Annotated in this window: 52 protein-coding genes and 2 pseudogenes (1 of these 54 running past the window's edge); 20 read left to right on the top strand and 34 right to left on the bottom strand. The window is 36.8% G+C overall.

All coding sequences use genetic code 11. From position 1 onward, the window contains the following. The 7 genes from ACYUCW_RS10450 to ACYUCW_RS10420 all read right to left on the bottom strand — a co-directional run. Positions 1-1,058, bottom strand: partial view of a CaiB/BaiF CoA transferase family protein gene (locus tag ACYUCW_RS10450; RefSeq protein ID WP_004249239.1) — the 5' portion only. 178 nt of this gene lie to the left of the window's left edge; only the first 1,058 of its 1,236 coding nucleotides appear in the window; its start codon is at positions 1,056-1,058; its stop codon lies off the left edge, out of view. 66 nt (positions 1,059-1,124) lie between these two features. Then, positions 1,125-2,762: an AMP-binding protein gene (locus ACYUCW_RS10445; RefSeq protein WP_004249237.1), complete on the bottom strand. Its 1,638-nt coding sequence runs from the start codon at positions 2,760-2,762 to the stop codon at positions 1,125-1,127. Between the two features lie 456 nt (positions 2,763-3,218). Continuing rightward, positions 3,219-4,550: an MFS transporter gene (locus tag ACYUCW_RS10440; RefSeq protein WP_004249236.1), complete on the bottom strand. Its 1,332-nt coding sequence runs from the start codon at positions 4,548-4,550 to the stop codon at positions 3,219-3,221. Between the two features lie 83 nt (positions 4,551-4,633). Next, complete coding sequence (fixX, locus tag ACYUCW_RS10435) at positions 4,634-4,921, bottom strand: ferredoxin-like protein FixX (RefSeq protein WP_004245788.1); 288 nt, start codon at positions 4,919-4,921, stop codon at positions 4,634-4,636. Then, complete coding sequence (locus ACYUCW_RS10430; protein WP_004249235.1) at positions 4,918-6,210, bottom strand: FAD-dependent oxidoreductase; 1,293 nt, start codon at positions 6,208-6,210, stop codon at positions 4,918-4,920. The genes fixX and ACYUCW_RS10430 overlap by 4 nt, the downstream gene beginning before the upstream one ends. A 55-nt stretch (positions 6,211-6,265) precedes the next feature. Further along, positions 6,266-7,204, bottom strand: a complete 939-nt coding sequence (locus tag ACYUCW_RS10425) for an FAD-binding protein (RefSeq protein WP_004249234.1) — start codon at positions 7,202-7,204, stop codon at positions 6,266-6,268. 11 nt (positions 7,205-7,215) lie between these two features. Further along, the gene (locus ACYUCW_RS10420; protein WP_460408549.1) at positions 7,216-7,989 is read right to left on the bottom strand and encodes an electron transfer flavoprotein FixA; all 774 of its coding nucleotides are present in this window, start codon (positions 7,987-7,989) and stop codon (positions 7,216-7,218) included. Between the two features lie 598 nt (positions 7,990-8,587). On the opposite strand from ACYUCW_RS10420, the gene caiT reads away from it, so the two are divergent. The 6 genes from caiT to caiE all read left to right on the top strand — a co-directional run bounded on the left by caiT (position 8,588) and on the right by caiE (position 15,695). Further along, the gene (gene caiT / locus ACYUCW_RS10415; RefSeq protein ID WP_460408548.1) at positions 8,588-10,102 is read left to right on the top strand and encodes an L-carnitine/gamma-butyrobetaine antiporter; all 1,515 of its coding nucleotides are present in this window, start codon (positions 8,588-8,590) and stop codon (positions 10,100-10,102) included. A gap of 42 nt (positions 10,103-10,144) precedes the next feature. Next, positions 10,145-11,287 carry a crotonobetainyl-CoA dehydrogenase gene (caiA, locus tag ACYUCW_RS10410; RefSeq protein WP_004245793.1) on the top strand — a complete coding sequence of 381 codons (1,143 nt, stop codon included), beginning with the start codon at positions 10,145-10,147 and terminating at the stop codon, positions 11,285-11,287. Between the two features lie 69 nt (positions 11,288-11,356). Further along, a complete protein-coding gene (gene caiB / locus ACYUCW_RS10405) occupies positions 11,357-12,577 on the top strand; it encodes an L-carnitine CoA-transferase (RefSeq protein ID WP_004245794.1) in 1,221 nt (406 codons plus the stop codon). Positions 12,578-12,654: 77 nt separating this feature from the next. Further along, on the top strand, positions 12,655-14,211 hold the full coding sequence (gene caiC, locus ACYUCW_RS10400; protein ID WP_163748452.1) for a crotonobetaine/carnitine-CoA ligase: 1,557 nt from the start codon (positions 12,655-12,657) through the stop codon (positions 14,209-14,211). Positions 14,212-14,276: 65 nt separating this feature from the next. Then, positions 14,277-15,062: a crotonobetainyl-CoA hydratase gene (gene caiD, locus ACYUCW_RS10395; protein WP_004250153.1), complete on the top strand. Its 786-nt coding sequence runs from the start codon at positions 14,277-14,279 to the stop codon at positions 15,060-15,062. Between the two features lie 39 nt (positions 15,063-15,101). Beyond that, on the top strand, positions 15,102-15,695 hold the full coding sequence (gene caiE / locus ACYUCW_RS10390; RefSeq protein WP_004250152.1) for a carnitine operon protein CaiE: 594 nt from the start codon (positions 15,102-15,104) through the stop codon (positions 15,693-15,695). A 63-nt stretch (positions 15,696-15,758) separates the two neighbouring features. Here caiE and caiF read toward each other — a convergent pair whose 3' ends face one another. The 4 genes from caiF to ACYUCW_RS10370 form a co-directional block, all read right to left on the bottom strand. Next, positions 15,759-16,151 carry a carnitine metabolism transcriptional regulator CaiF gene (gene caiF, locus ACYUCW_RS10385; protein WP_460408546.1) on the bottom strand — a complete coding sequence of 131 codons (393 nt, stop codon included), beginning with the start codon at positions 16,149-16,151 and terminating at the stop codon, positions 15,759-15,761. Between the two features lie 718 nt (positions 16,152-16,869). Next, a complete protein-coding gene (fsa, locus tag ACYUCW_RS10380) occupies positions 16,870-17,532 on the bottom strand; it encodes a fructose-6-phosphate aldolase (RefSeq protein WP_004245799.1) in 663 nt (220 codons plus the stop codon). 262 nt (positions 17,533-17,794) lie between these two features. After that, a complete protein-coding gene (locus tag ACYUCW_RS10375) occupies positions 17,795-18,406 on the bottom strand; it encodes a lytic polysaccharide monooxygenase (protein ID WP_004250149.1) in 612 nt (203 codons plus the stop codon). Between the two features lie 328 nt (positions 18,407-18,734). Then, entirely contained in the window at positions 18,735-19,196 is a 462-nt protein-coding gene (locus tag ACYUCW_RS10370; RefSeq protein ID WP_004249228.1) for a regulatory protein RecX, read from the bottom strand. A 357-nt stretch (positions 19,197-19,553) separates the two neighbouring features. On the opposite strand from ACYUCW_RS10370, the pseudogene ACYUCW_RS10365 reads away from it, so the two are divergent. The 7 genes and pseudogenes from ACYUCW_RS10365 to ACYUCW_RS10335 all read left to right on the top strand — a co-directional run bounded on the left by ACYUCW_RS10365 (position 19,554) and on the right by ACYUCW_RS10335 (position 27,876). Next, positions 19,554-20,540: pseudogene (locus ACYUCW_RS10365) on the top strand (hypothetical protein). After that, positions 20,540-21,682: a BamA/TamA family outer membrane protein gene (locus ACYUCW_RS10360; protein ID WP_004245803.1), complete on the top strand. Its 1,143-nt coding sequence runs from the start codon at positions 20,540-20,542 to the stop codon at positions 21,680-21,682. Before ACYUCW_RS10365 ends, ACYUCW_RS10360 begins: the two are co-directional and overlap by 1 nt. After that, positions 21,682-22,839 (top strand): DUF4056 domain-containing protein, encoded by a 1,158-nt coding sequence (locus tag ACYUCW_RS10355; RefSeq protein ID WP_460408544.1) that lies wholly within the window; start codon positions 21,682-21,684, stop codon positions 22,837-22,839. The genes ACYUCW_RS10360 and ACYUCW_RS10355 overlap by 1 nt, the downstream gene beginning before the upstream one ends. 268 nt (positions 22,840-23,107) lie before the next feature. After that, positions 23,108-23,902 carry a protein bax gene (locus tag ACYUCW_RS10350; protein WP_460408542.1) on the top strand — a complete coding sequence of 265 codons (795 nt, stop codon included), beginning with the start codon at positions 23,108-23,110 and terminating at the stop codon, positions 23,900-23,902. A gap of 164 nt (positions 23,903-24,066) precedes the next feature. Continuing rightward, positions 24,067-25,489 (top strand): annotated as a pseudogene (locus ACYUCW_RS10345) (MBOAT family O-acyltransferase). Next, on the top strand, positions 25,476-26,669 hold the full coding sequence (locus ACYUCW_RS10340; RefSeq protein WP_036907344.1) for an SGNH/GDSL hydrolase family protein: 1,194 nt from the start codon (positions 25,476-25,478) through the stop codon (positions 26,667-26,669). The pseudogene ACYUCW_RS10345 and the gene ACYUCW_RS10340 overlap by 14 nt, the downstream one beginning before the upstream one ends. Next, positions 26,644-27,876 (top strand): SGNH/GDSL hydrolase family protein, encoded by a 1,233-nt coding sequence (locus ACYUCW_RS10335; protein ID WP_004249223.1) that lies wholly within the window; start codon positions 26,644-26,646, stop codon positions 27,874-27,876. The genes ACYUCW_RS10340 and ACYUCW_RS10335 overlap by 26 nt, the downstream gene beginning before the upstream one ends. A gap of 66 nt (positions 27,877-27,942) precedes the next feature. Here ACYUCW_RS10335 and ACYUCW_RS10330 read toward each other — a convergent pair whose 3' ends face one another. The 4 genes from ACYUCW_RS10330 to gntR form a co-directional block, all read right to left on the bottom strand. Next, a complete protein-coding gene (locus ACYUCW_RS10330; protein ID WP_004249221.1) occupies positions 27,943-28,869 on the bottom strand; it encodes a methyl-accepting chemotaxis protein in 927 nt (308 codons plus the stop codon). A 151-nt stretch (positions 28,870-29,020) separates the two neighbouring features. Beyond that, a complete protein-coding gene (gene gntU, locus ACYUCW_RS10325) occupies positions 29,021-30,358 on the bottom strand; it encodes a gluconate transporter (protein WP_460408540.1) in 1,338 nt (445 codons plus the stop codon). Next, positions 30,355-30,909, bottom strand: a complete 555-nt coding sequence (gntK, locus tag ACYUCW_RS10320; RefSeq protein WP_071425256.1) for a gluconokinase — start codon at positions 30,907-30,909, stop codon at positions 30,355-30,357. The genes gntU and gntK overlap by 4 nt, the downstream gene beginning before the upstream one ends. 306 nt (positions 30,910-31,215) lie before the next feature. Next, positions 31,216-32,211 carry a gluconate operon transcriptional repressor GntR gene (gntR, locus tag ACYUCW_RS10315; protein WP_004250141.1) on the bottom strand — a complete coding sequence of 332 codons (996 nt, stop codon included), beginning with the start codon at positions 32,209-32,211 and terminating at the stop codon, positions 31,216-31,218. Between the two features lie 234 nt (positions 32,212-32,445). On the opposite strand from gntR, the gene ACYUCW_RS10310 reads away from it, so the two are divergent. The 6 genes from ACYUCW_RS10310 (at position 32,446) to ACYUCW_RS10285 (ending at position 38,999) form a co-directional block, all read left to right on the top strand. After that, positions 32,446-33,477 carry an iron ABC transporter substrate-binding protein gene (locus tag ACYUCW_RS10310; protein WP_104459564.1) on the top strand — a complete coding sequence of 344 codons (1,032 nt, stop codon included), beginning with the start codon at positions 32,446-32,448 and terminating at the stop codon, positions 33,475-33,477. Beyond that, a complete protein-coding gene (locus tag ACYUCW_RS10305) occupies positions 33,474-34,472 on the top strand; it encodes a FecCD family ABC transporter permease (RefSeq protein WP_004250139.1) in 999 nt (332 codons plus the stop codon). Before ACYUCW_RS10310 ends, ACYUCW_RS10305 begins: the two co-directional genes overlap by 4 nt. Beyond that, entirely contained in the window at positions 34,469-35,263 is a 795-nt protein-coding gene (locus ACYUCW_RS10300; protein ID WP_004250138.1) for an ABC transporter ATP-binding protein, read from the top strand. Before ACYUCW_RS10305 ends, ACYUCW_RS10300 begins: the two co-directional genes overlap by 4 nt. After that, the gene (locus ACYUCW_RS10295; protein WP_020946294.1) at positions 35,250-36,074 is read left to right on the top strand and encodes a class I SAM-dependent methyltransferase; all 825 of its coding nucleotides are present in this window, start codon (positions 35,250-35,252) and stop codon (positions 36,072-36,074) included. The genes ACYUCW_RS10300 and ACYUCW_RS10295 overlap by 14 nt, the downstream gene beginning before the upstream one ends. Beyond that, entirely contained in the window at positions 36,071-36,919 is an 849-nt protein-coding gene (gene modD / locus ACYUCW_RS10290) for a ModD protein (RefSeq protein WP_004249215.1), read from the top strand. Before ACYUCW_RS10295 ends, modD begins: the two co-directional genes overlap by 4 nt. A gap of 130 nt (positions 36,920-37,049) precedes the next feature. Beyond that, positions 37,050-38,999, top strand: a complete 1,950-nt coding sequence (locus tag ACYUCW_RS10285; RefSeq protein ID WP_004249214.1) for a TonB-dependent receptor plug domain-containing protein — start codon at positions 37,050-37,052, stop codon at positions 38,997-38,999. Positions 39,000-39,106: 107 nt separating this feature from the next. On the opposite strand, the gene ACYUCW_RS10280 is transcribed toward ACYUCW_RS10285, so the two are convergent. The 19 genes from ACYUCW_RS10280 to ACYUCW_RS10190 form a co-directional block, all read right to left on the bottom strand. Next, positions 39,107-40,153, bottom strand: coding sequence for an IpaD/SipD/SspD family type III secretion system needle tip protein (locus ACYUCW_RS10280; RefSeq protein ID WP_004245823.1), 1,047 nt, complete (start codon positions 40,151-40,153; stop codon positions 39,107-39,109). A gap of 60 nt (positions 40,154-40,213) precedes the next feature. Further along, entirely contained in the window at positions 40,214-41,044 is an 831-nt protein-coding gene (locus ACYUCW_RS10275; RefSeq protein ID WP_004250136.1) for a hypothetical protein, read from the bottom strand. A gap of 24 nt (positions 41,045-41,068) precedes the next feature. Further along, positions 41,069-43,228 carry a type III secretion system translocon subunit SctE gene (sctE, locus tag ACYUCW_RS10270; protein WP_036971437.1) on the bottom strand — a complete coding sequence of 720 codons (2,160 nt, stop codon included), beginning with the start codon at positions 43,226-43,228 and terminating at the stop codon, positions 41,069-41,071. Between the two features lie 4 nt (positions 43,229-43,232). Beyond that, a complete protein-coding gene (sicA, locus tag ACYUCW_RS10265) occupies positions 43,233-43,751 on the bottom strand; it encodes a type III secretion system translocator chaperone SicA (RefSeq protein WP_004245829.1) in 519 nt (172 codons plus the stop codon). Positions 43,752-43,872: 121 nt separating this feature from the next. Continuing rightward, a complete protein-coding gene (locus tag ACYUCW_RS10260; RefSeq protein WP_004250135.1) occupies positions 43,873-44,934 on the bottom strand; it encodes an EscU/YscU/HrcU family type III secretion system export apparatus switch protein in 1,062 nt (353 codons plus the stop codon). Further along, complete coding sequence (locus tag ACYUCW_RS10255) at positions 44,927-45,244, bottom strand: flagellar biosynthetic protein FliR (protein WP_460408536.1); 318 nt, start codon at positions 45,242-45,244, stop codon at positions 44,927-44,929. Before ACYUCW_RS10255 ends, ACYUCW_RS10260 begins: the two co-directional genes overlap by 8 nt. Then, complete coding sequence (locus ACYUCW_RS10250; RefSeq protein WP_460408534.1) at positions 45,219-45,701, bottom strand: EscT/YscT/HrcT family type III secretion system export apparatus protein; 483 nt, start codon at positions 45,699-45,701, stop codon at positions 45,219-45,221. The genes ACYUCW_RS10255 and ACYUCW_RS10250 overlap by 26 nt, the downstream gene beginning before the upstream one ends. A 5-nt stretch (positions 45,702-45,706) precedes the next feature. Continuing rightward, entirely contained in the window at positions 45,707-45,955 is a 249-nt protein-coding gene (gene sctS / locus ACYUCW_RS10245; RefSeq protein ID WP_004249210.1) for a type III secretion system export apparatus subunit SctS, read from the bottom strand. A gap of 5 nt (positions 45,956-45,960) precedes the next feature. After that, the gene (locus tag ACYUCW_RS10240) at positions 45,961-46,620 is read right to left on the bottom strand and encodes an EscR/YscR/HrcR family type III secretion system export apparatus protein (RefSeq protein ID WP_036919144.1); all 660 of its coding nucleotides are present in this window, start codon (positions 46,618-46,620) and stop codon (positions 45,961-45,963) included. Between the two features lie 3 nt (positions 46,621-46,623). Continuing rightward, complete coding sequence (locus ACYUCW_RS10235) at positions 46,624-47,259, bottom strand: FliM/FliN family flagellar motor switch protein (protein ID WP_460408533.1); 636 nt, start codon at positions 47,257-47,259, stop codon at positions 46,624-46,626. Between the two features lie 85 nt (positions 47,260-47,344). Next, positions 47,345-47,554, bottom strand: a complete 210-nt coding sequence (locus ACYUCW_RS10230) for a hypothetical protein (protein ID WP_230629721.1) — start codon at positions 47,552-47,554, stop codon at positions 47,345-47,347. Further along, positions 47,551-48,729: a type III secretion protein gene (locus ACYUCW_RS10225; RefSeq protein ID WP_163748575.1), complete on the bottom strand. Its 1,179-nt coding sequence runs from the start codon at positions 48,727-48,729 to the stop codon at positions 47,551-47,553. The genes ACYUCW_RS10230 and ACYUCW_RS10225 overlap by 4 nt, the downstream gene beginning before the upstream one ends. After that, positions 48,710-49,171 (bottom strand): hypothetical protein, encoded by a 462-nt coding sequence (locus ACYUCW_RS10220; protein WP_004245836.1) that lies wholly within the window; start codon positions 49,169-49,171, stop codon positions 48,710-48,712. The genes ACYUCW_RS10225 and ACYUCW_RS10220 overlap by 20 nt, the downstream gene beginning before the upstream one ends. Further along, positions 49,155-50,453 (bottom strand): type III secretion system ATPase SctN, encoded by a 1,299-nt coding sequence (gene sctN / locus ACYUCW_RS10215; RefSeq protein ID WP_036900336.1) that lies wholly within the window; start codon positions 50,451-50,453, stop codon positions 49,155-49,157. The genes ACYUCW_RS10220 and sctN overlap by 17 nt, the downstream gene beginning before the upstream one ends. 3 nt (positions 50,454-50,456) lie before the next feature. After that, positions 50,457-50,870 carry an InvB/SpaK family type III secretion system chaperone gene (locus tag ACYUCW_RS10210; RefSeq protein WP_004245838.1) on the bottom strand — a complete coding sequence of 138 codons (414 nt, stop codon included), beginning with the start codon at positions 50,868-50,870 and terminating at the stop codon, positions 50,457-50,459. An 8-nt stretch (positions 50,871-50,878) separates the two neighbouring features. Further along, positions 50,879-52,978, bottom strand: a complete 2,100-nt coding sequence (locus ACYUCW_RS10205) for an EscV/YscV/HrcV family type III secretion system export apparatus protein (RefSeq protein WP_004249202.1) — start codon at positions 52,976-52,978, stop codon at positions 50,879-50,881. Positions 52,979-53,004: 26 nt separating this feature from the next. Next, complete coding sequence (gene sctW, locus ACYUCW_RS10200) at positions 53,005-54,081, bottom strand: type III secretion system gatekeeper subunit SctW (protein ID WP_004245840.1); 1,077 nt, start codon at positions 54,079-54,081, stop codon at positions 53,005-53,007. A 4-nt stretch (positions 54,082-54,085) separates the two neighbouring features. Further along, a complete protein-coding gene (gene sctC, locus ACYUCW_RS10195) occupies positions 54,086-55,801 on the bottom strand; it encodes a type III secretion system outer membrane ring subunit SctC (protein WP_004249201.1) in 1,716 nt (571 codons plus the stop codon). Next, positions 55,785-56,540: a helix-turn-helix domain-containing protein gene (locus ACYUCW_RS10190; RefSeq protein WP_004245842.1), complete on the bottom strand. Its 756-nt coding sequence runs from the start codon at positions 56,538-56,540 to the stop codon at positions 55,785-55,787. Before ACYUCW_RS10190 ends, sctC begins: the two co-directional genes overlap by 17 nt. A gap of 289 nt (positions 56,541-56,829) precedes the next feature. Here ACYUCW_RS10190 and ACYUCW_RS10185 point away from each other — a divergent pair. Continuing rightward, positions 56,830-57,671 (top strand): hypothetical protein (locus ACYUCW_RS10185; protein WP_460408530.1); only part of this gene is annotated, 842 nt, incomplete at its 3' end.

Genomic DNA, 57,671 nt, shown 5'->3' with positions numbered 1-57,671 from the left:
CCATTTTTGTATTTCATGTGGTAGAAGGTGTTAATTGCCCAAGCTTGTTTATCTTCCAACACTTCTTCCCAAGTTTGAGCAATGCTGAATGGGATATCGTTTTTGGTGAAAATATCAGCCCACTCTGACGCTGTTTTTTGCTCGACTTGTTGCCAAATCAGATCATACAGTTCAGGAGATCGATTATTTTTTGCCACTTCTTGTAGACGCGTATAACGAGCATCCTCTGCTAAATCTGGACGACCAATACACGAAATAAAGGTTGGATAATAAGCATCGTAAACAGGCATACAGACTTGAATAAAACGATCGTCTTTCGTTTTATAAGCCAAAATAAATGGGCTGGTAGTTGTACGGCGATCGATAGGATAAGCTTGGCCATAATCTGGATATTGCGCCGCTTGGATCATAATCGCTTGAGTGTAAATAGAGGTATGCAGTAAGTTTGTTGAAACGTACTCACCTTGACCGATGTTTTTAGCACGAATATAAGCGGCTAACACACCTGAAACCAAGCCTAATGCACACTGGTGATCGCCAAGACCGGGGATCACATTCATCGGTACTGTGCCTTTTTGGTACAGAGAACCTAAGATACCACCACGGGCAAAGAATGCAGTATAATCAAAGCCCGGTAAGTCTTTATCTGGACCTTCATCGCCATACCCCGTCACACTGGCGTACACTAATTTTGGAAAACGTTGTTTTAATGTTTCATAATCTAAACCTGCACGCTCTCTTGCGCCGGGACGCCAGTTAGTTAAGAAAATGTCCGCCTTTTCTAATAGTTCAAACAGGATTTTTTTCCCTGCTTCTGTTTTCGTATTTAACACAATCCCACGTTTATTCGCATTTTCTAAATCAAAACTGGTGTTTTCATGTTGATCTAATGGACGGCCTTCTGTTGGTGCTGTATAGCGTAAGTTATCGCCACTTGGAGATTCGATTTTAATTACGTTCGCACCCATATCAGCTAAAATACGCCCCGCTGCAGGTACTGCGATAAAGGTCGCCAATTCAACTACGGTGACACCTTCCAGTGCTTTATGACTTGTCATTTCTTCTCCTAATTATTTTTAGACTTCATACTGCTGTTGTCAGAATGTGGATAAATCCGTTGCCACTTAACCCGCTACCATGTTTTTTTCATCCTTGATTGAAACGCCATAACCCAATTGCAATTTCAGCGCCTGCACATCAATTTTTCCGCAAGGGGTATGAGGAAATTCTGTAAAGAAATGGAGTTCTTTGGGGATTTTGTAGCGAGCTAGTCGCTCTTGTAGAAATTCACGTAATTCACTTTCACCAATGCTGTAGCCTTTTTGCACACAAATAGCGACAATCACTTCTTCACCTAAATCAGCAGAGGGGATCCCAAATGCTTTTGTTGCATCAACACCCACATATTCAGCAATGGCTTCTTCTATTTCACACAGGCTGATATTTTCACCACCGCGTACCACAATCTCTTTTATACGATAGGCATAGTGATAATTTCCTTGTTCATCGATATAGCCAATATCCCCCGTGTGCAACCAACCCTCTTCGTCTAACGCTTCTTTGGTTTTGTCTGGCGCATTGTCATAACCCATCATCACATGAAAGCCACGGGTGCAAATTTCACCTAAAATGCCTACTGGCACAGGTTTACCTGTTTTCAGATTAATAATTTTCATTTCAACAAAAGGTAAAGGCTTACCAATAGAATGACGTTTTATCTCTAAAGCATCATTAGGGAGAGTTTGCGTGCAACACGGTGAGGCTTCTGTTTGACCATAAGAGATAGTGATCCCTTTCATGCCGAGGATAGTTTCAATGTCATCAATTAACGCAGGAGGGAAACTTGCTCCTGCGATAATGCCTTTATCAAGACTCGATAAATCATAGTGAGAAAATTGTTCATGCTTCATTAAACGACTAAAAATGGTCGGTACACCATGCATAATGGTGCAACGATGATGTTGAATGGCTTTTAATACATCTTCAGCGTTGTAATTATCAAGAAGAACAAGTTGGCACCCTGTTGTTAACGCAAAAAAGAGACAAGAAGAGAGTCCAAAGCAGTGGAATAGCGGAACCGCAAGACAAATCACATCATCATGCGTAACACCTAAGCGCTGTGCTGACAGCATGGCATTATTAATAACATTATATTGGCTTAACATGACACCTTTCGGCATTGCTGTACTGCCAGAGGTCATTTGAATAGTTAGTAAATCTTTTACGCTAACTTGTTCAATAGCATGTTGATATGCTTTGTCTGATATTTTTTGGCTAATTTCTTTTAATTGAGATAAAGAGACGCTTTTTTCTGCCTGTTGATTTCCCATGCTAATAAATAATTGAGGTAATGCGTCTTTATTTTTTGATGCTTTTTTAGAAAGATAATTAATAACCTCAATAAAATGATTACTTTTAAAACCATCAGAAAAACAGAGTGCTTTAATTCCAGTTAATCGGCATAAATCTAATAACTCTCTTTTTTTTAAATGAAAGTTAATACAAACAACCGGAATACCAATTTGAGCAGCTGCAAGAAAACAAATTATCCATTCTTTACTATTAGCAGACCAGATACCTAAACGATCGCCTTTTGTTAACCCCATGGATAAAAAGCCACGCGCAACACTCTCGACTTCTTGTTGTAATTGTTGCCAAGACAGTGTTTTTTTACTTTGGTTTTCAATTAAGGCCGTTTGTGACGCATATTGCTTCACTACATTGTTTAGACATTCTTTAACTGTCGTTTCTAATAAGGTCATAAATACCTACTTAACCGCTTCTTTTCTGATGTTTACATCTGTAATGACCTTATTCTGGGTAGGGGAAATAATTCATTCTTGGTAAATAACGAACTGTTTTTCGTCATTTGAATAATCTGAGAGAGATTTGTGATTGAGGTCTATATTTGGTGAGTTAAATATAATTTGTAATTGAAGTATAATTAATAACAATAAGATAAAATTGAAATCAAGGCGTTATAAAGGTGTTATTATTAATAAAAAAAGAGAGCGGTATTTTATTTAAATAAGAAAACAACACCACTCTCTTTTTCAATATAAAAACACACAAATCATTTAAGAATATAAAAAAATCTTATCAATAAACATTAACGTAATCATTAAAATCAAAATAATATAAAAACAATAACAATTAATTTTTATAACATCTAAATAAAAAATTATTTAAAGCACTTAACTTATTTTATTAATGATCAATTAAAGGGATTTTTTACCACGTCGCATAGGCATCTTTGATGTCTGCTTTAACGTTAATCCCTTCGTTTCTGGCGCAAACAGTACTGATACCATCATCCCAAACAGAGAAATAGCCGCACCCACCTGCATTGTGGTATTGATCCCATAAGTGGCAATAAAAGCGGGAAGCGCACAGGTGGAAATAACCGTCCCAATACGGCTTATCGACATAATAACCCCCACCGCCGATGCTCGGATATCGGTTGGAAATAATTCATTCGGATAAAGCCACTGTAAAATGCCAGGTCCTCCCGAGAAAAAAGCGTAGGTAGCAAACGCTAAGATAACGAATAAAATCGGTAAATTCGGGAATATCCCCAGCGTGAATAATGCTAAAGTCATCATCGCAAAACTACCAATTAACAGTGGGCGTCGCCCCGTTTGGTTTAACCAAAACATCGCAGGAATACAACCCAACATAAAAAATAGACTGATCACGACATTGCCTAATGCCGCACTTCTTCCTGTATCCCATCCTAATAAACCGACGATTTGAGGGCCAAAGGTATAAATGGCAAACATCGGGATCACTTGGCAGGTCCAAATTACGGCAACAAAGAGCACAAATGAGAAGTGGCGTTTATTAAATAATTCGATAAAACGGGTCGTTTTAGCATCTTCTGCTTCAAAGACCACAGGCTCGCCAAAGAGTTTGATCATCATTTCATTACACTCTTTAATACGCCCTTGGCGTATTAACCAAAGCGGTGATTCAGGGAGATCAAAGCGACCAATTAGAATAATAACGCAAGGAATAAAAGCACTGCCTAACATCCAACGCCAGCCATCTTGGACATCATATAAAAGATAACCCACTAAATTGGCACATGTCGCACCGATATACCACATAGCAGCAATAAATCCGACGGCAAAGGCACGTTGCTTTTTATTGGAAAATTCGGTGATCATCGAAGTTGCAATAGGATAGTCAGCGCCAATCACAATCCCAATAAGGAAGCGCATCACTAACAACCCTATTGGTGTTGAAACAAACATGGTCGCAATAGAAATCACCGCAATAGCCACAATATCAACGAGGAACATTTTACGGCGCCCTACTTTGTCACAAATATAGCCAAAAAGTGAGGTACCAATAAAAAGCCCTGCTAATGTTGCCGCACCAAGCAAACCAATCCATCGCGTATCAAGCTGTAATATAGGTGTTAATTGTTCGAGCGCCACACCAATAATGACTAATACATAACCATCAAGAAAAGGGCCGCCACTTCCCCATAACATCACTCGACGATGTACTGAGGTAAAACGAATATCATCAAAGTTTCTGGGCTGCATGACTGCGTCCTAGTCTATTTTTTTAACCAAAGAAAGAAAAGCTCCCAGGCCGGAGACAGCGCTGGGAGAAAAGTAGCGATACATCATCCGTAACGATATTCCACGCCAAACGTTCCGCGTGGGTATTCCCATTTTTCAAGCGCACTGTCTAAACCGAGAATTCGACACGTTCCACACTCTAAGCACCCTGCATAATCAAAGCTGACGCTACCATCTTGTTGTTTTTTATAAAGACCCGCAGGACAAGCTTTTACCAGTGTGTCTAATACTTGCATATCAGGTTGCTGTTTAATGATGATATGTGGATTTTCTTCATCGACATTAAATTTATTGATGCCCAATTTGACATCGACATTTACAGGAGAACTCATATTGCTTTTACTCCTTTGATCCCATCTTTTATTAAATTCATCCACCCCACTTTTTTGCTATGACGCATGATGGTTTTACGCATCGGTACAGGGGCATCATCGGTGACAGTAAAGAGATCTTTTGCAATACCAACCACCATGTCAGGATAAGCAGTAAACATACGTGGATTATCTAGTAAATCAGGCATACGTTGATATGCTTTCATATCGCGCAAAGGCCCCTGTGCTAAATGGTCGAGATACTCATTAAGGGTTTGTTTACTAAAATCATTTTTTGCCATTGCTGAAAGCACCGTTTTTGCAGCAGCTTCCCCTGAAGCCATGGCTAAATCCATCCCTCTAATGGTAAAACCTAGATTCATACACATGCCTGCCGCATCTCCTGCTATCAAAACACCATCGCGAACAAGTTCGTGTTGCATTCGCAAACCTGCCTCAGGTACCACATGGGCGCTATATTCCACCATTTTTCCATCAGCAATTAGCGGTGCTACAACGGGGTGTTGTTTAAAATCTTCTAGCATTTGTGGAACCGATTTTTTGGCATCTTTAATATGGTGAAGCCCACAGACAAGCCCCAAAGAAAGCGTCGTTTTATTGGTATATAAAAAACCGCCCCCCATTAACCCATCGGTAGGAGAGCCGGCAAATAACCAAGCCACACCTTCGTTATCTTTTAGGTTAAAACGATCTTTAATGACACTTTCAGGCAGTTCGATGATCTCTTTTACGCCCACGGCAACATTTTCAGCTGCAACTCGTTTAGTCATGCCTAACTGTTCAGCCAAAAGTGAGTTCACACCATCAGCCAAAATCACCGCTTTGGCTTCTAATACATCACCATCTGCTTCTACACCGACAATTTTACCGTCACGCTCAACTAACTTATCAACACGAATGCCCGTGATACACTGGGCGCCTGCATCTTCGGCTTGCGCCATTAGCCATTGATCAAATTCACCACGTAATACAGACCAAGAGGCATGATTAGGGTTATGCGTTTCAGCGTTTTGATAGTCGATAGTCATAGCCCCTGTTTGTGTCATAAATGACAGTTTTTCATGGGTGATCACCCGCTCAACCGGAGCCTGTTGCGCAAATTCAGGAATGATGCGCTCAAGGGTATGGGCATATAGACGGCCACCCGTTACATTTTTTCCGCCGGCGTAGTTCCCTCTTTCTATTAGCAATACCTGCGCACCTTCTCTGGCTAAAACAAGTGCAGCCACAGAGCCCGCTAATCCTGCGCCAACAATAATGGCATCGAAAATATCTTCGGAATCGGACATAACATCTCCAGAACTTGCAAATAAAGCAGAGAAGTTATCTTCTCTGCTGACTAAATCAGTTAGATAGTTGACGGGTAAGTGCAGGCAAAATCTTCATTAAATCACCGACAATGCCATAGTCAGCAAATTGGAAGATAGGTGCATTTTTATCTTTGTTGATCGCCATAATGGTTTGTGATCCATTTGCACCAACCATATGTTGGATTTGCCCTGAAATACCTACCGCCAAATACAGATCTGGCTTAAGCATCAGGTTAGAAATGCCAACATAACGCTCATGCTCCATCCATTTTTCATTTTCAGCCACAGGGCGGGAGCAGGCGATTTCAGCCCCAATCTCTTTTGCTAACTCTTCTGCAATAGCAATATTTTCTTTACTGCCAATACCTCGACCAACACTGACCACAAAACGGGCTTTATCCAGATCGACGGCATTGATTTTTCTTGGCTGAATAGACTGGCAAATAATGCTTTGTGAAGGGGCAATCCATGCTACTTTTTGTGCCGTACCCGTAGCCTGTGTTTCTGATGCAACGTCAAAAGCACCAGTACTTGCGGTAACAACACAATAAGGTGTTGTTAATGTTTCATCACCAAAGGCAAGTCCACCGTAAACCATATGTTTTGCCACTAATGCATCATTTTGGGTACTTAATGATTGCGCATCATTTGATACTACCGCGGCTAAACGGTGACCTAAACGAGCGGCAAATAATTTGCCACGACGCGTATTCGGCAGTAAGACCAAGCCGGCATCGCTATGTGATTTAATGGTTTCAACGATACTTTGTGCATAATCTTCCATAATGCGATCATCAGGTTTACCTTCTAATTGGAAAACCGCTGTCGCCCCTAATTTAAAGGCAGCGATGCTTTGCTCATCATTAAAGGTAAAGACATTGATTGATTGACCTAATGAAGAAGCACCTCCCATTAATTCTGGTAAAGGGGAAAGTACATCACTCAACACCCAAACAGTTGAAAACTGGCTCATAACTCCCCCTATTACTCAATAATTTTTCGTAAATATTCTGCAAATTCAGCAATTTGATCATCGCCATCACCTTCAATAATGATGCGCTGACGTACTTTTTGTTTCGGTGCTAACACGGTTTGCTCTGAACGTGGCGTTATGGGCTCTAAACCAAGATCGGCCACACTCCATTGTTGAACCGGCTTTTTAGCGGCACCTAAAATGGCTTTCATGGATGGAATTTGCGGAGAGTTGATATCGGTAGAAACGGCAATCACCGCAGGTAAGGTGATAGTAAGCGTTTCAATTTCGTTTTCTAATTCGCGTTCAACGGTGATGGAATCAGTTGTAATAGAAACAATTTTATTAACCCCATTAATGGCAGGAATATTCAAGATCTCCCCCACCAGCAAACTCACTTGTTGGGAACTTAGATCTGCCGAGCCATCACCACATAAGATAAGATCGTACCCCTGCTTAGTTGCAGCTGCTGCAAGCACTGTCGCCGTTTGATAAGGAAGAGAAGCTTCCAATTGCTCATCGACCACCACCACGAGATCATCAGCACCACGAGATAACACATCTTTACGTGCTTTAGCGTTAGTCAGCGCGTTACCACCTACGCTCATTGCCGTAATTTGAATACCATCAAGTTGTGTTTTTAACTGATTCGCCGCTTCAATCGCATTTAAATCATATTGGCTAATTTTGTTATTGGCGCGCGAAAAATCGAGTGAACCATCGGCATTATTGACCACAATATCCTGCTCATCGGGAACACTCTTGTAACATGTAATAATCTTCATTACATCTCCTGAAATTAATAAATATGTCATTTACTCTGGCAATGTAATATACAATTAACACAATTAAATGATTAAGAAATTAAATCCAGATCACCAATATTGAAGATTATTAAATAAGAGATGGATAGCGTTCAATATTGCTAAATACATCACCAATATTGAAATTAAATTTAATTAAAGTGATTAACTTTCAATATTGTTATCTGGATCAACAATATTGAACATAATAAGAAATGAGTTATTTAATATTCAATATTGCCACAAAGATCAACAATATTGAAAGAGCGGATATAACACATTTATTACAAACCTAAATATATCCTTATTTATCAATCAATTAAAATGAAAATAAAAGGTTATAAAACGTAACATAAAATCGACAAAAAGAATAGTGTGAAGTGAATAACAGAATGAAACATTAATAATATCCATTATTCTTCTTCATTAATGATTTTATAAATTAGCCAATCGACTTGTTTTTTGATTATGATAAAAACCAATTAATGGAATATATAGGATCTAACTAAAAGAGTTTATTCGAAATTAGGAATTAACACTTATTAAACTTCTGCGCTAAATATATTTGGAAAATTTACCTATGAGCAAAGATAATAAAAAGGCAGGAATAGAACCGAAGGTTTTTTTTCCGCCATTAATCATTGTTGGTATTTTATGCTGGTTAACGGTACGCGATCTTGACGCTTCAAATGAAGTGATCAATGCCGTTTTCAGCTATGTTACCAATGTCTGGGGTTGGGCCTTCGAATGGTATATGGTGATCATGTTCGGGGGCTGGTTCTGGTTGGTTTTTGGACGTTATGCCAAAAAACGCCTGGGCGATGAGAAACCAGAATTTAGTACGGCAAGCTGGATCTTTATGATGTTTGCTTCTTGTACATCAGCGGCTGTACTGTTTTGGGGCTCAATTGAAATATACTACTACATTTCAAGTCCTCCTTTCGGTATGGAAGGTTACTCCGCGCCAGCCAAAGAGATAGGGTTAGCTTACAGCTTATTCCACTGGGGCCCGCTACCTTGGGCAACCTATAGTTTCCTGTCTGTCGCCTTCGCTTACTTCTTTTTTGTACGCAAAATGGAAGTGATCCGCCCAAGTAGCACTTTAACGCCATTAGTGGGTGAAAAACACGTTAATGGTTTATTTGGTACTGTCGTCGACAATTTCTATTTGGTCGCCTTGATCCTAGCAATGGGCACCAGCCTTGGGCTTGCAACGCCTTTGGTAACTGAATGTATTCAATACTTATTTGGTATTCCTCACACTCTACAATTAGATGCCATTATTATCTCTTGCTGGATCTTACTCAACGCTATTTGCGTGGCATTTGGTCTACAAAAAGGGGTAAAAATCGCCAGTGATGTGCGTACTTACCTGAGCTTCTTAATGTTAGGTTGGGTATTTATCGTGGGTGGTGCCAGCTTTATTGTCAATTACTTCACAGATTCTGTGGGTACATTGCTGATGTATATGCCACGTATGTTGTTTTACACCGATCCTATTGGTAAAGGGGGTTTTCCTCAGGCTTGGACTGTCTTCTATTGGGCTTGGTGGGTTATTTACGCCATTCAAATGAGTATCTTCTTAGCGCGTATTTCTAAAGGTCGTACTGTTCGTGAATTATGTTTAGGAATGGTATCAGGTTTAACCGCAGGAACTTGGCTGATTTGGACTATTCTGGGGGGTAACACTTTACAACTGATTGACCAAAATATCCTTAATATTCCGCAACTGATTGATCAATATGGTGTGCCACGCGCCATTATCGAAACATGGGCCGCTTTACCCCTCAGTACAGCAACCATGTGGGGCTTCTTTATTCTCTGCTTTATCGCCACCGTCACTTTAATCAATGCCTGCTCTTACACACTAGCAATGTCAACTTGTCGCTCCATGAAAGAAGGGGCTGAACCACCATTATTGGTACGCATCGGCTGGTCTGTATTAGTCGGTATTATCGGCATTATTTTACTAGCATTAGGCGGCTTAAAACCGATCCAAACCACCATTATTGCCGGAGGATGCCCACTATTTTTCGTCAATATCATGGTCACCTTGTCCTTTATAAAAGATGCCAAAGTGCACTGGAAAGATTGATCTCCCTATACGCAAAAAATGACACATTAAGAGGTTATTAACATGGATTTTAGATTGAATGATGAGCAGGAACTGTTTGTTGACGGTGTCCGCGAATTAATGGCCAGTGAAAACTGGGAAGCTTATTTCGCACAGTGTGATCGCGAAAGTAAATACCCAGAGCGTTTTGTTAAGGCCTTAGCGGATATGGAAATTGACAATCTGCTTATCCCTGAAGAGCACGGTGGCTTAAATGCCGGATTTGTTACTGTTGCCGCAATTTGGATGGAATTAGGTCGTTTAGGTGCGCCAACCTATGTGCTCTATCAATTACCGGGGGGATTTAACACCGTATTGCGTGAAGGGACTCAAGAACAAATCGACAAAATCATGGCGTTTCGTGGTACAGGCAAACAGATGTGGAACTCAGCGATCACTGAACCGGGGGCCGGTTCTGATGTGGGCAGCTTACAAACCACTTATACCCGTAAAAATGGCAAAGTTTACCTCAACGGTAGCAAATGCTTTATCACCAGTAGTGCTTATACCCCTTATATCGTCGTGATGAGTCGTGATGCGGCTTCCCCTGATAAACCCATCTTTACCGAATGGTTTGTCGATATGAGTAAACCCGGCATTAAAGTCACTAAGCTAGAAAAACTGGGTTTACGTATGGATAGCTGCTGTGAAATCACCTTCGACAACGTTGAACTTGAAGAAAAAGATATGTTTGGTCGCGAAGGTAACGGCTTTAACCGTGTGAAAGAAGAGTTTGATCATGAGCGTTTCTTAGTGGCACTGACTAACTATGGTACCGCCATGTGTGCGTTTGAAGATGCGGCGCGCTACGCCAACCAACGGGTTCAATTTGGTGAGACTATCGGTCGTTTCCAACTTATTCAAGAAAAATTCGCCCATATGGCGATCAAACTCAATTCAATGCGCAACATGTTATATGAAACTGCATGGAAAAGTGACAATGGCTTAATTACCTCCGGTGATGCTGCAATGTGTAAATACTTCTGTGCGAATGCAGCCTTTGAAGTGGTTGATAGTGCGATGCAAGTGCTGGGTGGTGTGGGGATCGCAGGTGAACACCGTATTGCACGTTTTTGGCGTGATCTACGCGTTGACCGTGTATCTGGTGGCTCTGATGAAATGCAGATCCTGACATTAGGACGCGCTGTACTGAAACAGTATCGTTAATTAATCGCAGAGCACTCTCTTAACATCAAGTGAGGGAGTGTTCAAACAGTCCACTGACGAGGTGACATTATGACAGAACATTTACCCATGCCACAATTTGGGCCACTAGCTGGAGTTCGTGTGGTGTTTTCAGGTATTGAGATTGCCGGGCCATTTGCAGGACAGATGTTTGCAGAGTGGGGGGCGGAGGTCATTTGGATTGAAAACGTTGCATGGGCGGATACCATTCGTGTTCAACCCCATTATCCACAGCTTTCCCGTCGCAATCTACATGCTTTATCGTTAAATATTTTCAAAGACGAAGGCCGTGATGCTTTCCTAAAATTAATGGAAACCACGGATATTTTTATCGAAGCCAGCAAAGGTCCTGCCTTTGCCCGTCGCGGTATTACCGATGAGGTTTTATGGGAGCATAACCCTAAATTGGTTATCGCGCACTTATCCGGCTTTGGTCAATATGGCGATCCGCAATATACCAACCTTCCAGCCTACAACACTATTGCTCAAGCATTTAGTGGCTATCTCATTCAAAACGGCGATAAAGACCAACCTATGCCCGCTTTTCCTTATACCGCCGACTATTTCTCTGGTATGACGGCAACCACCTCAGCATTAGCGGCACTGTACAAAGTGCAACAAACAGGCAAAGGGGAAAGTATTGATATTGCAATGTATGAAGTGATGTTGCGAATGGGGCAATACTTCATGATGGACTATTTTAATGGCGGAGAAATCTGTCCACGAATGACCAAAGGCAAAGATCCATACTATGCCGGCTGTGGCTTATACCGTTGCCAAGATGGTTATATCGTGATGGAAGTGGTCGGCATCACTCAAATTGAAGAAATTTTTAAAGATATTGGTCTTGCTCATCTATTAGGTACTCCTGAAGTCCCCAAAGGGACACAACTGATCCACCGTATTAATTGCCCTCATGGTCAACTCTTTGAAGATAAATTAGATGAATGGCTAGCCAACCAGCCGATTACCGCCGTACTAAAACGCCTATCTGAACTCAATATTGCCAGTGCAAAAGTGTTAACCATTCCTGAATTAGAAGGCAATCCACAATACGTGGCTCGAGAGTCAATTACTCAATGGAAAACGATGAGTGGTGAAACCTGTAAGGGACCAAATATCATGCCGAAATTCAAAAATAATCCAGGAAAAATCTGGCGTGGTATGCCTGCTCACGGCATGGATACCAATGCGATTTTGAAAAATATCGGTTATAGCGACGAACAAATTAGGGAGCTAGTCGATAAAGGGCTAGCTAAAATCGTAGAGTAAATACCGTTAGACTCAGGTACAAGTGGCACTATCCCACAATACCTGAGCTTACGGCAAAAGCATGGGATAACAGTTTAATGGATGTGATTGGCAGACAACACTTACGGCAAATGTGGGATGATTTAGCTGAAGTTTATGATAAAAAAACAGCGCTAATTTTTGAATCTGCACAAGGGAAAGTCAGACAATTTAGTTACAGTGAATTAAATGAAGAGATCAACAGAGCCGCAAATCTTTTTCATGCCTGTGGTATAAAAAAAGGCGACCATGTTGCCTTACATCTTGATAACTGCCCAGAATTTTTCTTTTGCTGGTTTGGACTGGCAAAAATTGGCGCTATTATGGTGCCCATTAATGCCCGCTTTATGTATGAAGAGAGTGCTTGGATCATTAACCATTGCCAAGCACACTTTGTGGTAACAAGTGATAATTTCTCTCCAATTTACCAACCGATGTTGCACGATAAGCACTCTCCTTTAACGCAACTGTTTTTAATAACAGAAAACGGTCTCCCTACTGAACAAGGGGTTGTTGATTTTTTAAGTGAAAAAGCCAAGCATCCCGTTACGCTTAATCATCACACCCCATTAAGTGTGGATGACACGGCTGAAATCCTTTTTACCTCAGGAACTACTTCACAACCCAAAGGAGTAGTTATTACGCATTATAATTTACGTTTTGCTGGCTACTACTCCTCATGGCAGAACGCCTTACGGGAAGATGATATCTATCTTACCGTCATGCCTGCTTTTCATATCGATTGCCAGTGTACCGCATCACTTCCTGCTTTTTCTGTCGGTGCCACATTTGTACTACTAGAAAAATACAGTGCAAGAGCCTTCTGGAAGCAAATCCTCAAATACCAAGCAACGGTAACAGAATGCATACCCATGATGATGCGCACCTTAATGGCACAACCAATCTCACCAGATGAAAAGCAACATAAACTGCGCGAAGTGATGTTTTACCTCAATCTTGCAGATGAAGAGAAAGATGCCTTTATTGAACGCTTTAATGTGCGATTACTCACCTCTTACGGCATGACAGAAACCATTGTTGGCTTAATCGGTGACAGACCTGGCGATAAACGCCGCTGGCCATCTATTGGTAGACCGGGATTTTGTTATCAAGCGCAAATTCGCGACAAACAAAATCAGCAAGTTCCTAACGGTGTAGTCGGTGAGATCTGCGTCAAAGGTGAAGCGGGAAAAACCTTATTTAAAGAGTATTACAATCGCCCCGATGCAACAGAAAAAGCGCTAGAGCCTGATGGTTGGTTACACACAGGTGACTATGGTTATCGAGATGACGAAGGCTTTTTCTATTTTGTTGATCGCAGTTGCAACATGATCAAACGCGGTGGTGAAAACGTCTCTTGCATTGAAATTGAAAATATCATCGCATCACATCCTAAAATCCAAGATGTAGCAGTAATTGGTGTACCTGATGATATTCGCGATGAAGCCATTAAAGCTTTTGTGGTACTGGTTGACGGTGAAACGTTAAGTGAAGAAGCCTTTTTCGCCTTTTGTGAACAGAATATGGCGAAATTTAAAGTGCCTTCCGCCGTTGAGTTTAAACAGGGGTTACCACGTAATTGCTCAGGCAAAGTGATCAAAAAGCATTTGAAATAAGCCATAAGTGGGTTTTCGTGACAGTTAATTATAACTGCTTATTTTTATTGAAAAAGGAATATGACATGAGCCAATCATTACATCTAACAACACGTGGTTCAGTGCTTGAAATTATATTAGATAGACCGAAAGCCAATGCAATTGATGCCAAAACCAGCCATGAAATGGGTGAGGTATTTATGCGTTTTCGCGATGATCCTAGTTTACGCGTTGCCATTATTACAGGTGCTGGCGAACGATTCTTTTGTGCCGGCTGGGATTTGAAAGCCGCAGCTGAAGGAGAAGCCCCTGATGCAGACTTTGGTGCTGGTGGCTTTGCGGGCTTAACGGAATTATTTGATCTTAATAAACCTGTCATTGCTGCCATTAACGGCTATGCTTTTGGGGGTGGCTTTGAATTAGCACTGGCAGCCGACATGATAATTTGTTCAGACAATGCTTCTTTTGCCTTGCCAGAAGCACAATTAGGTATTGTCCCAGACAGTGGCGGTGTTTTACGTTTACCTAAACGCTTACCTCCTGCAATTGTCAATGAAATGCTCATGACGGGCCGTCGTATGAATGCACAAGAGGCGCTACGCTGGGGCATTGCTAACCGCGTTGTCAGTGCGGCTGAACTGATGGATAGCGCCCGTGAATTAGCCGATCAAATCGCCAACAGTGCGCCACTTGCAGTCGCTGCATTAAAAGAGATCTACCGTGCCACTAGCGAGCTTTCGATTGAAGAAGGCTACAAATTAATGCGCAGTGGTGTTCTAAAATATTACCCAAGTGTTTTACATTCAGAAGATGCACTCGAAGGCCCGCTAGCCTTTGCCGAAAAACGCCCACCTGAATGGAAAGGACGGTAATTATCACTTGAATTGATAATACAACTAAGAGGAAAACTGATGAGTATCTATGCATTTGAAGGTGTTATTCCTGTTGTTCATCCAACAGCTTACATTCACCCATCAGCAGTACTAATTGGCGATGTCATTATTGGTGCTGGTGTTTATATTGGCCCTTTGGCTTCATTACGGGGTGATTATGGCCGTTTAATTGTTGAAGCAGGTGCAAATCTTCAAGATGGCTGTGTTATGCATGGTTATACGGATATGGATACCATTGTGCAAGAAAATGGTCATATTGGTCATGGTGCTATTCTTCACAGTTGTATTATCGGTCGTGATAGCCTAGTCGGTATGAATAGCGTGATTATGGATGGTGCGATCATTGGTGAGGAAAGTATTGTTGCCGCCATGAGCTTTGTGAAAGCGGGCTTTCAAGGACAGGCGCGACAAATGTTAATGGGAAGCCCAGCAAAACATGTACGTGATATTAGCGACCAAGATATGCAGTGGAAACGTATGAATACTCGTGAATATCAAGATCTCACTGTTCGTTGTCGTCAAGGCTTAGTTGAAACGACACCATTAACAGCCCCTGAAGCTAATCGTCCTCGTTTAAGGGGCACGACAGAGGTAAAACCTAAAGGTCAATAAGCCAACAGCGACAGGCACAACAAACGCCTGTCGTATTGCTTTATTTTAACACTCGGCTATCAATTAACGCCGTTGTGATTTTGACAACATCCATTGCCATTTTTGTTGGTGATTCAGCCCATAGGGGATCATAGCTGCTAATTTCTCTGGGGCGCTTAAACGACTTTTACTTTGCGTATGACCTTTTAAACGAGAATAAAGAGCAGGATCAATATGACTGACTTTGATCATCCGTTGGCATTGGCACCCTCTTCCTTCCAATTGATTAGGAACGCTTTTGGTTTCACACTCAATCTCTTTTACATCAGAAAGAATATAAGAAACGATATTAATCGCATTACATTGGGGGATATCAAAATTTTTAGCGATCTCTTTCGCACTCACCCAGCGTTGTTGCTCTTGAACCCAGTCTGCAATTAACAAATAGAGTGGTTTATTTATGTCTTCTTCACACATATTTACTCCAACAATATTACAAATCAAAGTTTATTTATCTCTAAATAAAGATAATAACTATATGTTAATTTTATTTAACCGCGGAGTATCGGCTTTCCCTGTTAATTCATTCAGTTAGTTATTTAAAAATAAATAATATTTTGTATATCATTAACAACCAAACTCTTTAATTAACACATTAATTACAATTTATTTTGTTGTTATTAAATATAAAATAACACTAATAAAAATAAATAAAATCAACTTACTGAGTTTACAGTAAGAACGGACAAAAAGAATAAAAGAACATGATAAAAGTGTTTATAAACAACAAAATAGCATAAAAATATTATATTATTAATCCATTAAAATGCTAAGGTTATAGTAATAGATTTATTTTTAGATTACCACAAAGGCAACTTATTGTTAGATATAAATCAATAATTGATTAAATTACACCTTATCCGCGTATACGATAATTTAGCAGAGAATAATCTTACTTTAAAAACACAAGTCGATATAATAAATTATTATTGCGCAATTTAATCAGATAATATTTCTACAATATAGTACAATGCTCAGCATTCTATTCTTTTTAAATAGTCTAATTCATCAGTAGAGTTTTTATTTAATATAGACAGAAAAATTGAATAAGAATAATATTTATTTTACCTATGATTATTATTTTATTGGCGCCATTAACATTAAATAGCGCCAAATAACAAACACAATAAAATCATTACAATGATTGGCGATTAAAGGCTAATGACCAATCATCAGTAAATTTATTAATCGCATCATCGACTACGGGTGAACGGATAATAGAGTAGGCAAGCTCTATCGGAAGTGTTACTGCCGAAGCGCCAGACAACAGACAATCAACCACTTGGCGTGGTGTTTTAAAACTAGCTGCCAGTATTTTAGTGGGTAAATTATGCATGGAAATCAGCGTTTGCAACTCTCTTACTACTCTCACACCATCAGAGCCTTGTCTATCCATACGATGCACATAAGGAGCGATATAATCAGCCCCTGCTAACGCCGCCATCAACCCTTGAGACACACTGTAAATAGCAGTCCCCAACACCAACATATTTTTTTGCTTTAATTGTTTAATAGCAACCAAGCCAGCTTCAGTGACGGGAATTTTAATCACAGTATTATCGGCAATATTACCAATGCGCAATGCTTCTTCAATCATGGTATCGATATCACGGGCAATTACCTGCGCAAATACCCGCCCCTTACCGCCCATAGCGGCTTTTAATTCAGGTAATAGCGTTTCAATGGGCTGCGCTGATTGAGCAATAATAGAAGGATTGGTAGTGACACCAGCAATAGGAAGCACTTGTGAAAGTTTTCTCACTTCTTCAATATCTGCGGTATCTAAATAGATTTCCATAATCGCGCCTCAATGATGTTGGTTTTAAGCTAAATAATTATAGGTATAGATTAGAAAGTAGCATTGTGAGCGAAGAATTTCTAGTAGAACAGATGAAAATAGCGCCATTTTCACGGCGCTAACAATTAAACAAAAAATAACCGTTATATTTATTTAATCCTTATCATTAATATAATTTTTTGCTATTAAGTATAGCCTCGATCTTAATAGTATTAAGATTAATAGCATGACTAAAATAATTATTTAAATAAAATATAGCGAGTTATTTTTTAAATTCAGCATCAATAACTTGATAAAAAGCATTACCCGTATCAGCAATATCCCAAACACCTAAAATAATTTGATAACCAGAACGTTCTGGTATATTACAATTTAATGTTACGGTTTCTGTGGGTATTTTCCCATTATCATTTCGTTGGCAAAAAGGTGTTAAATCAAAATCAGCACGGGTCAATGGTTTATTAACATCCCACCCTGGTTTTGTAATAAAGAAGCGCCATGATTCAGTGCTATGTTTTGCAGTTAATGTCCACTTAAAAGTATTTTCGCCACTTTTCATTGCCACTTTATGCCAGCGATCTGCACTTTGTGCATTTAAAGCAGAAAAAGTTGCCTTTCCACCACTGGCAATTTCACCATCTGCAGGACCACCTTTAGGGAATCCTTTATCCCCTTCAATGGATTGCGGTTCATACTGTATCGGACCACAATTTTTATTTAAATTCCCCCCTTTGGATGAACAAAGAAAAGCTCTGCTGGGTGGGATATCAATATAGCCATGCTTTAATGTAACATCAGCTGATGCTGTTGAAATAATACCTGCAGATGATAATAATAATGTTGCAGTAAATAGCATAAGTTTATTTTTCTTCATAATAAACCCTCAATAATAATTAAATTTTTTAAAATATAATGATTATGTCAATCACATTAGATATTAGTCAAAAATAGATAATTAAATATATATTTATTAAAATCTGTGACCAATATCGTCATTTAATTTAATATTAAAAGGAGACTAAAACAGTCATTTAATATTTATTAGATGATGATTAACTATTGAAATAATAAAAATATAAACAAGAGTATATAAAATAAGTTTATTATTAAAGAATAGTTTTAAATTAACATTTCACTTAAATTAACTATTCTTTATAAAAATTAGTTTGATGATAAATATGCCATGGCACTTCGTTAATCAATTAAAATAACGCATTGATATAATCAGAAGTAAACCCTCGATATTGGAGATAGCGAATTTGTTTGGCTCTCTCTTTAAAATCTTTGGGTTTACCTGTGCCAAATTTTTTCTCTTTAAGATCTTGGCAAAGTGCATACCAATCAGTTTCTGTTTCTTCTAGTACCCGTTCAATAATTTCACTAGGAAAGCCTTTTTGCCGTAACTCTTGGCGAATACGCAGCGGGCCATAAGATTTACTTAAATAACGACGAAAAAAAGCATATACCGTGCGATTATCATCCAGATATTGGCCTTCTAATAATCGCTCGATCACTTGCTCTAAACATCTTTCATCGGTTGTGCTCTGTTTAGCTTTATCGACTTCGTTGATCCTTCGTGCTAAACGGCGTTTTAGCTCAGTGGTGCCATAATCACGACGCGACAACATAAATATAGCGTATTGGTATAATTCATCATAAGTCATCGCAACTCCTTAATGTTATTGCACCCCAGTTTGGTATCCTACATATCTTATCGCAGTTACTTATCAATGCGACCAATTAATCGGAACTTATCAATAGCTGTACAAAAATAGTACAATCACGCTTGGTAAACCCCGTTATTTATCACCATAAAATCATCTGCTTTTATTAAGAATAACTGAAGATAAAGATGATTATTAGTTAAAAACACTTAGATAATACCGTGATAATACATATTGCTAAGCATTTTTATCTGCAATTAGCACTTATAGCTGGTGACCATATATAAGAAAAAGACTAAAATTTCGCGCTACTCTTTTACTTACTATTTGGTTATTTTTTATTTTTGTGGGTTATATATGAACTTTTCTCATTTTAATAAGGTAATGTTTGCTGCCTCTCTTCTTGCTACTGGCTTTTCTTATGCGGATAGCGATCGCCCTCTGCTCTCTTTAAGTGTAAGCCAATCCGGCGGCACTGCGTTAAATAGCGAAGGTTCGTTAGATACCCGTACTCCTGCAAGCCAATCTCGCGTATTACCTATCTGGGGTGATGAAGCTCGCGCCCGAGGTTATGATTTACCAGAGCCATTTGGTGCAAGCTATAGCTATATGAATCTACGTCAAGATATTGTTGTGGATAAAATTGGGTTTATTATGCCGAAAAATCCAGAAACAGCGAATGCTCTAAAAATAGAAGCAGGACATACTCGTGAAAAAAGTGAAACCCATATGCTAAAACTCGATAGCTGGGTTTTCCCTTTTATGAATGTGTATGGTTTATATGGGCGAACTAAAGGTAAATCAAAAACAACACTTAAAGGTGGTAGTTTTGGTGGTTTTCCATTAAATTTTATAGAAGGTATGCCTTTTAACCTCGATTTTAAAGGTGATACTTATGGCGCAGGTTTTACTTTAGCCGGTGGCTATAATCAATTTTTTGGTACTTTTGACTTAAACTACACCAAAACTAATCTTGATATTCTCGATGGGGATATTAAAGCCTTAGTCATTTCACCTCGTGTTGGCTATGAATTTGTTTTTCAACCTTTAATCGCCGGCCAAGGTAATACCAAGCTACAAGTGTGGACAGGTGCCATGTATCAAGATATTACCCAACGGTTTAAAGGTAATATCAATAATTTAAATCTTCCCCCAGCGTTTGCTGGCATGATCGCCTTAATGAACGATCCTGATATGAAATTCGACGTTGAACAACATCTTGCTCATAAATGAAACCAAACGGTAGGGGCTCGTTTAGAAGTCACCCGTAACTTTAATGTGATCACCGAAGTGGGCTTTAATAATCGTAATAGTTTCTTTGTTTCTGGTGAGTTCCGTTTTTAATGGTTAAAACATCTTTTATTTATGGGCTGGCCTTTGCCAGCCTATTTATTTCACACACAGCGAATGCCCAACTCTTTCCTGATAGACAACAAATCGACCAATGGTTAAATCAACTAGGAGGGAGCAATAATTTTGATCGCAGTAAAACCATCGACTGGGGCGTTTTACCCGGGCCTTTCTATACCCCTGAATTAGAGTTGGGGCTTGGGATCGCCGTTGTTGGGCTTTATCAAGCAGATAGTCGTCCCGACAGTAAAATTTCATCACTGTCATTAAGTGGCTTTGGTTCATCAACCGGGGCTTTTGGTATGACTTTTAGTAACTATACTTACCTTGCTGATGATACATGGCGCTTTTACCTTACTGGGGCATTAAATAATGTGCCGACCAACTTTTGGGGACAAGGCTATCATGAAGGACGAGTTAAAAAGAACTTTGCACAATATCGTTCACAAGAGCTACATTTAACGCCGACATTGCTACGTCAAATTACCAAAAACACCTATATTGGCTTAGGTTGGGATTACGCTAACTTACAAGCAGCAGCACCTGATGATGAGTTTAAAGCCTATATGAGCAAACGTCATTTGCCATTACGCTCTACCAGTTCAGGATTAAGTGTGCGCTTTACCTACGACAGTCGCGATTTTTTGCCTAACGCTCGCCAAGGCCAAGCCTTTGATATTAGCTATACTCATTATTCATCGGATACCGGTAGTAATAACCGTTTTAATGCAACCCAAATGCAGTACAACTATTATTATCCATTAACCGAAGATGCGGTACTCGCCTTTGATAGCTATGCTCGCTTTACCTCAGGAGATGTACCATGGACGCAACTGTCTAAATTAAGCAACGGCCATCAGATGCGTGGCTATTATGAAGGGCGTTATCAAGATAATCATGTTTTTTCTAGTCAGATAGAGTATCGGCAAAAACTTAGTTGGCGTCATGGTATTGCATTATGGGCCGGAGGTGGCACATTGAGTAATCAAGCACGTGATCTCGGTAAAGGACATTGGCTACCCAGTGTTGGTATTGGTTATCGTTTTGAATTTAAACCACGCATGAATGTACGCCTCGATTTTGGTGTCGGTAAAGAGAGCACCGGATTTTATTTCCAAGTGGGTGAGGCATTTTGATGTTAACGCGTTTGGCTATTTTTAATATCATCTTCATATTGATCATTTCAGGATGCACTACCTCATCTGTGTCTGAAACCATTGCCGCTCATCTGGAAAGTGAAACTCAAGAAGAAGCCTCACAAGTTTGGCAAACGCCCCCCGCACTTGATGCGCCTAATGGATTAAGGCCTTGCTGTGCTTTTGGCTATAATTTAAAAGTCAAAGCATGGGGAATACCTATTCCTTTTTATCGTATCGATAATATTGTTGAAGCATCTACTTTAGGTGATCATCGCTATAACGATAACTTTTGGCTGGGAACTGCCGCAGTATTAGGCATAGGCAGTGAAAAGTCGGGCATAGTCTATTCACATAAAGGGGGCTTTCTTGATATCGCCCATATTCGTGATACCGCAGATTATACTTATTATCTCTTTAGCCATATCTATCCCAAATTAGGCCAAGAGTGGACGCTAACACTCAGTGACGAATTAGCACAGCGTAAAATTCACTTTAACCGCTTTACTCCTCCTAGTAGTGATCGACAACGTTATACCTTAAGTGCTTATCTTGCCGCGCGTTTAGCTTATCGCCTTGCCGTATGGCATGAGATTGCACAGTGGTACGGTTATCGCTCTGTAGCGGGATTTTCAGAAGGGATCTCCGCATTCTCACCAGAAGATCTCTACTCTAACCTAATGGGGGCGCGCTTATCACTTACCCTGATCCTCAATGGTGATGCCACAAACCTTGAGCACTATAACCAATCAATGCAGCGTATTATTCCCTCAGCACTCGCTCAACTAGAGGCGCAACCTCGTCAGACCACCCAGCAGTGGTTTGATTTAATTGATGGTCAATGGTGGAATAGCCAAGAGCGGGTACCCGATAAATTTTTAGTATTAAAGCGTGATTATCATCTTGCTGACAAACGCTATCCGGTATTGCCTTTTGGGGAGACAACTCCACCTCATTACCTGACATTACCCGATGTTTACGCAGGCTATTCTTTAAAACAATTAGCAGAATTTCAGCTTTGGCCTACTAAACAGATGGCAAATTTACCCGTCCCTAAAACTTATTGGAAAGAAGCGGATTTTGCTGATTTAGCAGAAAAAGCTCGCCAAATCGATCAAAAAACTCGACCAAAAACAACAAAAATGACTAAATATTGAACAAAATTGACATATTAAAAACGCTAAATTATGATAAATTTGAGTTAAATAGCATTAATTTATATAAGAATAACTGAACAATAATCAAAAATCACATTTTTTGTTAAAAGAAAAAAGCGATTATAAAACGAGGCGTTCCAGTAAATAAGATACATTTTATTAACAATGCACTCGTAGTTATCCTAATGTAAGGCGATATTTTGTAGCTATAGAAAAAGTAATTTGCTAGTATTCGTTCGATTTTTATCCAGTTAAACGAGGAGAAGCAATGCCCTCTCAATTGGTGAGGACAAGTGCCGTCTTCGCTTTCTTGATTTCACTACTCTTTACTGGTGTGAGTTTTGCCTCTACCAGTACCGGCAGTTCCCGAATGCTGCAGGCGGATACATTCAAAAGCACGACAACCTCGTTGCCAGATTTGAAAAAATATCCCTCGGGAACTCAGCGTAAGAAAGCGTTTTTAAATGTCATAGTTCCTATTATTGATAACATTAATAATAAGATATTGAGAGATCGTGAGTGGTTAACCGCTCAACGTAAAGCCCAACACTGGGGCAGCGCAGATTTGAAAAAACTGCGTGAAATCTGTCAATACTATGGCGTTACATGTACCAGCCCCAAAAAAGTGAATTGGGATTCGTTACTGGCTCGCGTTGATATTATTCCGACTCATTTTGTCGCAACGCAAGCCGCAACAGAATCAGGTTGGGGAACATCAAAATTGGCACAGCAAAACAATAACTTATTCGGTATGCGATGTGGTAACCGGTCTTGCAATAATGTCCCTGGGAAAACCAAAGGCTATGCAGCCTACCCGGATATTGAAGGCTCAGTGATTGCTTATATGCGTAATCTCAATACGCACCGCGCCTATAATTCACTGCGCTCATCAAGAGCACAGCAAAGAATGACGCAACAGCAACTCGATCCACGCCAGTTAATCACCGACTTGAAAGGCTATTCAGAATTAGGTTCAAGTTACAATGATTATCTGACCGAAATGTTCGACTCAAATAAGAAGCTGATCACGCAAGTTCAGTTACAGTCGAAACGAGAAAGTTAGTCCTAAATAGCTATTCATAGCAAACAAAAGCCACTTTTCATTTATCTGAAAAGTGGCTTTTATTTATCACAAGATAATCTTTTGATTGAAAGCAAGCTAATAATTCATAATATAGGGAGTAACACATTTGGTATGACTGTTAAATCACACCCTTAGAGCCATTTATGAATTTTTTTTCATTCGAGTTTCTCGGAGCCTTTACGAGCTTTTTTATTATCTATTGGCTCTTCCAAAAGCAGGTTAAGATCCAAAATATCTTACTCATCATAGTAAGTTATGCTTTTCTATTCTATGTCGACTACCGTCCTGCTGTTATCTTATTAAGCTATACGCTTTTGATTTACTCATTAGCCAATATACTCACCCGCTATACATCAACGAAAGTGATCTATTGGTTACTGGGGCTGTTAGTTGCCCTCTATTTTACTGCCTTTAAATATTACTCATTTTTCCAAGAATCATTGACACAACTATTCTCACAGTGGGGATTAAGTGTTGAATTGCCAATTATTGAACTACTGGCACCATTAGGGTTATCGTTTTATATCTTCCACTCTGTTAGCTATGTCGTTTCAGTGTGTCGCAAAGAGATCCCTAAAGCCCCTTTTCTTGATGTCGTGCTCTACTTATGCTTTTTCCCAAGCATTGTGGCGGGACCGATTAATCGTGCCAAACAATTTTTACCACAAATTCAAGCACCAACCCGTAAAATTATCGACTATAAAGGGGCTATCATGCTGATTGTATTAGCAATCGCTAAGCTCTTTTGGTTAAGTGGTTGGTTGTCGACAAATTATGTCGATCCTATTTTTAATGCCCCTGATTTAGCCACTAGCGGACAAGTACTGGTGGCGACCTATGCTTATGCATGGCATATCTATTTTAACTTCTCGGGTTATACCAATTTAGTGACAGGTATTGCGCTATTACTGGGTTTTGTTGTCCCTCGTAACTTTAATGCACCTTATTTAGCCATCAATCTTGCTGATTTTTGGCGTCGTTGGCATATAAGTTTATCAACGTTTATTCGCGATTATGTTTATATCCCTTTGGGGGGAAATCGTAAGGGCGTTATTCGACAAAATGTGAATGCCTTTGCCGCGATGGTTATCTCTGGTTTATGGCATGGCGCAGCTATGACGTTTATTATCTGGGGAGCCATTCATGGTATTGGTGTGGTGATATTAAATATCAAACACCGCCTTTTCCCCGCCGCCAAACATGACGCCAATAGCATGCTAGCATCATTAAAAATGTTGTTATCTTGGATAATTACCTTCCATTTTGTGTGCTTTGCGTGGATCTTTTTTCGCAGCCAAACCGTCAATGATGCTTGGATATTAATCCAACAACTCTTTAGTGCAGGTGCTTGGCAGTCGCTACAAGCCGAAGGGCTAACCCTGTTTATGTTCTGTCTGGGGACTGTTCTTACTTTATCCTTGTTTTGTCACTTTAAGGGCAATTATTGCGCGACTTGAGAAAAAAGTGCCTTGGTATGTTTATCCACTACCATTAGCGTTGATCCTTACAATTATATTTATGTTGTCTCCTGATGGGGTTCCGGGATTTATTTATGCCAGCTTTTGATTTCAGTTCAAATTTAAAAAAGACCGTAAAAGTGGCTTTAATGGTGCTCTTCAGCACACTATTTCTTATTTGGCTAAACCAAACATCATTAGAGCGCTTTTGGCAACAACAATACCATCGCCCAGCCCCTTGGTCGGGTTTATCACAATATTATGCTTGGCAAGTGGGAGGTCAGTTGCGAGATGGCGTATTTGTCGCAGTAACAAGCTATAGTGATTATTTGCGAGTTAATCACCCGGATAATCAGGCCAAACCAATAACGCCTCGTCAAGAACAAACCGCCTTTCCAGAAGGATTTGCAGTAGGGCTACATTTTATCAATGGCTATACTCGCCCCGCTTCGCAATTAACACAACAGTTTCCACAACTCCTACAACGTCAATATGCACAAGGTACATTAGCAAATACATCAACTATTGATCTGACAAAAGCCGCTGCTGAAGCCCAAAAACCTATTGTGCAAAAAACAGATGTCATATTATCTCCCAAAGACAAAGTGCTGTTTGCTGGAGATTCAATGATGCAAGGCGTTGCCCCCTTATTAAAACGTCAATTGCAAACAGATTATAATATAAGCAGTATTGATTTGAGCAAACAGAGCACAGGATTAGCCTATCCTAAGTTTTTTAATTGGCCTCAAACTATTGCTAATCGGTTAGCTAGCGATGATTCCATTAAGTTACTGGTTGTTTTTTTAGGGCCTAATGATCCTTGGGACATGCCCCCAGATGGTGGCGGACGTTATTTAAAATTTGCCAGTGAAGCGTGGGGCGCCTTATATCGCGCTCGTATTGCCAGCATTATCGATAATGCACGCCAACATAATGTGAGCGTGATTTGGATTGGCCCTCCGAATATGCGTAAGCAAAAATTATCTCAAGGTATGGCTTATCTAAATCAACTTTACCGGGAAGAAGCAGAAAAAACGGGAGAAATTTACCTTTCTGTCAATGATATGTTTAAATATGAAAAAGATATTTATTCTGATTATATCGGTGATGGTAGCAGCCGCGTGAAACTAAGAGCAGGCGACGGTATTCACTTTAGTTTAAAAGGGCAACAAATCATTGCTCAGCAGGTATTCTCGCGTATCCATCTGCAAAAAGTTGATGATGTGCCAGATGATGTAACAGACAAAAATATGGTCACGCCAAATGAAACAATTAACGCACATCCTTAAACCTCGAACCTTAGTCAGTCGTTCGATTATACTGGCTTTGGTTTCGCTGTTAGTCGCTTGTAACCAAGAGAAAGATAAATCTCTTACGCTATCAACACCTAGCGTGTTACCTGCAGATGGTTCAAGACAACTCTACAACTACCATGATCCCAACTTTGCCGCTTTTGCACAAAAGTTAAAGCAACGGCGCCAAAGGGTACATATCGTACAGTTGGGTGATTCACATACCGCTGCAGATTTTTTCAGTGGTAAACTACGTGAACGTTTTCAAGCTGATTATGGCAATGGTGGTATAGGTTTTATTCCCCCCACCGCTATTGCGGGTCAACGTATTGCCAATATCCAATATCAAAGCAGTAAAAAAGCGTGGGATTTACTTTCTAGTCGCAAAGAAAGCGATCCTGATTTTCCCTTAGGGGGATTTATCGCTGAGCCAGTCGCGAAATGGTCAGCATTGCAACTAAATGAAAATCCGACAACAGGTCAGCGTTACCAATTACAAGCGTTATATAAGGCGCCTACAGCTTCACAAATCCATTTACAATCCGCTGGCAGTAAAACACTTTCACTTTCACAGACACAAGGTGAATGGCAATTTTCTAAACCCACAACGATCACCTTCCCAATCAATATTACGATTAGTAAAAACCAACCGATAAAATTAGGCGGTTGGTTAATTAGTAACCAAAAGCCAGGGGTGATGTTATCCGCATTAGGTATTAACGGCGCAACCATTAATATGATGGATAAATGGGGAGCACAGTGGAGTAAAACATTAGGCCAATTACATCCCGATATGGTGATTTTAGCTTATGGCACTAATGAAGCCTTTAATGATACGTTTGATTTAGTGGCTTACCGACAACTGCTTGTTGAAAAAATTCGTCAAATCCGCCAGCAAGCCCCGAATAGTGCCATTTTATTAATTGGTCCGTCGGATTCTATTAAGAATAAAGACGCATCAGATTGTCGCTCTCAGCAACCCCAATGGTTAACCGATATTATTCGTATCCAAAAGGAAGTCGCTCAACAAGAGCGTACATTATTCTGGGATTGGCGCGATTATATGGGAGGAGAGTGCTCAATTAAAGCATGGTCTATTTATGATCTTGCAAGGCCGGATGGCGTCCATCTTTCTCGTGAAGGGTATGAAAGTAGTGCGAATACTCTCTATAGCCAATTATCAGCGCTGATTAATAAAAGTTAGATATTATTATAACGAAAAGGAGCCTCAGCTCCTTTCTCGTTATGTAGACTCTCTGTCATCGCATTATTAATTATGTAAAGCATCAATATATTTAATGACATCAACACTCGCTTGTTCCATTTGCTGAATATACTTCACTACCGCATCCTGATCACCGGCCATATTCGCCGCCAATGCAAGACGCCCACTTTGATGAACCAATTTATGAGGCTCTTCTAAACGACGAAAAGCTTCACTACCGGCAAATTTGCGTCCTTCACCTTGGTAGTACCATTTTCCTAAACGACATTCAGTATGCTGATTAACACAATTTTCATCATCATTATTTAATAAGTGAATATAAATCGCTTCTTTCCATAAAACATGATCTATTTTCACAGTATTAAAAAATTGTTGTATCGACATAAACTGAAAGATATTTTTTAAATCATTGGCTTGTTGAGCAAGCGCAGATAAATTAGCATGACCTTCCGTAACAAGATTTTTTATTTGCTTCAGTTGTTCTTGATTTTTCTGAGTATTTTGTTTTATTGGTGTAAAGCGGGCACTTACATTATTGTTGATAGACGCTATTTCTGAGGCCTGATTTTGGATCTTTTGTGAAAGGCTTTTCATCTCTTGTGCTAATACAGAAAATCCTGCACCTGCATGACCTATATGTCCTGCCTCTATTGCTGAATTAATTGATAATATATTGGCTTGATTTGACAGTTTATCAATATTATTAGCGCTATCTTTTATTTTATTTAGCCATTTAGCAAAATTCTCAATTTCTTCATTACTATGAGTAAAATGCTCATCAATTTCATTAAAAAAGACCACTAATGATTCTGCATTGATAAGCATATCATTAAAGAGATGTTCCATTTCTTCCAGCAATGCTAGCTTTTCTTGTAATTTCTGACTAGATGCCAAAATGGAATCACGAATAAGTGTAATAGTATGAATATTACACTCCGTATGCTGTTTAAACAGTGAATTATAATCACCCATAAAAATATCAGCCTCACCATGTTCACAAAACAATAAGACCTGTAGATTAATCAGTTGTTAACTATTTTCTATCAGATTTAATGGTGATTTATAGCAATGAAAAATGGCGCACCTATTGATGCGCCATTTGTTAAAAAGGAACAGCTCATTTTTATAAAAATGCAAAGAAAATCATTCCAACCACTGCGCCTGTAGTACCTAAAATGGTTTCCATTAATGACCATGTTTTTAAGGTTTGTCCTTCTGTCGCACCAGTAAATTTACCGTATAACCAGAAGCCAGAGTCATTAACATGGCTTAAAATAATAGAGCCACCGGCAATACAAACCGATAACGCCGCCATTTGTGCACCGCTATAACCTAATTCACTGATCACCGGTAACACTAAACCAACCGCAGTTAAACAAGCCACAGTCGCAGAGCCTTGAATAACACGTACTGCACCTGCAAGAATAAAACAAGCCACAGCAATCGGCATACCGGCACCAATTAATGCATTCCCTAATGCTGGCCCCACACCTGAATCCACCAGCACCTGTTTAAATACGCCACCAGCACCCGTGACTAATAAGATGATCCCCGCAGGTTGGATAGCCGCAGAGCATACTTCCATGACTTTTTCTTTGCTCATACCACGGCGAATAGCCAAGCCATAAATTGCCACTAAACACGCCACAAGGATGGCAATAAAGGGGTGACCAATAAACTCAAGAATATTGAATAGCTGAGAGTCAGGCTCAACAAAACGCGCACCAATGGTTTTACATCCAACCAAGACTAATGGTAATAAGACCAATGCAAGACTGAAGCCAAAAGAAGGCATTTTACTTTGTCCTAAGCTTGGCTCATCAAAATCTTTCGGTAATTCTAAGGTCACATAACGGCTAATAAAGTTACCAAAAATAGGCCCCGCTAATAACATACCTGGAATGGCTGCACATAAACCAATTAAGATCATCCAACCAAAATCAGCATTCATCTGGTCAGCAAGCAACATAGGCGTTGGCCCCGGTAATAAGAAAGCGGCGGCCCCTGCAACACCGGCAAAGAGAGGGATCGCCATTTTAACAACATTTCCCCCCGTACGACGGGCAACAGCAAATACCACCCCGATCAGTAAAACCACCGCGACATCGAAAAACAGAGGTAATGCGCAAACTAAACCCGCAATACCCAGTGCATAGTTAGCCCGTTTTTCACCAAAGGATTTCAGTAGCCGTACCGCAATTTGGTCTAATGCCCCCGTTTCATGCAGAATTTTACCAAACATTACCCCCAAGGCGACCACGATGGAGAGAAAACCCAGTGTTCCCCCCATTCCGTTTTGCATGGTTTGCGTGATTTTTTCTAACGGCATACCAGAGAAAATGCCAGCACCAATAGCAACAATCATTAACGCAATAAAGGCGTGTAAACGCGCATACATTACAAAGAAGAGCAATAATAGGACGGAGCCAACTGCAGTTAGCACCAGTGTTAATGTACTCATACCGCACTCTCCTCAGTAATAGGTTTAGTAACAGATTCTATAGTGTTGATGACATTTTCAATCACGGTATCAAGAGATGGCGAAATATCTATTTCATAAACATCAGGTTCGTCATTAGTTGGCTCTTCTAATGTTTCAAATTGAGTAATCAACATCTGTGGTTTAAAGAAGTGACCTTTACGCTCTTTTAAACGACTTTCAATTAGCGCGTAATCCCCTTTTAAATAGAGAAAATGTAAGCAGTGATTGCCTTCTCTTAACATATCGCGATACTGTTTTTTTAATGCGGAACAAACGATTAATGACACTTTATTGGTTCTTTGCATTGCAAAAGCAGCATCATTGAGAGCGTGTAACCAAGGTTTGCGATCTTCATCATTTAAAGCATGACCTGAAGCCATTTTAGTGATGTTTGCACGAGGATGAAGGAAATCGCCATCTAAAAATGCCGCACCGATACGTTGTGCTACACCATTTGCAACCGCTGATTTACCGCTGCCTGATACCCCCATTAAGATAAAGACATGGTGTAGGGATTGGGTATCTTTCATATATTGCTCCTTTAGGCAGTTATTAACTTTTTTGTAATGTTACCCGTAACTGTTACGGGTAACATTACTCGATCCAGAAAGATAAAAACAACCTACAAAACAAACTATGAAATGAAAGTGTGAAGCGTCTCGCAAATAGATTGTGGAAAAACAACAAAGTTACAACAAAATCATAAGTAATTGATAAGTTAACGACTGATTTTTACAAAGCAAAAAAACGCTAGGATATATCACTCTATAATCAAAAATAGGGTCAATAAAAAAACCCTACCAAAGAAAAAAATAATTTAATAATCAAATGAATAACTAAATACTTTCACCGGTGATGATACGGAATCCCACATCAATCACTTGCCCACGAGCAATTTTACCCTTCATTCTTTTTAGTAATAAATCCGCCGCTTGTTGTCCCATTTCATCACGTGGCGTAAAAATACTGGCTAACCGTGGAGTCATGACTTGTCCCACATCATGACCGTGGAAACCGGAAATAGCAATTTGCTCAGGTACCGCAATCCCCATACGCTGACATTCGAAAATAGCCCCTATCGCAATATCATCATTGGTGCAATAGAGCCCATCTAAGTCAGGATATTGCTTGCGTGCCTCATGTAAAAGTTCTGTACCTAACGAATAAGAAGAGCTTTTAGGTGTCATCACATGACCTATGGGTAAGCCTGCTTCTTGCATCGCTTGTTCATATCCTTGTAAACGCATTAATGTTCGCTCATCTTGTCTTGCCCCAAGATAGATAATTCGTTTACAACCACGATGGATCATTTCACTGACCATTTTTCGCGAGGCTTCAATATTGTCTAACCCTACCGCCGAATCAAAACAAGGTGAAACACTATCCATAATTTCCACCACCGGAATACCCGCCGTTTCCAGCATTTTGACCGTTTTGGGTGTGTGTGTTCTTTCCGCTAAGATCAAGCCATCAATATTATAAGAAAGCAGAGAAATAAGACGCTCTTCTTCTTTTTCTGCTTGATAGCCATAGTGCGCCAACATGGTTTGATAACCATATTTATCCGTCACAGATTCAATACCACGAATAACTTGCGCAAACACTTGGTTAGTAAGAGAAGGCAATAATACGCCAATCGCATGGCTGGTCGCATTCGACAAAATATCAGGTGCACGATTAGGAATATAATTCAGGCTGTCTAATTCACGAGCGATTTTGACTCGTAATGCTTCGGAAACTTGTTCTGGATTACGCAAAAAACGACTAACTGTCATTTTTGTGACACCAACACGGTCGGCAACATCCTGTAATGAGGGGCGTTTTTTTTTCATTTTATATCGTAACTATCCAAAATATCAGTATTAATACGCACTTGAGGTTTATTTAACAAACCTGATTATATCCTTAGGTTATACACTATTTCGAATAAAGTTTATCGGATGTCTTCTTAGATTTAATTTTGAATGCCTCTCCCTTGACTTAAGCCAAAGGAAATATAGTATGCATCGTTATATAATTTATGAAATAACGATTATTAATATAAAACAACACTACAGTGTGAACCTATGGCTATCCACAGACGACAATTTCTGAGTTATTTAGCGACGCTTGCAGCATTATCAGCACTGCCACGTTGTGCAAGAGCGGCAATCACTTCACGTATCGCCGCTCAATTTGGTGTGCTTCCTACACCAGAAAATATTCATCGCGTTATTAGCGCAGGCCCCCCAACCGACCAACTGTTGTTGGCTTTAGTACCAGAAAAATTATTAGGTTTCTCCTCGCTTAATCTAGGAAAAAGTAGCTTATTTGCTGACAAGTTGCGTAAATTGCCCCATTTAGGCCGTCTGTCTGGCCGTGGTAGTACACTCTCCTTAGAAACATTAATGGCACTAGAGCCAGATATCATTATTGATAGTGGTAATGTTGATGAAACCTATCGTTCATTAGCTAAACGTGTTAGTACGCAAACAGGTGTACCTTATGTGTTAATTGACGGCAGCTTAAAAGACAGCCCAACTCAGTTACGCCAAACGGGGGCTTTATTAGGTGTGACAGAAAAAGCAGAAACATTAGCACTTATTGCAGAGCAGTATCTTAGTGATGCGACCTTGTTTGCTTCTACTCTAAAAATAAGACCTCGTTTTTACCTTGCACGTGGTGCAAAAGGCTTACAAACGGGCTCAACAGGATCTATTCATACTGAAGCTATTGAACTATTAGGGTTCGAAAATGTCGCTGATATTGCTGGTTTTACCGGTCTTACTGATGTTTCCCCTGAACAGCTCCTTATGTGGAACCCTGAAGTTATCATCACACAAGATGAAAATGCCTATCAACAAATCAGGCAAGACTCTATATGGAAAAATATCCAAGCTGTTAAAAATAATAAAGTGTTATTATTTAAAGGCTTACCATTTGGCTGGTTAGATGGTCCTCCTGGTATCAACCGTTTAATGGGAATGCGTCGCTTACAGAGCCATTTTGACCATCGAATAGCAGAACAAGCCACGCAAGATCTGCAAAATTACTTTGCTTATTTTTACCATACATCGTTAAGTGCTGAGCAATGCCAGCTGTTGATGAGGTCTTCATGAGCCAATCAGCACGTATCACTCTGTTGTTGCTGTTATTCTCAGCGGCTGTAGTTATTGCTATCACTAGTGGTAAGTATTCACTTACAGTCAATGAACTGTGGACAGTCGTCAGTAGCAAATTAACCGGGCATATTGAAGAGAGTCGAACAGCAACTGTGTTCTGGCAAATACGCTTGCCTCGAGTACTTGCTGCCATTTTAATTGGAGGTGGACTTGCTATTGCGGGGGCGGCTTATCAAGGTATGTTCCGTAACCCACTAGTATCACCTGATATTCTCGGAGTGTCATCAGGGGCTGGAGTCGGTGCTGTATTGGGTATTTTTCTTGGTCACTCCATGTTGTCAATTCAGCTTTTTGCTTTTGTCGGAGGACTTATCACTGTTGCTTTAGTCTATTTTATTGCCAAATTGGCGAAACAACAGGATCCGGTCCTTTCTCTCGTTTTAGTCGGTATTGCGATTAGCGCCTTATGTGGCTCAGCTATTTCATTAATGAAAATTTTAGCTGATCCTTATACTCAGCTACCTTCCATCACTTTTTGGCTATTAGGAGGGCTATCAACTATCACGGCGCCTGATTTACTCTCTGTTGCACCTTTAATGCTACTCGGGTTTATTCCACTGATTTTATTACGCTGGCGAATGAATATTCTCAGCCTTTCTGATGAAGAAGCGCGCTCCTTAGGCCTTAATGTAGAAATTACCAGACTTATCTTTATTTTATCGGCCACATTAATCACCGCGAGTGCAGTTTCTATTGCGGGTATTATTGGCTGGTTAGGTTTAATTGTTCCGCATATCGCAAGATTGTTAGTTGGTGCTAACTTCGGTTATCAACTGCCTATTTCCTTACTTGTGGGCGCAACAATGTTATTAATAACGGATACACTAGCACGAACTATTGCTAATATTGAGTTGCCTTTAGGCATTTTAACCTCGGCTATTGGTGCGCCTTTCTTTCTGATGTTATTACTCAAAACAAGGCGGGATAGATGATCATCACTGCAGCAAAACAACTCACAATTGGCTATAAAACAACACCCTTGATCCAAAACCTCTCTTTTCATATTAAACAAGGGCAAATTGTCTGTTTATTAGGCGCAAATGGCTGTGGTAAAACCACGTTGATGCGTACCTTACTTGGTTTGTTACCCAGTCTTGCAGGTCATATTATCATTGAAGGCAAAGAAATAAGTAAGTGGTCACCAACTGATTTAGCCAAAGTGATTGCCTATGTTCCTCAAGCAACCCACCTCCCTTTCTCTTTTAAAGTGATTGATATGGTGATTATGGGGCGTGGAGCACATATCTCTTTTTTCTCGATGCCTAGCTCACAAGATAAAGCAATGGCAATGGAAACCTTAGAAATGCTCTCTCTTTCGCATCTTGCTCACCGCACTTTTGATACGTTAAGTGGTGGTGAAAAACAGTTGGTTTTGATTGCACGGGCTTTGGTGCAACAACCTAAATTACTGATTATGGATGAACCCGCTGCCAGCCTTGATTTTGGTAACCAAATCAAGCTAATTAACCAAATTAAGACACTAAAAGCCTTGGGTATAAGTGTGTTTATGTCTACACATCATCCACAACATGCCGCTTTACTGGCAGATGAGGTGATTTTACTCACCCCTCATCGCCACGTTTTACAAGATAAACCTGAGCTTTTACTCACCCCCGAACATTTAGCTCAGCTTTATAATGTGAAACCCACCGATATTCAGGCGCACTTTTACGCCTACCCTGATAATAACAATCCATATAGGCAAGAATATGAACACCATTGAAACCACTGATTTTGCTGAGCTTTATAAAAACCATATGCAACAGGCACAAAGAACCAAAAAAGAGCCTGAACATTGGGATAAACGCGCTGAAAAAATGGCAGAAAACTGTGCTAATCCAAACGATCCCTATTTGATCAAGTTTCGTGAAATGATGGATTTTTCCGATGCTGAAACACTATTGGATGTCGGCTGTGGACCTGGCTCTATTAGTATTCATGTTGCTGACAAGTTTAAAAAAATAATCGGGATAGATTATAGTACCGGCATGCTAACCGTTGCCAAACGTAGAGCCGCACAAGCGGGTATTCATCATGCTGATTTTCTTCATTATTCATGGGAAGATAATTGGGATGCGCTTCCACCTTGTGATATTGCGGTGGCTTCACGCTCCACATTGGTGATGGATTTAAAAGCTGCGCTGTTAAAACTAAATCGCCAAGCTAAATTACGGGTTTATACCACTCACACCGTATCACCCACTTTTGTTGATCAACGTATTCTTCGTTTATTAGGTCGCAATGTTCCCACATTGCCGACCTATATTTACGCAGTCAATATCCTTAACCAAATGGGGATCCACCCTAAAGTAGATTATATCCGTAGCCGTAATTGCCAAAATAATTTTAATAGCCTTGAGCAGTTTATTGACAGTATTAACTTCTCTGTAGGGCCTTTAAACGAAAATGAAATTGCACACTTAACCACTTATTATCATGAAAGTATGAAAAATGATGTGGCCCTTATATCGCCAACGCGTGATTGGGCGATGGTTTCTTGGGATGTCGTTCCTGAAAGCGAGCTAACCTTATGATTTATTATCCCGATGCTTTTCTTGATAATTTATTGCTGGAAGATATTCAATATGGCGATTTGACTTGTCGCGCACTCAATATTAACCATCAATTAGGCACAATAACTTTTACATGTCGTGAAGCCGGCTGCGTCAGTGGAATCACCCTAGGCTGCCGTTTATTAGAAAAATTAGGACTGACTGTCACCGCACATCTACAAGAAGGTGATTTTGCCAAGCAAGGTGATTGTTTAATTAGTGCAGAAGGTCGAGCAGATGCACTACACCAAGGCTGGAAAGTGGTGCAAAACGTGCTGGAATGGAGTTGTGGTGTGAGTGACTATATGGCAAAAATGCTCGAAATCTATCATCGCTACCAACCTAAAGGGCAAATTGCCTGTACACGTAAAAATATCCCTAATACAAAATTACTGGCCACTCAAGCGGTACTTGCGGGTGGTGGTATTATTCATCGCCAAGGCTGTTCTGAAACTATTTTACTCTTTGCTAACCATCGTCATTTTTTATCCGAGCCAGATAATTGGTTACAACAGGTTACACAGTTACGCCAAGCAGCACCTGAAAAATGCATTGTTGTGGAAGCAGATAACTTACAACAAGCAAGAGAAGCGTTAAAAGCGCAGCCAGATATCTTACAACTGGATAAATTTTCTATTGAAGATATTACCTTACTACAACAAGAGGCTCCGCAGATTGCCCCACGCTGTCATCTTTCTGTCGCTGGGGGAATTAATCTAAATACTATTGAAAAATATGCCCAAACAGGGATCGGCTTAATGGTGACATCAGCACCTTATTACGCACCACCTAGTGATATCAAAGTTCGCCTTTACCCTAAAAATTAAATCAAAACACAGATAAAAATATTAGTTTATTGACTGATAAAGATGAGTGCCTACATTAGGTAAGCACTCACTTTGTAACTTTAACTTGCGTCTATCGTTATATAAATAATTATATATTGAGATTAAAATAATGAAACTAACACCTCTATGCTGTTTATTCCTTGTTCTACTGCCTTGCAGTGTAATAGCCCAGACAACTTACCAGCAATCAATCCCTGATGTATTAACCGTTTGGAGCAGTCCCATTGCGGCAAATCCCGATGTATTAACACAACAACAAATGCTCGAACAAAATAAAGTCAATGCGGCACAAGCACTGGCAACATTACCTGGTATTGTGATGCAAAAATCAGGTAATCGTAACGAATATACCCTTAAAGTACGTGGTTTTGATAGTCGCCAAGTTCCGGTGTTCTTTGACGGTATTCCAACCTATGTGCCTTATGATGGCAATCTCGACTTAGCGCGTTTTACCACTAACGATCTCGCCAGTATCGAAGTTAACAAAGGTTATACCTCATTACTGCAAGGCCCTAATCTGATGGGAGGTGCAATTAATATCACCACCGCAACGCCTCGCAAACCATTAGAAGGTCATATTGCTTATTCGCAAGGTTTTGCTCGTGGTGCTGATTATGCTCATAACATGAGTGCTCGTTTAGGAGCACGTACTGAATATGGTTTTATCCAAATTAGTGGCAGTCAACTCCAGCAACGTTTTACCCCCATACCTAATGCAGATGAAAATAATAACGCAGTGGGGACACATGGACGTCGTAGTCATTCAGCAACAGATGATAAACGAGGAATGATCAAAGTGGGTTGGACACCACGCGCTTCTGACGAATATACCCTCACCTATGTAAAACAAGATGGTAATAAAAATAGTCCACCGAATAGTGATCCTAATGCCAAAGGTCGATATAAATATTGGGCATGGCCAGATTATAATAAAGAGAGTTACTACTATAGTGGTGTGACACAACTTACGGATAGCATAAATCTACAAAGTCGTGCTTATCATGATAAGTTTGAAAATACCCTTTATATGTATCCTAAAAAAGGTAATAGGGTCGATTATAGCCATTATGATGATCACAGCACAGGCGCTGCATTACAATTCGGTATCGATATGGAGGAAAGTGATCTGCTCTCTTTTGCGGTACATTGGAAAGATGACGTTCACCGTGCCCAAAAAGAAAAAAACGGTGATTGGGTACGTTTTAAAGATAGAACTTGGTCATTAGCCACAGAATATCAATGGGTAGTGAGTAACGATCTTGATGTCGTTGGCGCCATAAGTTACGACTGGCGCAAAAGTATCGATACAGATAAAAAGGCTGATAACAACAAACAAAATGCCATTAACTGGGAAATCATGGCTAAATATTCATTAGCCAATGACGATAATATACGTTTTACAATCTCTGATCGCAGTCGCTTCCCTACCCAAAAAGAGCGCTATACCACCGAAAAACCCAAAGATGGATCAAGAGGGATTATTAACCCCAATTTAGATCCAGAACGCGCATTATCCTTTGATATGACCTACGAAGGTTATCTCAATGAGAAATGGGGCTACCAAACTAGCCTATATTACAATCGTGTAAGTGATGCCATTATGGCGCATACGCTTTATCGTCACGGTGAAGCGCTATTTCAAAACCAAAACAGTGGGCGTGTTGATTATCTAGGCTTGGATATTGGTACTAAAGGGAAAATGACCGATTGGCTAGAACTTGGCCTAAATTATAGCTATATCCATAGTGATCCAAAGCAAGTTGACCATATTGAAGGTTTACCAAAACATAAAGCCTATATGTGGTTAACCTTTATTCCTGTTGAACAAGTGCGCTTTACTATTATGGAAGAAGCACAAAGTTGGACTTATAACCGTATAGATGAGAATAATAAACTGGCTGGCTATACAAAAACCGATCTACGGTTAGATTATGATGTTGGATATGGTATTTCAGTTAATGCTTCCATTAATAATCTTTTTGATAAATCTTATCAATATACACAAGGTTATATAGAAGATGGCCGTAATTATTGGTTAGGCGCTGAATATAAATTCTAATCAGCTCAGTCAATTATAAGTAAAAGCGCTATTAAAAAATAATAGCGCTTATTTTTCAATATTCATAAATCCATATTTTATGCAAAAAATAATCTATTAATAAAATATCAGAAACGTAAAAATCCTTTTGCCATTTCTAATAAAGTGTTCATTGTACTACTGACAATCTTAACAAAATTATCATAATTACTATTTGCTGTACTGTATTTTTTGGAAAGTTCATCTAAATTAGTGTTAATTTTCTTATCTAATGCGTCGATGGTTTTTCTGAATAACTCAAATTCTGTTTGATTAATATCATCCGTGTTAGATACCTTCTTAGATAGATCATTTAGCAATTTTTCTAGGTCAGTACAATCAATTCTACCTCGACAATCAATGTCAACATCAGGCTCCCCCCCACGCCTTTGTATTGATACACTTATTCCATTTATACCTTTTAATAGTTTTTCTAACGCATCTGCAGCATTATTTACCTGTTGTAGATCGCTATAATGAACTTCTTGGCCATCAATGGTGCGTAAATATGTCCCATCCTTTTGATGTTGAAAAAACAAACGAGATTTAAAAACAAAAGGATCGTCGACAGTACCTGTTGGATTTTTATATTTATCTCTAATGTTAGATAAGTCATTAAAAAAAGATTTAAAATCAAAATTCACCGTACCTTCTTTACTTCCTGCTTTCTGATATTTATTTAAATTAGATATGGTTTGCCTTAGTTCATTGACAAAATTCATGTAGTTAGAAAAGATATCCTTTAATACATCTAGATAATCCGCTTTGCCTGAAACAATAGATTGTTTAACATTATTAAAAAGATCACTTAACGAATCAGTCTCATAACTATTATCTTTTTTTCTAAGATCATTTAGATCATTAGAAAATTGATTTAAAAAATCATTTTTATCATTAATGGTTTTATTATAATCATCATCTAAATAATAATATTTATCTGTATCAGGTAACTTCTCTATAAATTTATTCTTTCTATTATTATCATAATTCATATCTTGATATTCCCGATTAGGTTCCCAAGATAAAAAATCCTCATCTTCTAGCAGGTTTTCGAAATAATTATCAGTATTTACTCTAGTATTTAAATGAGGTAAATCGTTAATCCCCTCAGTATAAACTGAAATATCATTAGACATAATCTTAACCTTTTATATTAAATAAAAGTTTATAAAAAAAATATGATTTTATCTTTTAAATTAAGCTCTTACATTTGAAGAAATCGTAGAAGCTGCATCCTGCTGAGCATGAATTATCGCTTCTATTGCTTGTAATAATGCTCTTATGACTTCAGTCACTTCTCGCTGTATCTCATTGTTATTATTAATCACATTATTATTAATACTTCCTCTCGCATCCAATACTTTTTGTTCACCTTCAATTGTGCTACTTTCAGATTGTATAGTTTGGTCTGCAACCCTTGCTAATGGCTCTGCCAAAGATGAAATAGTATTTCCCATCACTATGGTTGGATTGGAATGCCCAATAAGCTCTTTCCCCATCCCTTTAATAGAAAAAGTGGCTCCCATACCATGTATAGCCATAGAAATACCAGCACTAGTAATTGCAGAACCAATCATAATATTGGCTTTTTTATTAAGATTATCTTTTACTTTATCGGCTATATCCAATTCAATGTTCATTAGCATCACACCCATTTCTCTGGATGCTTCAAATTTTTTTATCATTGTTTCTAAATATTTAACAATGAGATCTATTAATTTTATCATATCGTCTGAAACAAAATTAAAAATCCCCGTTTTTTCTATTTTAGCATGATCGTAAATATCATTATCATTATCTACTTCTAATGAATCTAATATCTGTTTAAGATCTGGTTTGGTTATATGTTCTGGTTCAGATAAAACAGGCTTTAGATTAATTCTTTCTATTCCTGTTAATTTACTTAAGCTAGGTTCTACCTCTTTATATAACTTATTTCTATCAATAATACCTTCACCTTCATCAGAATTATTGATTGTAGTTTGATAGTGATTAGATACATTATCACTATTAATCTTCATACTCATATTTATACCTCACTAATTTTTTATTTAAATAGATATATTTCTTATCATGTCTGATTTTAATTTATTACTTACTGAAGATTTATCGCTGAGGTTTTTTAAAATATCTGTTATAGAATCAATATTCTCATGATAAGTTTCCATTATCTTATCCATTAATTTTTGAATAATATCTAAAACTGCAGTTAATTTTTTACTACCGGCAATAGACTGGATTATTTTTGACGCGATAACAGAACCATAAATATTAACAGTATTTGTTGCTGCTGAATTGGTTAACTTAGAAGCAACCACCGTTCTATTCAACATAATACTTGCTTTTTTAGAAATCTCTTTAGCTAACTGCTTATCAATTTTTTCCAGTGCTTCTTCAAGCGCTTTAATAATGATATCTTTGATCATTTTCCCCAATACCGCTTCAAGTCCATCATTGAGCACTTTTTTTAGTATTTGTCTAATTTGCTGATTCGATATTTTATTAACCGCATCTGAAATACCTTTCATAGCAGGCCCAATAACAAAACTCAATGCCGTAGCGGCAACAAATAAAACGACTGTGACCAGTATTTTAGTTGCCATTTTCAATTTGTCTTGTATTGAATTTTTCATCTCTTCGATGATTTTTTTATCTAGCCCTAATTCTTTGAGTCCATCCAAAGAACTATTAACTAAACTCACTAAGAAATCACTAACCTTATCGATAGCTTCCATAACCGCATCTGATATGGGTTGCATAATCTCATCCATAAACGATTTATTATGAATAGATTGATACACCTCATCAGCAATAGTTAACCCAGTATCAGCAACAAATAAGGTTGTTGCGACTCCTACTAATACCATTGAAGAGCCAGCGGTAAAAATAGAAGAAACACCTGCAACAAGCGTTAATAATCCGCCTAATATTTTTAAACCAATACCAGCCCAAAACTGAATTTCTTCTTGTTTTTTGATTAATGATTTTTGCTCTTCAACTTTATCTTTAAGTGATTTTTCAGTCACCTCTTGCATTTCATTAAAAAGTTTCTGTTCACTTTCCGAACGATGTAACATGACCTTTAACGTCAACTCACGTGTCTTAGATAACAGAAATGTCAGTAATGACATGCCGGATAAAGAGTTAGATGCAATTTCAAGCTCCAAGGAACTTTGTGAAATAGTCAGCTCTTTAAATAGACCTCTTATTTCTGCTAATTGTTTTTTTATTGATTCACTTTCTTTTTTGTTGATCAATGCCTTTAATTCATCAGAATGTGAAGTAATTTTATTGATTTTATCTTCATTTAAAGAAATATTTGGTAGGTAATTAAAAGAATCATCAAAAAAACCATCCAATTTTTTAGATAAATTATCTAGTTCATCTAATGAAAGCTTAGAAAAATCACTAGGAAAGTTTAAGAAAGGGAAAACATCTTCAAGGGCTTTTTCCATATCCGCTTTAGAGTGAATATTTCCTAATAATAACTGTTGAATTAATGAATCAGGAATATTGCAATTATTTAAAAAACTTTTAACTTCAGACTCTTTTTTGAAATTCTTTTCTTTTATTTGGCTATAAACTTCCATCCAGTAATCAACAAAAGCACCTTTGGTTTTATCAAGCTCATTGAAGCCAGATTTAAAAAGTTCTTTTAAATCATCTATGCCATTAGATAGCTTTTGTAATTTATCTCTGTAATAATCAAATTTCTCTGGATCTTTAATTTTATTCAAAATATCTTCATGTATAACATGCTGGTAAGATAATTGTAAAAATAAAAAATCATAATCTTTGTTGGATTTTTTATTTTCTAAATGATCGGGACCGGAAGTAGGTAATGATGAATTTTGTTGTGCAGATACGTCAAGATGATCATCTTTTTTTTTATTATTCTTCGGTTCTTCTTCTGCTAAGGAAGGCTTAGTATTGTCTTCATCATTTTCTAGTGAAAATGTCGTCATTTTATATTGTGGATCATCTTGAATATTAATTCTTTTCTCATTCCTCTCCTGTTCATGAGGAGCTCTAAGAAGTGGTATATCAAACTTACTTTGATTCTCCTTCTGTTGTTGAGTAGTCACATAATTACTTATATTATTAATTGCATTTGCTTGCTTAGTAGTATTTTTAATAACATTTTTTACTTCTTCAGAAACAAAAGGCGAAGCTAATCTACTATGTTCATTACTTTGATTAATCTTATTCATACTATTATTCCTTTTCTTCCTTTTCTTCCTCTTTATTAAGGACAACAAGAGGAATATCTTTTAATAGCTCTAAATAGCTATTAGCCTTCTCTTTTATCGTTTGATCATTAATATTTTGAGCCACCTGATGAAAACAATATTTAGCTTTTTCTTTTTCACCAATTGATAAATTACATTGTCCAGCATAAAAAACAGGTCGATAATCATTTTTAGCATTTAGATAAGCTAAAGCATAAAGATCGATAGCTGCTTGATATTGCTTTTTTAATTGATTAACTGCAGCAAGTCCCATAATGTAATCAACATTATAAAAATCATAGAGACATAAAAACTTAAAAATCGCCTCAGCTTCATCTAACTTCCCTTTCTGATAAAAATCATACGCAAATGAATAAATCCCTTCCATAAATCCATCTGGAATTTCACTTTCATCTTTGATAGATGCGCCATTTTGTACAATAGAAACAATGTAGTTTGCGAGCTGATCTAATTCTTTTTCTGACATTTTTTCATATGCTGACATTATGATAATCCTTTCATCTATGATGAATAATTAATAATAATATTCTAACTTAATTATTAATTACCCACTTTAATAAAACACACGTCTATATTCATAATTATAAATATTTCGACTAAATTTATTAATTATTGATATAGTCCATTTCTTCTCGAGATAACCCTTCAATTTCTACTCTTTTTAGCCAAATAAGAACATCCATAACATCTAATAAATCTTGATCTATTATCACTTCAAATAAATGATATTTATGATGTAACTTCCTTGCTAATTCAGGATAACGAATAACGGGCGTGCCAACTTTTTTGGCATAAGCCTTTACTGCTAATGCTTTAGCATTAGTACAACTCAATGAAACTATTGGCATTATGCCATTATCAGGATCGAAGTAGATACCTACCGCGACATGTGTGGGATTGACAATAACAGCTGATGAGTCGCGGATCACACGTTTCATTGGCTCATCGAGTAATTCTTGATGAAGTTGTCTACGTACCGATTTTATTTCTGGATTTCCTTCCATATTTTTATGTTCTTGCTTAACTTCATGTTTTTCCATCATCATATCTTTTATGAATAAAAAGAAATCAGCAATAATATTTAAAATAAGAATAGGTATCGATAAAATAAAAAATATAAATATAAAACTAACAACTAATGAGCACCATTTATCAATCACCCCCTCTAAATCAGCGCGATATAGTATAACGACTTCCCCCATATGTAAAATCATGAAAACATAACAAGTTATTAAAAATATAATAATAAATAATAGTGTTTTTAAAAAATCTTTTATTGTTCTTATGCTAAATATTTTTTTAAATCCAGAAATGGGGTTAATATGATTAAAATCAATTTTAATTGCTTCAGTGGCAAGTTTAAAATGGGAGCTAAATAGAGAAGGGATTGCGCCAGATAAAAAAGTCACAATAATGATCGGTAGTACAATATCAAAGAATAATTTTGATATAACTTCAACATAACTCTTTAAAGAAATACCTGTTGGATGCAGTAAAAGTGATTGATAAAATTGATTAAATTCATCCAACTTCACTTGATTAAATAAATATATAACACCAATGAAATAGACTAAACCAGAAACCAGTTCTTTACTTTTAAACGATTGTCCTTTTTTTGCTGAATCATCAAGCTTTTTCTGTGTTGGCTTTTCTGTTTTCTCAGCCATGATAAATACTCATAAAAATAGAATAAAAGTATCTACTGTTAAAAAAATGATATAATTCATTCGTCATTGCTGAGGTAAAAAAGAGCAGTAATACTAAAAAAGCGATAATACCTTTGATACAAAGAGAGAGAGAAAATGCATTTAGTTGAGGACAAAATAATGAATAAACCCCTAATGCAACTTCACTTAAAAACATAATAATTAATACAGGAGAAACCAAAATAATTGCCACTTTAACCATATCATTTAGCCAATGACCGATAAAATCGTAACCGATATTTTTATTAACATACCCAATAGGAAAAAACATCGTAACTCTCTTTTATGGTACTCATTAAAACAACGAGCCCACCTGTAGCTAAAAAATAGGCCATACAAAACAATCCGGTTAATGACGCAAATTCTGACGATTCAATACCTGTAGTAGGATTAATTGTATCTCCTATGCTTGCTCCTCTTTGATTATCAACGAATTCTCCAAACGCAGAAGCTATCCAAAATGGCGTGGCAAGTAGCAAGCCGATAACTAGACCTATAATTAACTCACTAATTAGAACAATAGCCCAAGTCTCTCTTAAAACCCCTGTTATCGTGATGCTAGGTTTTATTCCTAATGCTATATAAAAAATAATAATATATTTTAATAATTGACTATTGAGAACTCGACTATTGAGGAATGGAATAAACATAAAAATAGGAAATAATCTAGCAATGAGCAAAAAAATATCGATTAAATAAGATTGTATATATTGCAACAGTACTAGCATGATCGTTACCCAGCTAACCCAATCGTCAACATCTCTTTAGCATAAATTAGTAACTTATCTCCCATCCATCCCATCATCATAAGTAAACAAACAAAAACCCCCACAAGCTTGACACCAAAAGGTAAAGTTTGCTCTTGTATCTGTGTGATCGTTTGCAATAGCCCAATAAGCAATCCAATAAAGGTCGCGATAGCAATAGGCGCAGCTGAAAGCAATATAATCAAATAAATAGCTTTATTAGCCGCATAAACCATATCCACTAGTTCACCGCCATCAAATCAAGATATTGATTAATGAGTCCCTTAGATAACAGTCCCCAACCATCCATAGCGATAAATAAAATAAGTTTTAAAGGTACAGATAATGTAATAGGGCTCATCATCATCATACCTAATGCTAATAAAATGCATGAGACAACTAAGTCAATAACAATAAAAGGCAAATAAAGATAGAAACCTATAATAAAAGCAGATTTTATCTCACTAAGTGCATATGCCGGTAATAATGATAAGAGTGAATTTTCTATATTTTCTTTATCACCATCATTATTTGGTCTATTCTCTTGCGCTTGTTCAAAAAAAGCTAATAAATCAGGATCTGAGTAATGATAAAGGTATTTTTTATAATCGCCTAACGCCTCATTTGAAAATGACTCGATCGCATCTGGAGATGACATATCCACTTTATTTTCAATAACATAGTAACAAATATTTTTAGTAATTGGTGTCATAACAAAAAGCGCCATCATTAAAGCGATAGCATTAAGTACCATATTAGAAGGAACTTGCTGCACACCTAATGCATTACGAGTCATGACTAAAACGATAGAAAACTTTAAATAACAAGTTCCTGCAGCAATAATAAAAGGAGCCAATGTGGCAAGAGCTAGGATCAAGATTAATTGTGTTGAGCTTTCCATATGTTATTCGCATTTTATAGATAATTTATTAATTTCTACCGCTAACATATCTTTAATTTTGATTAATTCTCCTTGGGCAATAGCTTTACCATTTGCTAAAATATTGATATGACGAATGGCATTATCAGGTAAAATAAATTTCTTCCCTGGTGTTAATTCTTCAAGTTGATCAATTGATAATGTTTTATTGGCTAAAAGAAAAGATATTGTAATCGGAATAGCGCCAATTGAATTTAAATCAAGTGATTGAGCTAAATCAATGCTGTCTTCTATTATGGCATCGTTTTGCTCATCCTCTTCATTTTCTTCACTATTTTCAACAATAGCATCTAATGTCACACAATTACCCTCATCCCATGAAAAATAAAAATATTTTTTATCACCAACATTAAAAGAAAAATGGATATCATCTATTAATAAAACATCCCCTGGTAATATTGTTTTTAATAATGAAAGTGATATTTTACTGTAACCTAAAATAAAACTTGTTATAAAACCTATTTTATTTTTTGGAAATACTGTCAATTCATATTTCCATTTAATATCGCAAATAAAAACATGACCTAATGTGGTATGTACACAAGGATAGCAAGATCCTTTTTCAGCACCTAAACAGATATTATCAACACATGATGACATTGGCTCTTTAGAAAAAGGAAATAATAATGTTGATAAAGATTGTGAAAAAAGAGCAATTAAATAGTTTTCAGGTACTAATTCCCAATCAATTTTTTTTTTCAGGATATAAGTTATCCATGACTTGACTAACTGAAATTAACGCCGTTAAGGTTCCTAATTTATTCTCACATCTCAATACAAAATATAGCTGTTTTTCTGTTATTTTTTTTGTACCAAAGATAGAAGATAATATTACCATGTCATTAATTTTATTTGTTTCTTTATGGTTATTATCTACCTCTACGTTAATACTCATTCATTTTCATCCTCTCTTCCATAAATAGCATTAATAGAGTTGATATACCACGATTTATTTTTATGGCTATTAGTTAGATCTATGGATAATCCCCCATTATATTGCTTCAAATTCTCTAATGCTGTTTGATAAACGCGTCCTGAGGAGGCAATTAACTGAACTTGTTTATCAATAAAATGAATTTTAGCCTGATGATAACGACTCTTCCATTTTGTAAATGTATAAGTAATGCTTGGTGGTAGAGTCAACATAGATATTTTTTTATCTATTACTTGCCAAGCAGGTAGCTGTGAAACCATTTTGGCTACTTTTGGTAATGCAATTACCGTTTTTATTGGTGTAACTTGCGAAGAAAAAGGAACAACTTTATTAGTTTCAGTGATATTTTCTTGATAAATTTCCGGTTCTTCTTTTGTATCAACTTTTGATACGTTATTTAGCGGCATTGCCATACTAGACTCAATATTTTTGTATGCACTGTTATTCTCTTTCTGATGAATTTGAGCCTGTTTTTCCTGCTTAGTTGCACTGCTAACTAAATCAACATTATCATTATTAATGGGTTCTTTTTTAATTATTTTTTCTACTAACTTAATATACCGTTGTTGATTTATTTTTTTATCTACGAAAATAGGAAATACTGAACTCTTTTTTGCCGATAAGAATTCATTAACCATCGTTTTAACATTGTTTTTTCTTATTATGTCTTTAATGACAGTTTTTTCTTCTATTCCTACATGGGGTTGTAGTTTGTATTTATCTATCTTAGATGTTTTTTTATTTATTCTCTGATCAGTGAGCTGTGCTTTTTTTTCTTCTCTTCCTATATATAAAGAGTTAAATCCTTTTTTTATATTTATATCTAAAGATATTTTTTTAGTTTTAGAACCACCAGATGATAATAAATACCGATGACTTAATAGCAAACCTTCATAATTTTCTGGCATTTTATCTTCCTGAAGATCTTGCTCATCGTTATGACTGGCAATATTGTCTTTTAAACTCGCTATTTTTTTAAGTATATCTAATTTCTCTGCTAATTTTTTTATACTTTCAGGTGTAAGCTGACATTTATTCAAATACCTATTTACGCTATAAGACTCAGTTGGAATATCACTTTCCGTTTTTTCACTAGATAGCGTCATCTTATTTGAGTTAGATATTCCCTGAACCATATAATGCTATCTCCTGTATTTCATTCTGCTCTAACCTTTCAATATATAGCTCTTTCTCTAATGCTTTTCTTTCAAAATAAAGTGTCATTTTATTTTGTTTTTTGACGGCCTTTTGTCGTTGTTTTTTTAGCGCCTCACTCTGTTTTTCTAAATCATTCAGTTTATCCTTTATTTCTTCAACTTGAGCGACATAAAAATTTATTGAATGTAAAACAATAGCTTGCTTCCTTCTTTGTTGATGAAACGAATGAATTGAATAAATACCGGCTTTTTCATAAGCGGGTACTTCACTCTTTAAAGCACTAATTAATTGCTCTTGCTCTTTTTTCTTCTGTTCAGCTTCTGTAATAAGTTTTTTATATTTTAATTGTTCTTTTTCTATTTTTTTTTGCCGTTGGGCAATGGCACTAATCAATGCTTGATGCTTAAGCGGTAATCTCATACATTTGTTCTAATGTTTGTTGAAAATCGGCTTTTTCTTTAAAGGATTGAGTAAGAAAGCTTTCTATCTTGGCTTGTTTTCTTACCGCGATATCATTTAATTCGTTATCTCCTTCATGATATTCTCCTAACTCTTGCAATAACTTAACATCTTGTAATCGCATCAATATTTGTCTTATTTTTAAAGCAGATTTTTGTTGTTTACTATCAGTGACTTGTTGAAAAACCCGACTCACACTACCTAATACATCAATAGCAGGATAGTGCCCTGATGCTGCTATTTTTCGAGATAAATAAATATGTCCATCTAAAATAGAACGAATTTCTTCACCGATCGCATCTGGCTCATCATCACTCTCTAATAAAACAGTATAAAATGCCGTAATGGAGCCTGTTTTTGTTACCCCTGGACGCTCTAAAATAGCGGGAAGTTTATCAAATACAGATGCTGGATATCCTTTACGTACGGGCAACTCACCCGCTGTTAATGCGATATCCCTTAACGCTCGACAATAACGAGTCATAGAATCAATAAATAAAACGGCATTTTTTCCTTGTTGACGAAAATATTCGGCAACCGTTGTTGCCACTAAAGCCGCATTACACCTTTCTACCGCTGATTGTTCTGAAGTTGAGCAAATTAAAACCGTATTTTCACATCGCTTATGTTGCTTTAATTCTTCAATAAACTCTGTAACTTCTCTTCCTCGTTCACCAATCAAGCCAATAACAAAAACATCGGCCTGTGCAAAACGGATAATCATATTCATTAACATCGTTTTACCCGTTCCTGCACTAGCAAAAATCCCCATTCGTTGCCCCAATCCACAACTTAATAATCCATCAATAGCACGTATACCTGACTTAAATAGTGTTGTAATAGGCAGCCTATCACTAAACAAAGGTGGCCGACCTTCGATAGGACATAAGGTATTAAAGGTCTTCTCTGCTATTTCTGTATTAAATCGTAATAAGCAATTTCCTTTACTATCAATCATGCTGCCTAATATATGTGGGCCTAGGGCAACTGAAAATGTTTTTCCTGTTGGCTCAACTATAATTTGTAAAGAGTAACCTTGAGCGCTTCCCATCATACTTAATATTGCTATGTTATTATGAAACCCAATAACAATAGCTTCACCGAGAATATTTTCACTGAAAATATTCTCTTTTAGTTGGCAGACCTCCCCAATAAAAACATCACGCAACATCACTTCTAAAATATTTCCTTGTATTCGTAAAGGATGCGCTGCGTTATGAAACATTAGAAATCGGGCGTTCATTATTTAGCCAATAAACCGTTGATGTATACTATTCATAATTTGAAAATAGTCATCAATGGCTCTTGCCATGCTTTCTCCATTTTGCAATGCAATTGGCATAAATGATGCTCTTAATTCTAAAGAGTCCTCAATTCTCACCAAGGCCGGTTGTCCAGGGTAAAAACTTTCTGTTTGATTATTGATGCTATCTAATAATAATTCGGCACTAATTTGTGTAAGTAATTTTTCATCATAATCACAAAGCACCGACCAAATCATAGGAACCTCGTCAACAACCAATAAATTAATATCTGGCATATCACCTAAACTAATGGTAATGGTTGAATGGTTATCGATTGATTTCCCCCCTGAAAATAAATCATTCCGACCAATAACATTCATTGCATCCATAAGTAAGCTAGCAAGATCAAAAGACATAATCACTCCTAAATAGATTGTAATACATTAATTTCAATATCAGATGTTATCTCATCATAAGATAATACCGGTATTTGAGGATATTGAGTTTCTATTAGTTTTTTTACAAAACGCCTTATATCTATTGATGTTAAAAATATATAATCCTGAATATATTTAATATCATCAATAACCATAGATATTTTTTCTATTATCATATCTAATTCAGCAGGTTCTAAATTCAATAATGTGCCAGAAGAACTTTGTCTTATTCCACTACGAATTATCTCTTCCATATCGTTAGATAAGATAATTGCATTAAACTTCCCATCGGTTGAAAAAAAATAACTAATATAACGAGCAAGAAGCGTTCTAATGTGTTCAGTAAGTAGCACGGGATCTTTTTCTTTGCTCCCCCATTGAACTAAGCCCCCTATAATAGTCTTTATGTTTCTAATAGGAATTTTTTCTTGTACTAATCGTTGCAAAACATCATTTATCCTCTGAATAGAAACTTGCCTATAACACTCTTTTAAAAGCTCAGGGGCACTCTTTTCTAATTTATCAAGGATATCTTTTGTTTCTTGAATACCAAGAAACTCTGTAATATTTAATGTGATCAGATCAGAGAATTTTCTATAAAAGTAACTTTCTGAACGTTCCGCTTTGTAACCTAATGGAGCTAATTTAGATTCATCATCACGCTCAATCCAATAATGGGTTTTATTATCATCTTCAATACTTATTAAGTTAAAGCCTAAAGAGAGCAATTCATCATTAGGATTTTCTATATGAAAAAGAGGAAAAGGACAATTAAGTTCTTTTGCTTTAACTTCGTTAATTAAAATAATAATTTTATCGTCATCTATTTTATCTGAATAGTGAATCACAATATCTGGTAATAATATACCATATTGTAAAATAAATTCTTTTTGTAACCATTTTTCAAAAACTATTTTTGTTAAATATGGTTTTTTCTTAGTAGAAAGAGTGATGATTAATGGCAAAGTTTCAGCTTGTGATAAGGTAATATTTTCTGTTAATAAACTATTATCTACTTCTTCCCCATGTTTACCAGAAAATAAATTTGACATAAGTCCTTTTTTACTGTCGGCATTAGTAGCATTATGATTATCTTTTTCATCTTCTGTTTTATATTCTTTTTTACTACTCTTCCATTTTATTTTAAAAAAGTAAACGCCAAGCATTACAGATAAAATAAGAAAAACAGGTGTGGGAAATCCTGGTAAAAAACCGATACCAAAAGCCAAAATAGCTGTAACAAGCAAAGCAAAATCTTGTGCCAATAGCTCATTCATAATGCTATAGCCCAAATTATTATTTTCACCACCGACACGTGTTACAATAAATCCGGCACTAATAGAGATAAGTAAAGCAGGAATTTGTGCAACTAATCCATCCCCTATCGTTAAAAGTGTATATGTATGTAATGCCTCTGTAATAGATAACCCCATTTGAGCCATACCTACCGATATGCCACCAATTAAGTTCACGAAGATAATGACAATGCCGGCTATCGCATCCCCTTTTATAAATTTCATGGCACCATCGAATGAACCATATAATTGACTCTCTTGTCCTAACTCTTTCCTTCTGATCTGAACTTCTTCATTCGTAATGATCCCTGATTTTAAATCAGCATCAATACTCATTTGTTTTCCAGGCATACCATCCAAAGAAAAACGAGCCGCGACCTCCGCTACTCGTTCAGATCCTTTAGTAATCACGAGAAATTGCACTATGGTCACAATGGAAAAGACAACAAAACCTACAACAAGATTTTCACCAATGACAAACTCACCAAATGAGGTAATGATCTCTCCTGCATCGGCATCTAATAATATAAGACGGCTAGTGCTTATTGATAAAGCAAGCCGGAAAAGAGTTGTTATAAGCAATAATGCAGGAAATGTCATAAAGTTCAGTATACGTTTAATATAAAATGAACTCATAAAGATAAGAATTGCAATAGTAATATTTAAACCTATAAGAAAGTCGACCAAATAAGTTGGCAAAGGTATAATTAACATCATTATAACCAGTATCATCACTGATAGTACGATAAGTTCTGGTTTGTTTTTTATTGCTAATAGAAACTTATAAATCATAAACTTTGCCAATAATTAATTGTTTTTTATTTTCTTAATTGATATTGCTCTTGCTTAATATAATTATCTATAATTTTTTGTATCATTATTTGGCATTCATTTCTAAAATCATCAGATAAGTATAATAATTCAGGATATTTATTGAACATTGTCTTTAACTGTTGTAGCAACCTCATTTTTATTTTAATAAAATAACCTTTCCATTGATTATCCATAAGTGATATTAAATATTTTTCCATTTGTTCTGGAGATATCATTCCATTAATAGTTAGTTGATAAAAATCATCTTCTTTTATAAAACTCTTTAAATCTTCTTTAACTAAATTTTCTATATTCATTTCTATAAAGCTATATAATAATCGTAATTTATTTACCTTTTCCAAAAGATAACCAAACTCTGAACTTTGGGAGCAACTTGGCATTAACGATTTCATATCACAAATCAAGCTCTGTGTTAGAAAATTCAAAATAATTGAACATTTTTTTATATCATATTTTTCTATCCACATTTTGAAAAAATAAATAGGTTCAATATCCAGAATAATGTAACTACGGTAAAGGTCTCTTAATACTGATGCATCTAAACAAAGTAATTTAGCAAAGGCTTTAGCTTGGAGAGCAATATTAATGCCTGCCTTAATTTGCTTACCCTCCTCACCTGCAAGTAACCTATTGATCTCATTTTCAATACCTGCATCTAATTGTGCACCTAATTTTTTTTTCCTGAGTAATTCTCGTAAAACCATAACGAGATCACTAGGATCAGGGAACATTTTACGTAAATATTGCAATAATTCCTGTAAACTTCTCCCCGATTTTCTAAATTGAAGCATCACCTTATCAAGTTTCTCATCAGCACCATCTTCTGCAATATATAAAGCTTCTTGCCCTTTATTGGCTTTTTTGTCTAATAATTTTCCTAATCGCTGAGAAAAAAGAGTTGCCACCATAGACATATCATCAGATATTTCTATTAATTGATTTTGATAATTTTCACTTTCGTTTATTTGTGGTTGCTTATATTCTATGTCTTGCTGACTTTCTTTACTAATACTGTTGCTGGCACCATTTGTCGAAGTTGCAGTATTAATTGGTCCGATCATAATATCACCTCATAAATGCCTGAATTTGTTTTAGCGCTTGAGATGTTTTTTTATCCATCGGTAAAAATGGGTGTTCAGTTAAAGAGTCCAATCCGTGCGTATCAGTTTTATCTAATAAACGCGGTTGTAACATAAAAATACGCACCATTTTTTTATTATTATCTGACTGATAGCTAAATGCTCGGCCAACTAAAGGTATAGCACTTAAAAAAGGAATTTTGTTTTCTGCTTTTATGTTATCTTCTCGTGTATATCCACCAATTAATAAACTACCGCCTTCAGAAACTCGGGCCACGGTGCTGATATTTGTGCGATTAATAACAGGTAATTTTTCAATCCCTTCTTCTCTATCTTCATCATCACTTTTTTTCTCGGCGCCATCTTCAAGATTGATAATCATCTCAATCTCTTGGTTAGTATTACTAATACGAGGCAATACACTGATCATAGTGCCGAATGTTGTAGATTCTAATGAAGCAACTCGCTCACCTTTAATTTGTGTATAAAAGGTGGTGTTATTATCAAATATGGCGGGGGTATTTTCTTGAGTTAACAAAATAGGACGAGAAACCATTTTAGCTTCCCCTTCCTCACTGAGTGCTTTGATTTTACTTAAAAAACTAAAACCAGATACAGCACTTAAACTAGCGGTATTAAAGAAAAATGTATTTTTACCCGAGCCATAACTCCCCTGCCAATTCACCCCCAAACTATCGGCTTTACTTTTAGAAATATCAATTATCCATAATGACAATTCAACTTGTCTTTTCGGTTTATCTAATTGTGAAATAAGTGAGCTAACTAAAGCTAAACCTTCTCGACTCGTTTTAACCAACAGGCTATTTGATCCAGGTAAAGGAACGAGTTCAACATTATATTTGCCCATTTGAGTGATAATCGGTGAATGAGTATCTTGTATATCGTTGGTAATTTTATCATCCTGATATTTATCATTATCTTCGATAATCTCACGCGCTCTTCTGACTGTTTTTTCTTTCTCTCCCGATGGCATAAATAGCTGTTGCAAAACCGTTGTTATACCTGGTAAAACCACTTTTTCATCACGTAATATATAGGTTCTATCTTGTACAAAAGTGTTTTTTAATGGAAATATCTGCACAAACTCATCGCCATAACGAGAGCTTCCGGTTGGAACTTGATTATTGATATTTTCATTAATTTGTTCTTGTACATCATTATCCAAAAGCTCAGCAGCAGCCTTAACTAAGCTAATATAAATAGGAGGACCTGAGAGATAAAAAGTACGCTGATCGTGACCTGCACGTAATGGGTAGCGGAGATCATATAATCCAACATCTTGTAGATACTCTTTCAGTTTACTCAAGCTGATATTTTTCACTTGAAATAGCTGTTGCTGTATCTCATTATCGCGATAAATATAAATAGATTCTCCGTCATTAAAATAAAGTAATGACAAACGCTTTACCATTAATTCAAAGGCGTCTTCAGGTGAAGAAATATCAAATTTTCCACTGATCCGCTCTTTTTTTACTGCGCTGCTTAGAATAAAAGGTTTATTTAATTTATCTGATAGCACTAGGAAAAACTGTTCAATATGTGTATTTACCGCAACAAAAACATCAGGTTTTTTAACCTGATGTGTATAAATAACCTTTCCTTCTGCCGCTTGAGTTGGCAAAAAGAAGCTATAAAAAATGATAATTCCAATGATACAGTAAATTTTATTTTTTATGTTCATAAAGATATTGGCCAATTCGCCGAAATTCAGTTGGTGTAATACCAAATAATGTCTTAATTTCATTAGAAAAATGAGATGCTGAACTAAAACCATTATCGACTGCAATCTGAGTCAATGATTCATCTGTTGATAGCGTTGTCAAAATAGAAGATGCCGCACGCCATGAACGTAATTGACTTTTACCACAATTACCTAAATAACGTTTACACAGCCGTCTAAAATGTGTCCCAGATACACCATATCGTTCACCTATTTGTGCAATATTGCTTTTTTTCTCATCCAAATAACTAATCAGATGTAATATAAGCCAGTAACTTTCACTGTGTCTTATTGTCACAAAAAGAGGTTCTAATTGGCTTTCATCTTTCAGTGCCTCATTAATAATCAGATGTTCTAATGTTCCACTCCCCTCTTTTATATAAAAAATTTGTTGATTAATATCAAAATTAGTGCCAACTGCTGTCATTTTTGAAAAATCTCTAGCATAATCAATAAATGCCAATAATCTGGCACAAATAAAAAATGATCTCTTTTCAATACGCCATGACTGATTTTCTGATTGAAAAATAACATTTTCATTTTTTGAATTATAAATAAAAGCCTTTCCCTTTATAATTTTAGTCGTTTTATCATCGTATATTCTTATTGGATATTCATCATTTAAAGGAATGCACATGAATAATAAATTCCCTGATAAAATATTTTTATCGCCACTTATTTTTATATCATTTATTAACATGGTAAATACCTCAGCCTATACTTATAATCTATTAAGGGTTCAAAAAAACAAACTATTTTTCAAAATGTTATTATAGCCATAATTTATAGAACACTATAATAATATAGCCTAGAATTAACTTTAAAAATAAATAACAATTCTCATTGATTATTATTAAAAAAACAACAGTAATATATCAACATTTATTTTCAAATAAAACACCTATGTTTTTTTAAAGAATTTTATTATTTATATGACTAAAATATATTTATAACATGAATTAATTAACATTTATTATTGGGTTAACTCTATGCTGTATTATATTTATGTTCTCAGTGGTCCTTTAAAAGGGATAATAACGCCTTTGCTACCTAATCAATACTCATTAATTCTACATAGTAAAGAACATATTGAAAATAAAATAGAAAATGAGAAATTAACACTTTACATTCCTTGCAACAAGAAAGAACATGAAAAGATAATTACGATTATGCTTGATGAGCATAATACAAAAAATAATAAATATAAAATAGAAGATGGTTTAATTTCTAAAGAAATTAGCAAAGAACTACCATTAGAACTCGATAAGCCTATATATATCAATAATTTTCCTATTTTCTTAATTAGTCATAAAGATGATTTGTCTATAACATCTTTTGATTTAAATTCAAAAAAATGGACAATTAATAGAAAAATCATTGTATCATTTATATTTGTTATTGCATTTTTTATAGTATCATTTACTTTTATGGATGTATCAAAACTATTAGAAAATAAACCAAAGGAATTGGCTTTTAAAAGTTCATATTCAAATGAATTCAAAGGAGAAAATGGTTATTTATGTATTTACACTGAACCTTACTCTTCTAAAAATTTAATAAAAGATAGTGATTCAAAAACAAAAATTTCATTTTTGAACAAAGAAAAAATTATCAAATTAGCAACTAATAATAAAATTCACGTTACTTTAAAAGACAACACTAAACCTATAGTGAGTTTTTTTTATTATAATAAAAATGAAAAGTTAAAAATCATTCAAGCCATCAATGACAATTTTCCCAAAAATTGTCAGCCAATCATAAAAGAATTATCAATTGCTAAAATTGTTGAAGAGATAAACAAGCTAAATTTCACTAAAACAATAGGATATAC

It is taken from the genome of Proteus sp. MB838 (assembly GCF_054767435.1).
This window is presented reverse-complemented; position numbering and strand designations above follow the sequence as displayed.

What these genes read in the sequence shown, in the direction of transcription:
- ACYUCW_RS10225 (WP_163748575.1), bottom strand. Translation starts at nt 48,729, where the DNA reads ATGGTTCAGGGAATATCTAACTCAAATAAGATGACGCTATCTAGTGAA.
- ACYUCW_RS10280 (WP_004245823.1), bottom strand. Translation starts at nt 40,153, where the DNA reads ATGTCTAATGATATTTCAGTTTATACTGAGGGGATTAACGATTTACCT.
- caiD (WP_004250153.1), top strand. Translation starts at nt 14,277, where the DNA reads ATGAGCCAATCATTACATCTAACAACACGTGGTTCAGTGCTTGAAATT.
- ACYUCW_RS10350 (WP_460408542.1), top strand. Translation starts at nt 23,108, where the DNA reads ATGCCCTCTCAATTGGTGAGGACAAGTGCCGTCTTCGCTTTCTTGATT.
- ACYUCW_RS10375 (WP_004250149.1), bottom strand. Translation starts at nt 18,406, where the DNA reads ATGAAGAAAAATAAACTTATGCTATTTACTGCAACATTATTATTATCA.
- ACYUCW_RS10230 (WP_230629721.1), bottom strand. Translation starts at nt 47,554, where the DNA reads ATGAGTATTAACGTAGAGGTAGATAATAACCATAAAGAAACAAATAAA.
- sctN (WP_036900336.1), bottom strand. Translation starts at nt 50,453, where the DNA reads ATGAACGCCCGATTTCTAATGTTTCATAACGCAGCGCATCCTTTACGA.
- ACYUCW_RS10370 (WP_004249228.1), bottom strand. Translation starts at nt 19,196, where the DNA reads ATGACTTATGATGAATTATACCAATACGCTATATTTATGTTGTCGCGT.
- ACYUCW_RS10340 (WP_036907344.1), top strand. Translation starts at nt 25,476, where the DNA reads ATGCCAGCTTTTGATTTCAGTTCAAATTTAAAAAAGACCGTAAAAGTG.
- caiT (WP_460408548.1), top strand. Translation starts at nt 8,588, where the DNA reads ATGAGCAAAGATAATAAAAAGGCAGGAATAGAACCGAAGGTTTTTTTT.
- ACYUCW_RS10205 (WP_004249202.1), bottom strand. Translation starts at nt 52,978, where the DNA reads ATGATTTATAAGTTTCTATTAGCAATAAAAAACAAACCAGAACTTATC.
- sctS (WP_004249210.1), bottom strand. Translation starts at nt 45,955, where the DNA reads ATGGTTTATGCGGCTAATAAAGCTATTTATTTGATTATATTGCTTTCA.
- caiB (WP_004245794.1), top strand. Translation starts at nt 11,357, where the DNA reads ATGACAGAACATTTACCCATGCCACAATTTGGGCCACTAGCTGGAGTT.
- ACYUCW_RS10360 (WP_004245803.1), top strand. Translation starts at nt 20,540, where the DNA reads ATGGTTAAAACATCTTTTATTTATGGGCTGGCCTTTGCCAGCCTATTT.
- caiA (WP_004245793.1), top strand. Translation starts at nt 10,145, where the DNA reads ATGGATTTTAGATTGAATGATGAGCAGGAACTGTTTGTTGACGGTGTC.
- ACYUCW_RS10430 (WP_004249235.1), bottom strand. Translation starts at nt 6,210, where the DNA reads ATGTCCGATTCCGAAGATATTTTCGATGCCATTATTGTTGGCGCAGGA.
- ACYUCW_RS10305 (WP_004250139.1), top strand. Translation starts at nt 33,474, where the DNA reads ATGAGCCAATCAGCACGTATCACTCTGTTGTTGCTGTTATTCTCAGCG.
- sctE (WP_036971437.1), bottom strand. Translation starts at nt 43,228, where the DNA reads ATGAATAAGATTAATCAAAGTAATGAACATAGTAGATTAGCTTCGCCT.
- fsa (WP_004245799.1), bottom strand. Translation starts at nt 17,532, where the DNA reads ATGGAAATCTATTTAGATACCGCAGATATTGAAGAAGTGAGAAAACTT.
- ACYUCW_RS10260 (WP_004250135.1), bottom strand. Translation starts at nt 44,934, where the DNA reads ATGGCTGAGAAAACAGAAAAGCCAACACAGAAAAAGCTTGATGATTCA.
- gntR (WP_004250141.1), bottom strand. Translation starts at nt 32,211, where the DNA reads ATGAAAAAAAAACGCCCCTCATTACAGGATGTTGCCGACCGTGTTGGT.
- sicA (WP_004245829.1), bottom strand. Translation starts at nt 43,751, where the DNA reads ATGTCAGCATATGAAAAAATGTCAGAAAAAGAATTAGATCAGCTCGCA.
- ACYUCW_RS10235 (WP_460408533.1), bottom strand. Translation starts at nt 47,259, where the DNA reads ATGTCATCATGTGTTGATAATATCTGTTTAGGTGCTGAAAAAGGATCT.
- sctC (WP_004249201.1), bottom strand. Translation starts at nt 55,801, where the DNA reads ATGAACATAAAAAATAAAATTTACTGTATCATTGGAATTATCATTTTT.
- ACYUCW_RS10190 (WP_004245842.1), bottom strand. Translation starts at nt 56,540, where the DNA reads ATGTTAATAAATGATATAAAAATAAGTGGCGATAAAAATATTTTATCA.
- ACYUCW_RS10445 (WP_004249237.1), bottom strand. Translation starts at nt 2,762, where the DNA reads ATGACCTTATTAGAAACGACAGTTAAAGAATGTCTAAACAATGTAGTG.
- ACYUCW_RS10425 (WP_004249234.1), bottom strand. Translation starts at nt 7,204, where the DNA reads ATGAGCCAGTTTTCAACTGTTTGGGTGTTGAGTGATGTACTTTCCCCT.
- ACYUCW_RS10240 (WP_036919144.1), bottom strand. Translation starts at nt 46,620, where the DNA reads ATGGAAAGCTCAACACAATTAATCTTGATCCTAGCTCTTGCCACATTG.
- caiE (WP_004250152.1), top strand. Translation starts at nt 15,102, where the DNA reads ATGAGTATCTATGCATTTGAAGGTGTTATTCCTGTTGTTCATCCAACA.
- ACYUCW_RS10355 (WP_460408544.1), top strand. Translation starts at nt 21,682, where the DNA reads ATGTTAACGCGTTTGGCTATTTTTAATATCATCTTCATATTGATCATT.
- ACYUCW_RS10330 (WP_004249221.1), bottom strand. Translation starts at nt 28,869, where the DNA reads ATGGGTGATTATAATTCACTGTTTAAACAGCATACGGAGTGTAATATT.
- gntU (WP_460408540.1), bottom strand. Translation starts at nt 30,358, where the DNA reads ATGAGTACATTAACACTGGTGCTAACTGCAGTTGGCTCCGTCCTATTA.
- sctW (WP_004245840.1), bottom strand. Translation starts at nt 54,081, where the DNA reads ATGATCGGACCAATTAATACTGCAACTTCGACAAATGGTGCCAGCAAC.
- caiF (WP_460408546.1), bottom strand. Translation starts at nt 16,151, where the DNA reads ATGTGTGAAGAAGACATAAATAAACCACTCTATTTGTTAATTGCAGAC.
- ACYUCW_RS10310 (WP_104459564.1), top strand. Translation starts at nt 32,446, where the DNA reads ATGGCTATCCACAGACGACAATTTCTGAGTTATTTAGCGACGCTTGCA.
- caiC (WP_163748452.1), top strand. Translation starts at nt 12,655, where the DNA reads ATGGATGTGATTGGCAGACAACACTTACGGCAAATGTGGGATGATTTA.
- ACYUCW_RS10300 (WP_004250138.1), top strand. Translation starts at nt 34,469, where the DNA reads ATGATCATCACTGCAGCAAAACAACTCACAATTGGCTATAAAACAACA.
- ACYUCW_RS10285 (WP_004249214.1), top strand. Translation starts at nt 37,050, where the DNA reads ATGAAACTAACACCTCTATGCTGTTTATTCCTTGTTCTACTGCCTTGC.
- modD (WP_004249215.1), top strand. Translation starts at nt 36,071, where the DNA reads ATGATTTATTATCCCGATGCTTTTCTTGATAATTTATTGCTGGAAGAT.
- ACYUCW_RS10275 (WP_004250136.1), bottom strand. Translation starts at nt 41,044, where the DNA reads ATGAGTATGAAGATTAATAGTGATAATGTATCTAATCACTATCAAACT.
- ACYUCW_RS10420 (WP_460408549.1), bottom strand. Translation starts at nt 7,989, where the DNA reads ATGAAGATTATTACATGTTACAAGAGTGTTCCCGATGAGCAGGATATT.
- ACYUCW_RS10335 (WP_004249223.1), top strand. Translation starts at nt 26,644, where the DNA reads ATGAAACAATTAACGCACATCCTTAAACCTCGAACCTTAGTCAGTCGT.
- ACYUCW_RS10295 (WP_020946294.1), top strand. Translation starts at nt 35,250, where the DNA reads ATGAACACCATTGAAACCACTGATTTTGCTGAGCTTTATAAAAACCAT.
- ACYUCW_RS10255 (WP_460408536.1), bottom strand. Translation starts at nt 45,244, where the DNA reads ATGTTTTTTCCTATTGGGTATGTTAATAAAAATATCGGTTACGATTTT.
- fixX (WP_004245788.1), bottom strand. Translation starts at nt 4,921, where the DNA reads ATGAGTTCTCCTGTAAATGTCGATGTCAAATTGGGCATCAATAAATTT.
- ACYUCW_RS10220 (WP_004245836.1), bottom strand. Translation starts at nt 49,171, where the DNA reads ATGAGATTACCGCTTAAGCATCAAGCATTGATTAGTGCCATTGCCCAA.
- gntK (WP_071425256.1), bottom strand. Translation starts at nt 30,909, where the DNA reads ATGAAAGATACCCAATCCCTACACCATGTCTTTATCTTAATGGGGGTA.
- ACYUCW_RS10210 (WP_004245838.1), bottom strand. Translation starts at nt 50,870, where the DNA reads ATGTCTTTTGATCTTGCTAGCTTACTTATGGATGCAATGAATGTTATT.
- ACYUCW_RS10440 (WP_004249236.1), bottom strand. Translation starts at nt 4,550, where the DNA reads ATGCAGCCCAGAAACTTTGATGATATTCGTTTTACCTCAGTACATCGT.
- ACYUCW_RS10250 (WP_460408534.1), bottom strand. Translation starts at nt 45,701, where the DNA reads ATGCTAGTACTGTTGCAATATATACAATCTTATTTAATCGATATTTTT.